The following is a 57671-nucleotide window of genomic DNA, read 5'->3' as shown; positions in this document are numbered from 1 at the left end:
TGCAGGTGCCTTTGTCCAGATCGGCGCAGTAGTATTGATGATGTTATCTACCTCAACAGATACCGTTTTTGGTTTTCCTTCTTCATCCTCACCATCCGGCTCCTGTGTAGTTTTGGTACCGAACTTAATTGGCACAGGCAGGAATTTACCATATTTATCAAGTATCTCTTCAATTTTATGTTTACTCAGGAACTCTTCTGATTCTGCATTGATATGAAGGATGATGTCTGTACCACGTGTCGTACGTGATCCTTCAGTAATTTCATATGAAGTACTTCCGTCACATACCCAGCGGGCAGGCTCTGCACCATCCTGGTAAGATAGGGTTTGTATTTCAACCAGGTCGGCCACCATAAACGCCGAATAAAAACCCAGACCAAACTTACCGATGATCTCATTGGCATCTTTAGCGTCCTTGAACTTCTCTACAAATTCACTGGCACCAGAGAAAGCTACCTGATTGATATATTTTTTGATCTCTTCAGCTGTCATTCCCAGTCCGCTGTCGCTGATCGTGATGGTCTTTTTCTCTTCATCAAGCGCAACCTCAACCAAAGTATCGCCCAACTCCCCGTTAAACTGTCCTAAAGCAGCTAAACGTTTGATTTTTTGTACCGCATCAACCGCATTTGAAACCAATTCTCGCAGAAAAATCTCATTATCTGAATAAAGGAATTTCTTAATAATAGGAAAGATGTTTTCGGTATGTATGGAAATACTCCCTTTTTCTTCTATGCTCATATGTTAACTCATTTTTAAGTACATCAGACCCTTATCAAGGGATGTTCCAAAGTGTTTTTAGTTGTCAAATTGACAGTAAACCTATCAGAAACGTTATCAAATAATATTACAATTGGGTAGCACAGTTCTTCTGTATCTTTGTTACCCAATGGAATATAATGTACATACCCTGCCAAATGGCATCCGCCTGCTTCATGTGCCCTCTGCATCAGCAATCTCTCATGCCTGTATCATTATTAACAGTGGTTCCAGGGACGAAACCGAAACACAATCGGGGCTCGCACATTTTATAGAACACCTGATCTTCAAGCGTACAGAAAAAAGAAATACCAATCAGATCCTGAACCGCCTGGAGAGCGTTGGCGCAGATCTCAATGCCTATACCACCAAAGAATATACCTGTATACACGCATCTTTCCTCCGTCCTTATCTGGACAGAACCCTGGAGTTATTCAATGATATCGTCTTTCACTCTACCTTTCCGGAAGATGAAATGGAAAAAGAAAAAGGGGTAATCCTGGATGAGATTGCTTCCTACCTGGATCAGCCTGAAGAAGCGATTTATGATGATTTCGAGGATCTTGTCTTTGCCGGTCACTCCCTGGGGAGAAACATATTAGGCACCACAGAGAGCGTAAATGCACTTGGTCAGCAGGATATCAAAGACTTTATCGCTGCCAATTACCATACAGACAAAATCGTAATCGCTGTTTTAGGCGACTATACACTGTCCAAAGCAGTGAAGATCTTCTCAAAATATTATGAGGAGATTCCTCAAAACCTGAAGGAGCCAAAAAGAATAGCGCCTGATAAAGCGCCGCTGGTTGTTCGTGCAGATGATAAACCTATCATGCAGGCGCATACCATGATCGGCTCACAGGCATATTCCCTGCATCATCCTTTTAAAACAGGATTGCTACTGCTCAATAACCTGCTATGCGGTACCGGTATGAGTTCTATCCTCAACCTGCAGATCAGGGAAAAATATGGTATTGCCTATAGCATAGAATCCGGGTACAGCCCTCTGAGTGACACCGGTATTTTTACCGTTTACTTTGGCACCGATAAAGAAAAGACAGACAGGGCACAGGCACTTATCTACAAAGAGTTTAAAAAGATCAGGGAAAAGCCATTAACCGAACTGCAGCTGCAGAAGGCCAAAAATAAATTTATCGGGCAGATTGCCCTCGGCGAAGAAAATAGGATCGGACTGATCATCTCTATGGCAAAAAGCCTGATCGACTACAACAGGATAGACAGCCTGGAAACGGTATTCAGAAAAATTGAAGACGTGAGTACCAGCGAGATGGCAGAAATTGCTGATGAAATACTGGATGAAAATAAATTGAGTGTGCTGACGTTTTCCCCTTTAGGCTAATAATAGTACTTTTGTAATCTAAAAATATAAGTAGATGAAATTATCGATTGTAGCATATGGGGATCCTGTTCTCAGGAAAGTCTGTGTAGACATTGACAAAGATTACCCGGAATTACAAAAACTGATTGCAGACATGTTTGATACCATGTACGCAGCAAGTGGCGTTGGATTGGCGGCACCTCAGATTGGATTGCCTATCAGATTGTTCATCGTTGACTGCGGTGAGAATGAAGACGGTACTCCGGGCTATAAGCAGGTATTCATCAATGCAACCATCCTGGAAGAAACAGGCGAGCCCTGGGCATTTACAGAAGGCTGTTTAAGTATTCCTGAAATCAGGGAAGACGTAATGCGTAAACCTAATGTTCGTGTACAGTACTATGATGAAAACTGGGAACTGAAGGAAGAAGAGTTGACAGGAATGCCTGCACGTGTTGTACAGCATGAATATGATCATATACAAGGTAAACTGTTTACAGATACGCTGAGCCTGCTTCGCAAAAGGATGCTGAAGGGTAAACTGGATTCAATTTCAAGAGGCGAAGTTCGTGCAGATTACAAAATGAAATTCCCGCAGCAGCGCAGAAAACGCTAGTTGCTGCTCTGCCTGCTTTTATCACCGTTAAAGATCTGCTGCATCAGTTTACCCCATCCAAATGGGTTTAGCAGCGGATTTCCCTGTACCAGGTTCCGGTTGAGTTCTCTTTCCTGATCCATGCGGAAGTTCATTCCCGAGATCTCCCCGGCATCCCTTGGGAGATTTTGGATCATGCCATTGATAGAACGTCCTGACAGGTTTTTCCTGGCGATCTCCATATCATCATCGGCAATCTTCAATGCCAGAAAATCTTTGGTAAATTCTTCTACCGTAGCCCATGGATAGATCCTTACGGCGGGCAGATAGACAATCTCCGATTTCATCTTTACCATCTTGGTGTATTTCACATCCCTGATGTCTGCAGGGATAGTAATGACTTTATCGGTATACCCAATAGCATTGTACAAGAGGGTATCACCAGGATGCGCCACAAAGGAGAAAAATCCTTTGTAGTTTGCCCCATAGCGTTGGTCTTTATTGGATTTGTTGGTTATGGTTACGTAAGGCACCACAAAACTACTATCCATGTCTGTAATAATCCCTGAAAACTGAATCACAGCTTTCCCGGCAGGCGATTGCTGAGCAAACAGTCCTGTGGCAAAGAGAATGAAAATCAGGGTGAAAGTGTATTTCATCAGGTAAAAATAGCTGTAATTCTTACAGTGGCTAGTTAAATAGTGTTAAATGGATTTAAACCGGCTCCGATAAGTTAACAGCTTCAACAGCAGTAATTTCTGGTACAGCTTTCATAATAGCTTGTTCAATTCCTGCTTTCATCGTCATAAAGCTCATTTTGCAGGTTCCGCAGTTCCCCAATAATCTCAATTTTACAACCAGTTCAGGTGTAATCTCTTCTATAGCTACATCTCCCCCGTCTGCAATCAGATAAGGGCGGATGGTTTCTAGTGCTTGTTCAACTTGTTGTGTAATATCCATGATATATTTTAAAATATAAATTTAGTAATTTTTTAGCAATTCGCTGGAAGTGCGTTATTTATTGAGACCTGCTGCGCAATTTTTCCGGCAATCTCAGCAAAGGCCGCTGCAGTCTTACTCTCTTTATTCAGCGCAATAGGCGTACCACTATCTCCACCCTCTGTAATGCCCTGAACAATAGGTATTTCACCCAGGAATGGTACATCAAAAGTGCTGGCAAGGTTTTTTCCTCCATCTTTGCCAAAGATATAATACTTATTGTCAGGCAATTCTTCCGGGGTAAAATAAGCCATATTCTCTATTACCCCCAGCACGGGAATATTTATACTCGGCATTTTAAACATGGCCAGACCTTTTCTTGTGTCAGCAAGGGCAACCTGTTGCGGTGTGGTTACAATAACCGCTCCGGCAATAGGGAAACTCTGTGTGATGGTGATATGGATATCACCTGTTCCCGGTGGAAGATCCACAATCAGGTAATCCAGCTCACCCCAGTCGGCATCATTAAACAATTGCTTGATGGCATTGGAAGCCATTGGTCCACGCCATGGCACAGGCTGGTCAGGATCTGCAAAGAATCCCAGCGACAATAACTTAATGCCATATTTTTCTATGGGCAGGATGAGTGTTTTTCCCTCTGCAGTTTCCCTGGCACTGGGCTTGGCACCCACCAGGCCAAACATCGTTGGTACCGAAGGACCATAAATATCGGCATCAATCAAACCAACCTTTGCACCATCTGCAGCCAGAGTAACGGCCAGATTACTGGCAACGGTAGATTTACCTACGCCTCCCTTGCCAGAAGAAACAAGGATGATATTTTTGATGGCGGCCAGCTGTGTGGTATCCACAGGCTTGGTCACTCTTGAAGTAATATTGATGTGTACATCTGCATCCTGGGCCACAAAATATTTAATGGCATTCAAACATGCATTTTTTAGCATGTCTTTCATCGGACATGCAGGGGTAGTCAGTTCAAGGGTAAAACTAATTTTTTTATCTTCAATCGTCAGGTCCTTGATCATATTCAATGTAACCAGATCCTTTTTAAAATCAGGGTCTTCTACATTTCTCAGGGCGGCCAAAACTTGTTCGCTACTAATTTCCATTGCTCAAAATTAACAAAAGGACCGTACAATTAATTGATTTTAGGCTTTTTAAGTGTAATTTTAACACGAAATAAACATTTGCATTTGACGTTAAGCAACTAAACATCTATTTTACAGCATGCATCTTCCAAAAATAAACATTCCTAAAAAGTACATCAAAGTTGGTGCATGGGTTATAGGGATACTGCTCGTCGCTTTTATCATCCTGGGTTCTGTTGCCTACAGTAAACGCGAAGCGCTGCTTCAGAAAATGGTGGCAAAGGCGATAAAAAAAGCAAATGACGACTATGGCCTTGACGTAAAAATCGGGAAGGCAGGCTTTAGCGGGCTTTCTACCGTGTCCATGCAAAACATCTCCGTAGTACCGAAAGACCGCGATACACTCACTACCATTGCAGACCTCGCTATTGGGGTAAAACTCTTCCCCCTGCTTGTAGGAAATGTAAATATCGCTGAGCTGAAGCTCAACACCGGAAAGCTCAGCATCGTCCTTAAAGACAGTCTGACCAACCTGGATTTTATCCTGAAGCGCAAAAAAAAGGATAGCCCCGAGAAAACTACCAAAACTGACCTGAGTGAGCTAGCCCACGACCTGCTGAACCAGGTACTGGACAAAATTCCTGAAGATATGGAGATGAAAAACCTCCTGTTTACACTCAATGATAATGATACGGCAAAACTGAGCCTGCTCACCACCTCAGCCATCATAGATGACGGTGACCTGAAATCGACTATCCTGGTAAATAACGATGAATCTACCTGGCATGTCAATGGAAAGATCAAACCTTCACGCCAGCAGATGGACGTGATATTTTTTGCTGATAAGAAAAAAGTTGAACTTCCCTACCTGAATAACAAGCTGCATGCAAAGCTCAGCTTTGACACCATAAGAACAGAATTGAAGAATGCCGCCTACAGTGGTGATAATTATAAGATCACGGGCTCCTGGTCGATCAAAAATCTACTGATCAACCACCCTAAGATCGCTGCTAATGATATTATTGTAAAAGATGCCAAAATAGATGCCGACATGTTGGTGGGGCCAAACTTTGTGGCTCTGGACAGTAGTTCAACTGTATTTTTAAAAGATGCAACCTTTCATCCCTATCTGAAATATACCTTATCCCCAAATAAGATCTATGAGCTTAAGATGCATGCCGACGAGCAGGATGCCCAGGCGATGATCAATGCCTTCCCTGTCGGCCTCTTTGAGTCTCTGGAAGGGTTACAGGTTAAGGGCAAGGTGAAGTACGACCTGAACTTTTATCTGGATAGCAGCATTCCGGACAGTCTTAAATTTAGTTCTGCCCTTACCCCATACGATTTTAAGATCGTTAAGCTGGGCAAAACGGACCTTCAGAAGATCAATAGTGTGTTCGTTTACACGCCTTACGAACGCGGAAAACCGATGCGCGATATCACCATCGGGCCGTCCAACCCAAATTTCACTCCTCTTTCCGAGATTTCCAGCAATTTCAAAAATGCGCTGCTCACCTCTGAAGATCCTTCGTTTTTTACACATCACGGCTTTGTGGAGGAATCCATCCGCAAGTCGTTCGTCATCAATTTCCAAAAGAAAAAGTTTGTCAGGGGTGGTAGTACCATCTCGATGCAGCTGGTGAAAAATGTCTTTCTGAGCAGGAATAAAACGCTGGCCCGTAAGGCCGAAGAGATCCTGATTGTTTGGCTGATTGAAAACAACCGCCTGGTCAGCAAGCAGCGGATGCTGGAAGTATATTTCAATATCATCGAAATGGGAAGAAACATTTATGGTATTGGTGAGGCATCACGTCAGTATTTTGGAAAAAGCCCCTCAGAACTCAATATCGGCGAAGGGATATTCCTGGCCAACATTGTTCCCAACCCTAAAATTGCGATGTTTAAATTCCAGGGGGATGGCAGTCTCAAAGAGTACATGCTGCCTTACTTCAGGTATATGGGCAGGATCATGGCCCGTCGTGGTCTTACGCCTGCAGACACCAGCGGATATGGCTTTTACAACGTGAGGTTACGCGAAGGCTTGCGCCAGTATCTTCTTCCTGATTCTGCAAAAGTGGATACTACGGGTTTCGACGATGGTGACGCCTCAACTGAGCCTGTAAAAATGCAGGATGAATCGAAAAACCTGTTCGACAGGCTGTTTGGCAGATCTAAAAAGGATACCGTCAGCAGAAACCTGGGCCTGGAGGATACGGTCAAGAAATCAAAAAAGGACTTGCGCCGGGAGCGCCGTGAACAGCGCCGCCTGGAAAAAGAAAAGGAAAAACTGTTAAATTAAGTTCGCTAAAGAAAGATGAAGAATCATATAGAGGTTGGAGATAAGCGATTTGAGCTGTTCATTGAAAACGATAGTATTGCCAAAAGAACCCGTTTGATCGGTACAGAGCTCAACGTGGATTACGAAGCCCTCTGCCCCGTATTCATTGGGGTATTAAATGGAAGTTTCCTATTCATGGCAGACCTGCTCAAAGAAATGGAGATCCCATGTGAAGTAGGTTTCATCAGGGTAGCCTCTTATGCAGGAACTGCCAGCACAGGAGCCGTTAAGGAAGTATTTGGCATCTCCAACGACCTGAAAGGGCGCCATATCATCCTCGTAGAGGATATTGTAGATACCGGCTTTACGCTGAAGTTCATCCTGGAGAAAGTTTATGCCCAGGAGCCGGCGTCAGTACGCGTATGCTCCCTGTTATACAAGCCTGAGGCGATCCGGCATCCGATTGAAGAGCTGGAATACATAGGTTTTGAAATCCCCAATGAATTCGTCGTGGGTTATGGCCTTGACTACGATGGCCTGGGACGAAATCTCACAGACATCTACCGTGTTATCCCCGATAACATTTCCTTAACCTGATTCCCGTAAATTTTTCACAAATTTGCAGAAACATATTTCATACCTGATGACAATACATAAAGAAGGTTATACCACTATAGCCGTTTCATTACTTTTCATTTTTATTCTGAACGCTATTATCGATTACAGATTTGCTGACGTTACCTGGTTAAGGTGGGCAGGCTATCTGGTTTCATTTGCACTCTTTATCACCGTACTTCAGTTTTTCAGGAATCCATCCCGTTCATTTGTCAACGGAAACAATCTCGTGATCTGCCCTGCTGACGGCAAGGTTGTAGTAATAGAAGAAACTACAGAAGGTGAATATTTCAAAGATAAAAGACTCCAGGTATCCATTTTCATGTCGCCTGTGAACGTACATATCAACAGAAATCCAATCTCAGGAGTAGTAAAGTTTTTCAAATATCATCCCGGAAAATATCTTGCTGCATGGAATCCTAAATCATCTACCGAAAACGAGCGCACTACAGTCGTTGTAGAGCACGAAAACGGAACGCCGGTACTCTTCAGACAAATCGCCGGAGCCTTAGCCAGAAGGATTGTATGGTACGTTAAAGAAGGTGATGTCGTGGAGCAGAGCAAAGAATTTGGATTTATCAAATTTGGCTCCAGAGTGGATATATTCCTGCCTGTGGGTACAAAGGTTAACCTGGAACTTAATCAGGTCGTAAAAGGCGGGATTACGGTCCTTGCTGAACTCGCATAGTTTTTATTAAAGCAGCCGGAGATCTCCTGGCTGCGCTGAAAAAAAGAACCCCCTTTTTCAATGCTGCATTAATTTGCTACGCAAAAGAACGCCAGGCATCGAAAAAGGGGTTTCTTTTTTTCCGGAATATTCTGTAGCATGATGGCCTTTCATATTGTATATGAAAACATGCCAAATTTCAGCACAGAACGCTCATATTGTATATGCATCATGCTTATCCAAATGGCTTATCCATCATGCTATATGCACCCTGCCCCGGACAAACCCCAGGAGAAACTGGAAAAAATTGGTTGTGCTTTGGTGATGCCTAGCGTTCTTTTGCGCAGCAAATTAATGCAGCATCACCAAAGCACAACCAATTTTTCCAAATTTTGACCAACAAAAAAACCTCCCCAACACTGTCGGGAAGGCCTATATATTTTTCGTAAAGAATTAAACTCTCTTAGACTTAATACGAGCTGCTTTACCTGTTAACTCACGAAGATAGAACAATTTAGCTCTACGTACTTTACCGTGGCTGTTAACTTCAATTTTAGCAATGTTAGGCGAATTGATTGGGAAGATACGCTCTACTCCAACACCATTGGACATTTTACGAACTGTAAACGTCTCATTAGCACCTACGCTGTTACGTTGTAATACTACGCCCTGGTAAATTTGAACACGTTCTTTATTACCTTCGCGAATTTTATAGTGAACACTCACTGTATCTCCTGATTTGAATGCAGGAAACTCGTTCTTTGCGATTACCTGCTCTTCAACAAATTTTACTAAATCCATGATTTTAAGCTATTAAGCCGACTTTTTTCTGTTTAAAATCGGACTGCAATATTAGGAAATATATTTTAGAAAAAAAAGTGATTTTTGTTTTTTTCCACATTCTTTTAAAAATCCACATTCTTTTCAAACGGAGAACCTGCTTTAAATATAATCAGGATCTCTGTTTTTCACCCTTAAACAACTGGGTGAGGCTTTTACCTGTGATTTTTACGTTGATCAGCGTATCACTTTCTATTCCGAATAATATTTCAAGCTGTTTAACTTTTTCATAGGGAATATCCTGACGGTCTCCCATTTTTATTCTTCGGTAATTATGAAACGTGTTCATAGAAACATCAAGGACCAAGGGTATGGTTTTCATCGCAAATTTGTATTCCCTGATCGTCAGATTGTCTAAGAAAGCATTAATTTTATACTTTTCCATATTTTCATTCATCTCCATTGAAATTATTTTTAACATACATCAGTGCCCTGAAATCACACTCAGGAAACAGTTTCGTAAATATATAAATAATTACATGTAAAAATAAAATAAAGGAAAAGAAATTACTTCAGACAGAAATAAACCCAGTACGGGGTAACCAAAAAGTTGCCTGATAAAGATAATAGAAAAAGAATTATAGCGTTTAATCTTCCAGCAAATCCGGACGGAGCCTCTGAGTACGCGCCAGAGCCATTTCATGGCGCCAGTTATTGATCCTGGATTCGTGCCCGCTTAAAAGAATTTCCGGAACGAGATGCCCCTTCCAGTCGGCCGGACGTGTATAAATTGGCGCATCCAGCAAACCACCCTGAAAACTGTCAGACAGGGCCGACGTCTCGTCATTTAATACGCCCGGGATCAACCTTACAATCGCATCCACCAGTACCGCAGCAGGCAGCTCTCCCCCCGATAACACATAATCTCCGATAGATATTTCCCGCGTCACATAGATATCCCTGATCCGCTGATCTATCCCCTTATAGTGACCGCACAGGATGATCACATTTTTAAGTCCTGACAACTCATTTGCCATCGACTGGTTCAGCGTAACCCCGTCAGGACTCATAAAGATGATCTCATCATAGGTTCTCTGCTCCTGTAGCGCTTCAATACACCTCGCGAAAGGTTCTATAGACATCACCATTCCACTGCCTCCACCGTACGGATAATCATCCACGCTACGCTGTTTGTTGGTAGAATAATCCCGGAGGCTATGAACCACGATCTCCGCAATTCCTTTGGTCTGGGCCCTTTGCAGAATAGAATGCGCAAAAGGACTTTGCAGCAGGTCGGGCAGTACAGTGATGATATCGAAACGCATAAGCTTAAAATTAGTTAGACAGGTATATATCCAGCAATCCGTCAGGGAGGTCCACCAGCAGCGTCCCTTCATCCTCATCAATCTCAATAATCATATCCTCATTGAGAGGGATCATGATCTCTTTATTCTGATAATGAACCGTAGCCACAAAATGTTGCGGATACTCATTGATTTCAATGATCTCACCCAGCTCTCCAGTAGTTTCGTCAGTCACAATAAACCCTTTCAGGTCATTGTAATGAAAATCCTCATCAGAGCGGTCAGGCATCTTGGTTAATGGCAGGTAGATTTTTTTTCTGAGTAGCGGCTGGGCCTTGTCAATATGGTCAATATCATCAAAATAGATATTGCAGGTATTGTTCGGCTGCATTTTGTATACCGACACAAAGAACGGAACCATTTTACCATTGATATCAGCAAATACCACATCCAGGTCCAGCAGCCCCGGTTCATCATATTCAAAATACAGCTGTACCTCTCCTTTTAACCCTTTTGTTTTGGTAATATAACCTATATAAAATGCCTCTTCGTGCGTCATCCCGGTGAATAATTATTCTTTAAAATAAAAATAGCGAAGAAACCATTCTGATGAAGGTTACTTCGCTATGATTAAGAATTACAAAATACTATGCTTGTTCTTCTGTGTTTTCTTCTGTTGCAGGAGCCTCAGTTTCAGCTTCAGCTACAGGAGCTTCTTCTTCAACTGCTACTTCTTCTTCAACAGGTGCATTTTTGATGGCAAGAGCAGCAGCACGATCAGCGTTTTTCTTCGCTTCAGCAGCAAGTGCAGCTTTTTTAACTTCATCTTTAGATTTAGTCAGGCCGTCTTTTTTACCTTCGATTTTACTGTCTTTTGCGCTTAACCATTCTGCAAATTTAGCATCAGCCTGTTCAGCAGTTAAAGCACCTTTTTTCACACCACCTTCTAAGTGTTTTTTGTAAAGAACACCTTTGTAAGAAAGAATTGCGCGACATGTGTCAGTAGGCTCAGCACCTTTGTTAACCCAGTCTAATGTTTTTTCGAAATTGATTTCGATAGTAGCAGGATTGGTGTTTGGGTTGTATGAACCTAAACGCTCAATGAATTTACCATCTCTTGGTGAGCGGGAATCCGCTACCACTACGTGGAAAAAAGGTTTTCCTTTTTTACCGAATCTTTGCAATCTGATTTTAGTTGCCATTCTTTTATAAGTTTATGTATTCAACATAGTTCCCGGAGCTACATGCTTGCGGGGACGCAAAAGTAAGTAAAATACTAATGATTAGCAAGATGCCGAGATTTTAAATTCAACAATCCTGTAAATAAGTACTTACGGTGCTGTTACAGTGAAAGTATCTCTACCAATTTCAGCCATACAGGGCTCACCTCTTCTGCATCAATATGTTTAATAGCATGGTCAAAAGGCGTATACACAATCTCCTTGTTGATCTGCCCCACCATTTTGCCTGATTCACCATTCAGCAGTCCTTCAACTGCAGAAACACCAAACCTGCTGGCCAGTACCCTGTCCATGCAGCTTGGCTTACCACCGCGCTGGATATGCCCCAGTACAGAAACCCTGATATCGTAATTAGGGAACTTATCCTTCAATACTTCACCCACATTGAATGCTCCGCCGGCATCGTCACCTTCGGCAACAATGATAATCTTCGAAGCTTTATCCTTACGTCCGTATTCCAGCCTGTTGATCAGCCCCTGTACGCCCATATTGGCTTCAGGAATCATGATCGCTTCAGCACCCACGCCAATACCACTTCTCAAAGCAATCAGTCCTGAATCACGTCCCATTACCTCTACAATGAAAAGCCTGTCGTGCGACTCAGCAGTGTCCCTGATTTTATCAATCGCATTAACTACAGTATTAATTGCCGTATCATATCCGATTGTGAAATCCGTTCCTGCAAGGTCGTTGTCAATCGTTCCCGGCAGACCGATCACAGGAATATCAAACTCTGATGAAAACAGGTTTGCTCCTGTAAAAGTACCATCACCACCAATCACAACCAATGCATCAATGTGGTGCGTCTTCAGCTGCTCATAGGCCTTCCTGCGTCCTTCCGGAGTACGAAACTCATCACTCCTTGCAGTTTTCAGAATTGTTCCCCCGCGCTGGATGATGTTTGCCACAGATTTCCGCTCCATCGGAAGAAAATCACCATTGATTAATCCTTCATAACCTCTGTATACCCCAAAAACGTTCAAATCGTAAAAAATTCCGGCCCTTACTACCGCCCTGATGGCAGCGTTCATTCCCGGAGCGTCTCCTCCTGATGTTAATACAGCAATGTTTTTAATCTTGTTCATTCTTTGTTATTTCTTGGATGCTTTAAATTTATCGAGTCCGCTTTGTAAGTAAGCAGCGTATAGTTTTGCGTCAAAGATCGCACCTTGTGGTGAAACCAGTGGAACCAGATCCTGTCCTGCCATTACATAAAATGGCTGGGAGTTGGAATTGTATTTTGTGGCCTGGAAATCTCCGTTCCACCTTCCAAGATCATCAGTAGTACTCCGTAAAATCTTTGAGTAATGCACTTTGTCGGCCGGCATCTTCACAGAACGCTCATCCACATATAATTGTACCAGCACAAACTCATCTTTAATCAGATGCCCAACTTCAGGGTCAATCCAAACTTTATCTTCCATCTTCCGGCAGTTTACACAGGCATGGCCGGTAAAATCTATCAGCACAGGCTTGTTTACCTTTTTCGCATAGGCCATCCCCTCATCAAGGTCAAAAAAGGCATTGAAGCCATGCGGCGGATGCAGCACATCATTATACTTTACCGTTGCCGGGAAAGAAGACGAGCTCTCAGTGCTGCCAGCCGCTGAACCCCCAAGAATAAAATCCTGCGTATTCAGGGGTGGTGCAATCCCGCTCAGGATATTTACCGGTGCTCCCCAAAGGCCCGGTACGAGGTACATTGCAAATGAAAACGAGAATATCGCAAAGAACAACCTCGGAACGGTAACGTAAGGCAGATCACTGTCGTGAGAGAACTTAAGCTTGCCGATGATATACATTCCCATCAGTGCAAAGATCACAATCCACAGTACCAGGAAGATCTCGCGGTCAAACCAGTCCCAGTGCCATACCAGGTCTGCAGCAGAAAGAAACTTCAGCGCCAGGGCAAGCTCCAGGAAACCCAGGCATACCTTCAGGCTGTTTAACCAACCGCCCGACTTAGGCATGCTGTTTAAAAATCCCGGGAATATTGCCGAAAGCGTAAAAGGTAGCGCCAGCGCCAGGGCAAAGCCAAGCATACCGATCGCCGGTGCAAGAATCTCCCCTTTAGAGCTCGCCTGCACAAGCAGTGTACCTATAATCGGTCCTGTACAAGAGAATGAAACCAGCGCCAGTGATGCCGCCATGAAAAATATTCCACCCAGGCCCTTGCTGTTATCTGCTTTCTGATCAATTTTATTGACAATAGAGCTCGGAAGGTTAATTTCAAAAGCCCCAAAAAAGGAAACCGCGAAAACTACCAGCAGAATAAAAAAGGCAAAGTTAAACGTTCCGCTACTGCTCAGCTCATTGAGTTTGGCAGAGCCAAAAACCAGTGTAATGAACAATCCGAAGGCAACGTATATAATAATGATAGAAGCTCCATAGATCAGGGCCTGACCGATTCCTTTGGCCTTGCTGCCCGCTCTTTTTGTAAAATAACTTACTGTAAGCGGCACCATAGGAAAGATACAAGGCATCAGAAAGGCAATAAAACCTCCTACCAATCCCTGTATAAATGTTTGCCATAATGTTTTCTCCTGATCGGACGAGGACAAATCCTGCGTAGCGGCTACGGTTGTTGCCGACTTAACCGTGTCTTTCTTCAGCGTATCTTCCTTCACAACCGCGTTTGCCGCACTGTCTGCCGGTGATCCGATCTCTGTAAATTGAAGATCGTCGGCCACAGCAGTGGTATCCTGCTGCTGACTGTAAGCAAAACTTTGTCCGGATTGCAGAAGGAAAGCTCCAAAAACCAGGATAAACATTAATATTAACTTCTTCATTTTTAGTGTTATTTATTATTTCAGCAGGTCCGCAGTGGTATTCTGACGGCCCCTTGCTTTGAGGCCGTGAAATTACTTATAATTTCTTGTTTAAAAAGTTTTGGGGCGGGCCGTATTGTTTATTTTACTGTATATCCATATTCATCCGCCTCCCAACAAAAAAAGCCCCGTAGTTTTACAGGGCTCTTTCTGAGTGATATACTGATCCGATCGCTTATTTTACAACCACAGCAAATTTGATCTCATCCGGCGGAAGACATCTTGATTCATCACATACCATGAACTCTATCGTTCCGGAAACAGATGCCGTTGGCTTTGTCAGCTTGATTTTTTGCTGAAATACAACCGACTTCTCAAAGTAGCCTACATTCATATCAAAAACCTTTTCAAATTTTGAGATCGGTTTTGGTTCTGTTGTTCCGCCAACTTTGGTAAACTCCTTTGAAGGATTAAATTTAATCGTAGTTTTTACCGGTCCTCCGGGCTTCACATTCTGCGAATAGATATGCCATCCATCCTGAATGGTCGCTTTTATATATACTACAGCTTCAGTATTACTGATTTTTTTTTGCGCATAAGACCATGTTACTGGTGTTTCGATCTGGGCTGAGGCTCCCAGAGCGGCAAACAATAACATTGCAAATACTAAGGTTATTCTTTTCATGGTCATCATTTTTGTTGTTTTCTTATTTATTTCGGTTGGTTAATAAATTCTATTTCTTTAAAATTATACGTCTTTATACCCGCTTCGGTTTCCAAACTCAGAAATCCGGTATCGCTAACATCTACGATCCTGCCTTCAAACAGCTCGCCATTTTGTCTGTACAGCGCATTTGTATGAAACAGGTACAGACACTCCAGGTATTCTTCTCGCAGTGTCAGATACCTTCCCTCCCGTAATTTTAAATACGCTGCTTCTATATGACTGCAAATTTGAGTCAAAAGCCATATTAAATTAACATGTTCATGTAAAATTTGGTAGACAGAGCCCGCGCGGCTTCCCAGGTCGCCCTCAAAAACCTCCTGATTCACATTGAGGCCTATACCTATAATACAGGCTTTAATCCTGCCTCCAGACACCATATTCTCGATCAGGATCCCGCCGAGCTTTTGATCTCCGTAATAAATATCATTCGGCCATTTGATTGTTAAACCTTCGCCGACTAAAGCTTTCAGCGCCCGTTGAATGGCTACGCTAACTGCCATGTTTAACCTGAATTGCGAGCCCAGAGGTAAAAAGCCCGGTTGCAGAAGGAGACTAAACGTGAGATTTTTGCCTGGTTCGGCAAGCCAGCTGCTTTCTGCCTGCCCTCTCCCCGCATATTGATTCTCTGCCATAATAACAGTTCCCTCGGGTAATGGCTCGGAATTTGACACCATCCTTTTCAAAAAGTTATTGGTAGAATCAACCGCTGATAATTTGATAAGATTTTGACCAACAAATAATGTTGAAAAAGTGTTATTTTGCAATAGTTGATTTTATAGTGGTTATTTATCAAAAATAAAACATTTTAATGGTAAAAAAGAAAATAGGAAACCTTTCTACATACCTTTCAGAAATAGCCGTCCATGGCATGCAGGAAAAAAAAGGACATGATATTGTCCGTCTCGATTTAAGAGACCTCAACAGTTCCGTATCAGATTATTTTATAGTTTGCAACGCTGACTCTTCAACACAGGTAAAGGCTATTGCTGATAGCGTTGAGGACGAAATTTACAAAAGCACTCAGGCCACTCCCTGGAGAAAAGAAGGGCTCGAAAACGCCGAGTGGATAATATTAGATTATTTTGACGTGGTTATTCATATCTTCAGAACCGAAAAGAGAGATTTTTATGGTATTGAAGACCTTTGGGGAGATGCTCAGACAACGACATACCAAAGCGCATAACCCTATACAAACCTTATACATTTTTTGAATAAACGATGAAAGAGAAAGAAAATAATAAGCCCAAGTTGATTAAGCGGATACCAAATATTCCTAAGAAACCTCAAAAGGGCTCTAACTTTAACATATTCTGGGTATATGCTGCTATCATTTTAGGGCTTGTACTGGTTTCTGTGCTATTTACAAATGACACCAATAAAACCATTGACTACCGGGAATTTGAAACCACCATGTTGCAACCGGGTGATGTAGAGAAAATTGTTGCCTACAAATATGAAGACCTGGTAAGGGCTGATGTATTTATTAAAAAGGACAGACTCAACCAGGAGAAATATAAAAAGTATGAAACCAAAAGCAATTTCGGATCTGCTGGCGGACCTACAGTATCATTTACTGCCGGTTCAATGGACGCTCTCGATAATCAGCTGAAAGAATCTCAGAAAACAATTCCTGCAGAAAGCCAGATCCTCGCTGTCAAAGAAACCAGACAGAGCACATTCAATTCATGGTTCTTTACGGTGATCATTCCTGTGTTGTTGTTTATCGGTTTCTGGATATTCATCATGCGCAAAATGGGCGGTGGTGCCGGCGGCGGCGGCGGTCAGATTTTCAATATCGGAAAATCTAAAGCTACGTTGTTCGACAAAGAGAGCCAGGTTAACGTAACATTTAATGATGTTGCAGGCCTCGAAGAAGCAAAACAGGAAGTAATGGAGATCGTGGATTTCCTTAAAAACCCGAAAAAATATACCAACCTAGGTGGTAAGATCCCCAAAGGCGCCCTGCTGGTAGGCTCTCCGGGTACAGGTAAAACCTTACTGGCAAAAGCTGTAGCTGGTGAAGCTCAGGTACCATTCTTCTCGCTGTCGGGTTCCGACTTCGTAGAGATGTTTGTAGGTGTGGGTGCTTCACGTGTCCGCGACTTATTTAAACAGGCTAAAGATAAAGCTCCTTGTATCATCTTTATTGATGAGGTGGATGCCATTGGTCGTGCACGCGGAAAAAACAGCATGATGGGCGGTAACGATGAGCGTGAAAACACACTCAACCAGCTACTGGTAGAAATGGATGGTTTCGGAACAGATTCAGGGATTATTATCCTTGCTGCAACCAACCGTCCGGATGTACTGGACAGTGCATTATTGCGTCCGGGAAGGTTCGACAGACAGATCTCTATCGATAAACCAGACCTGGTAGGCAGGGAGCAGATCTTTAAAGTGCACTTAAAACCAATCAAAACTGATGAGGTGGTAGATGCCAAAAAACTTTCTGCACAAACTCCGGGTTTTGCAGGTGCTGAAATCGCAAACGTTTGTAACGAAGCCGCTTTAATTGCCGCCAGAAGAAATAAAGACTCTGTAGACATGCAGGACTTCCAGGATGCGATCGACCGTGTAATTGGTGGTTTAGAAAAGAAAAATAAAATCATCTCTCCTGAAGAAAAACGTATCGTTGCTTATCACGAAGCAGGACACGCTATTGCAGGCTGGTTCCTGGAACATGCAGATCCGCTCGTAAAAGTATCTATCGTTCCACGTGGTGTTGCAGCCCTTGGATATGCACAATATTTGCCTAAAGAACAGTTCCTGTACACTACAGAGCAGCTTACTGACGGTATGTGTATGACAATGGGGGGCCGTGTGGCAGAAGACCTTGTATTTGGCAAGATCTCTACAGGTGCACAGAATGACCTGGAAAGAATTACTAAACTATCTTACGCCATGGTTACCATTTATGGTATGAATACGGCAGTAGGTAATGTATCTTTCCATGATCCTCAAAATGAGTATAACTTCAACAAACCATATTCAGAAAAAACTTCTGAGTTAATCGATGTCGAAGTTCGCAAACTGATTGGCGATGTATACGAAAGAACAATGCAGTTGCTGGTAGATAAGAGAGAAGGATTAGAGAAACTTGCAGCTAAATTACTCGAAAAAGAAATCCTGTTCCAGGCAGATCTCGAAGAGATACTGGGTAAACGCCCATTTGATAACCGTACCACTTATGACGAGTTTGTAAATGGTACCGGCGACCAGGGGCCTGCAGCCGAAGGGCTTGTTCATGAAGGTGTTGGTGAAACCACAGACCCTTCTGCACCTATCAATCCTGCTCAGGCAGAATCTTAATCAATTATTTTATGGAGCTGTCACCTTAGGGTGGCAGCAAATCCATTTTGTATGCAAGAGAATATTTCTTCAAAGGAGTTGATGTTAAAAAAGATAAGGAAAGCTCTGCTGGAAAAAAGAGATAATCCCTATCCGAATTTAGAGGAAACCCCCATCTATAAAGAAAACAACGAGATTCCGGAAATCTTATTTGCCGAACAGCTCACTGCTGTGTCTGGCAATTTTATTTTTTGCGAAAATGGCGTAGATTTCATCGAAAATATCCTCGAACTTGCAGATAAGTTCAAATGGAGAAAAATCTATTGCTGGGAGCCTGACCTGCAGAATCTCCTTTCCACCTACGAATTTCCTTTTTACAAGACCGACAAAGACTTTGAAATGGCCGAGGTCGGTATTACCATGTGCGAAGCTTTGATTGCCCGCAATGGCTCTATAATGGTCTCTAATTACAATGAGGCCGGCAGAAGACTCAGCATATTCCCTCATCACCATATTGTAATTGCAAGAACAGGTCAGTTAGTGATGGACCTGAAGGATGCATTTAAGCTGATAAAAAATAAATACGGCACTCAAATTCCCTCGATGATCAGTACCATAACCGGCCCCAGCAGGACCGCAGACATCGAAAAGACCCTTGTTCTAGGCGCTCATGGCCCGAAAGAACTGTTTGTATTCCTGATTGACGATTTTTCTTAAAATTTTTATATTCAAGAAATTAATCATAGGTTTATACCAAATACCAAAACAGTCTACGGTACAGTATAATGAATAATAAACAGCTTTTTTCAGTAATCACAGGAACAGGATCTTACATCCCCGAGAACATTATTTCAGGCGAATCATTCCTAAGTTCTATCTTTTACGAGAACGGAGCTATCATTGAAAAGAACATTACGGAAATCATCAGTAAGTTTTCTGAGATCACTGAGATCATGGAACGCCGATACATTGACGACCATATGTTAAACAGCAATATCGCTGCTATTGCCGCTCAGCGTGCTATTGATGATGCCGGTATTGATAAAGAAACTATCGACCACATCATTTTCTGCCATAACTTCGGGGATATCGAAAAAGGGAGCAACCGTATGGATATGCTTCCCGCACTTGCCGCCAAGGTTAAACAACAGCTGGAGATCAATAATCCGGAATGTGTGGCCTATGACCTTATATTCGGCTGTCCGGGTTGGGTACAGGGCTCTATTCAGGCAAATTACCTGATCCAGAGCGGAGATGCGAAAACCGTTCTTGTAATCGGTGCAGAAACGCTTTCCAGGATTATCGATCCACACGACCGCGACAGTATGATCTTCTCTGACGGTGCCGGAGCAGTGATCTTCCGCGCACAGGAATCTGCAGAACCTACAGGCGTCATTGCGCATAAAACCAATACTTATGCCGGTAATTATTCCAACCTGCTCGTGATGGGACCGAGTGGAAATCCTACAGTAACTGACGATAATTTATACCTCAAAATGAATGGCCGTAAACTGTATGAATTTGCAGTGGTAAACGTTCCCCAGGTTGTTAAAAGCGCAATCGACAAAGCTGGTATCAGCATAAATGACATCAAAACCGTATTTATTCATCAGGCAAATGGAAAGATGGATAATGCGATCATGAAAAGGTTGTTTAAGCTATATGATATGGATACCGTACCGGAAAACCTGGTTCCTATGACCATCTCATGGCTGGGAAACAGCTCGGTGGCTACCATTCCAACCTTGCTCGACTTAGTTCGCAGGGGACAGGTAGAAGGTTACAAAATCAAAAAAGGAGAATACGCCATTTTTACATCAGTAGGAGCAGGCATGCATATCAATGCATTTGTGTATAAATTTTGATAGATTATAGATAATCAGCTTTCGATTTTGTATTTTAGGTTTACCAAATGAATACCTATGAAAAAGCTGTTATTGATTGTGGCAATCGCCATCACATTTTCTGCATGCAGTTCTTATCAGATGAGCACTCTTTCCAGCTCAGCGGCCAAAAGGAATGAATCCACAGGAATTTTTACTGTCGAGAACGACTCTGTAATTGTCAACTATAGTTTTTCCGGAGAAAACACCCCCGTTAATGTTGAAGTATTCAACAAGCTGAATGAGCCCGTTTATATCAACTGGGCCAAATCTGCTGTAATTACAGATAACAGGGCGTACAGCTATGTAGATGATGAAATACAGATCAATGGTACTAGTTCAGCTATCAGCACGCAATGGTCAAGGAGAGGAGATACTTTTACTGACGGTGTTATGAATGCTACTGCAAAGGTATCGCGCGAGGAGAGTTTTATCCCACCACATTCCAAAGTAACCAGAACGACCAATATTCTGAATAAAGTGGGGATGAATGATATTGATAAGGCAGAATTTAAAAAGGTTTTCTTAACCTATCTGGATGGTTCGGGACAATTCAATGCAAAAACTGCAAGCTTCTCAGAAGAAAACTCTCCGCTGAAATTCAAAAGCTACCTCACCTTATACACCCTTAAAGATAACCAGCCGCGTCCATTTACCTCTGAGCTGGACTTTTTTGTATCCAGCGTAACCAAATCTCATACAGGTCCAAACCAACTGTATGAGTACAGCAATAACCCGGGTGATGTTTTCACCATTGGTAAATCCACCGGGTTTGGAAAAACAATTGCCATTGTAGGACTCGTTGGAGCAGTAGGGGCACTTACTACCGCAGAAGCTGCATTGGATGATACCAATAAACAAAAGAAATAGTTAGTTTTTAATCCTTTTCAAGGCCTCCTTTGCCTGGGTTTCAATGCTATTCTCATATTCATGATCCTTCATGCCAATGGCCTGATTTAAGCAGGCCTTTGCTCTTGCGGGATTATTCTTTCTGATATAGATTTTGCCCATATTTAAGGCTGAATTGGCTGCATAATAATATTTCAAGCCTTTGCCATAGTTGATTGCATTCTGATAGCTGAGCAAAGCAAGGTCATCCTTATCCATGGCATCGTATATCCTTGCTGCGCGATAGGAGAATTCAGCCTTATCCTTGGCAGTCCTGAAATCAGCAGCATCTTTTCCGGACAAGCTCTCCAGGGCTTTGCTGTAATACCCCCCGTCAAACAATAACCGCGCTTTCAGAAGCGCGGCATTTGGCGCAGGAGCTGCGGCTTCATTCATGGCCTGCTTATCTTTTTCACCGTAAGTATAACCCATGCCTTTAACTTTAGCAATATATGCATTGTAAGTGCCTGTGTCGCCATTTAACAAAGCCACCCATGACAAGTGAAGGTTAGCATCTTTAATGTAATTCACGCCTTTATTTAAAGCCAGAAACTTTTTGAAACTGGCAGAAGCTGAATAATCCAGTTTATTGAGTTTTGCCGTTCCCAGCAACAACTCCAGATAGGGGAATGCTGCATACGCATCTCCGGAAGGGCGGGATGCCAGGATAGCAATCGCTTCATCCGTATGCGCATTTCTGGCACATACATAACCCTGCATATAAACCTTCAATAAACTGCTGTCCGGTATTCTCGCAGTATATTTCATGGTCTTAGCGTAGGCATCAGGAGCGTGTACGATGTCTGACAGCACATAGGAATAATAGAAAATAACCTCTTCGTAGAAAGGCTCATAGGTAGACCGGGGAAGGTTTTGCGCCAGGTTATCCAGCATCGTCAGTCCCTTCTGGACATCCCCTTTAATACCAAATGTAGAAAGAGCGCTTTTTAAAATACCGTCAGGCAGGTTGCCAAGAAAAACATTGATCAGGCCTATGCCTTTACTATTCAAATGGAACCCCGGGTATTTTTTACTGTTCTCCTGCAACTGCGAATTGGCCTTCCTGATTTCCCTTGCCGCAGCAAAAAACTCACCGTAGCGGCTCCTGAGGAGAGCCCACTGGAGATTGATCTCTGCCTGGGCATACAGGTAATAGGGAGAATTGCTTTCCTGGTCCTCAATGATATCCAGACGCCGCGATTTTTCTTCTTTAAGCCGGTCAAAATCAAGTTTATTCTCCGAAGTAATCAGGTGAAAATAATCTGCATAATTTTCCAGCAGCGGTACAATTGCATTTTTTGGATGTGTTCGTTTTTCCGCCGCGATCAGCTGACGGGCAGCATTCAGTTTCAACTCAAAAATCAGCTGGTAGGCCTTGAGGCAGTTGGCATTGAAATCAAAATTGGCAAAGACAGTATTTGGAAGAGCAAGGAAGAGGCAAAAAATGGCAGATTTAATCAGTAATATAAAGTGGCTTTTAGTAGGCATAGTTGTAAAAAAATCTATTCATAACAAAAAAACGGCCAGATTTACACCTGACCGTTTCTCCTATATTTTTTCAGCTGATTAAGCCGGAACTGATTCCTGTGTTAATGCCTCATCAACTAAAATTCTACCGCAGTGTTCACATACGATGATTTTTTTACGCTGACGGATATCAAGCTGACGCTGAGGTGGGATCTGGTTGAAACATCCTGAACATGAATCACGGTCGATAGTAACAACCGCAAGTCCGTTTACAGCATTTCCTCTCAATCTTCTGTAAGCTACCAGCAATCTGTCTTCGATGCCAGCTTCTGCTTTTTCTGATTTTTTGGTTAAAGCAAGTTCATCTTTCTCTGTTTCAGCAGTGATCGTTTGCAATTCCCCCTTTTTAATGTCAAGATCACCTTTTCTTGCTTCAAGATCAGCTAATGCTTTTTCATAGATCTCAGTTTTTGAAGCAATTTCAAAACCATGCTCTCTGATTTTCTTTTCACAAACCTGAATTTCCAGCGACTGGATTTCCACTTCTTTTGTTAAAGCATCGTATTCACGATTATTTTTTACCTCTTTTAATTGCGTATCATACTTTTTGATCAGGTTCTGAGCTTCCTTGATCATGTTTTTACGCGTTACAATGGCATCCTCAGTTTCATCCAATTCAGCCTTGAATTTTTGTATACGCGTTTCCAATCCTGCAACTTCATCCTCTAAATCAGCCACTTCCATAGGCAATTCACCGCGGATCTGACGTATTTTATCAATTTTTGTATGAAGGGTTTGTAATTCGTACAAAGCTTTTAGCTTTTGCTCTACAGTTTGTTCCATTAAATGAAATAATTTATGGGGTTTGTATTATGCTCCGTTAAACGGATCGCAAAGTTAGGAAATTTTTCCCGAATAATATCTATCAACAAATCGGATGTAAATTGTTCACTTTCAAAGTGTCCGATATCGGCAATGATCAGTTTTCCATCAGCATCAAAAAACTCATGGTACTTAAAATCTGCAGTGACAAAAGCGTCAGCTCCTGCAGCAATTGCCTGACTGAGCAGAAAACTACCAGAACCACCACAAACAGCCACTTTTTTGATCTTCCTGCCGGTTTGTCGGGTATGTCTGATCACGCTTACGTTCATCCTGGATTTTACCAGCGACAAAAATTCTGAGGCCTCCATTTCTTCTTCCAGCCAGCCCACCATACCTGAACCAACATTGGCTGATGTATTTTCAAGTGCATAAATATCATATGCAACTTCCTCATAAGGGTGGTTTTGAAGCAGCGCCAGCAGCACCTGACGTTCCTGGTGTTTATAAAATATGGTCTCAATCCTCGTTTCCGGCTCCTCATGCTGTATGCCCTGTGCACCCACAAAAGGTTGTGTGCCATCTCCAGCTTTAAAAGTTCCTGTACCTTCAGTATTAAAACTGCAGTCGCTATAAGCCGAGATATTTCCCGCACCTGCAGCAAAAAGAGCTGCTCTCAGCTGCGGAGCCTGTGCAGTAGGGCAGAAGGTCACCAGTTTTTTCAGCAATCCGCCACGCGCCTGCAGTATTTTCGGTTGCTGCAGGCCAAGCCGTTTGCAGATCACCCCGTTTACGCCATTATGAACGCTGTCAAGGTTCGTATGAATCGCATATAATGCGATGTTATTTTTAATGGCCTTCAGCACTACACGCTCTACGTAAGTTCTGCCTGTCAGCTTCTTTAATCCCTTAAATACGATGGGATGGTGGGTAATGATGAGGTTACAGCCTTTCGCAATAGCCTCATCAACAATCTCCTCTATACAGTCCAGCGCCACTAAAGCACCGGTGATTTCCTGGTTTACATCACCTGTAAGCAATCCGGAATTGTCATAATCCTCCTGGTAACTCAGGGGCGCATATTCTTCCAGATGTTTGATCAGTGTGGCTAGTCTCATCCCGTAAATATACAAATTATTGGATGGTGGTACCGATTTTTACCATCTGCAGACTCTCAAATACCATCTTCTGGTTGTATTCAAACGCCAGGCTTTTATAATTGACCAGGTCGATGATCGTACCAATTGCACACAGTCCGTAGGTGAAAAAGTACAGGATACCCATACCGATCTGATTCACCAGAAAACGGGACAGACCAGGTACAAAAAATCCAAGAACACAATAAAGGATCATATCATCAGGACTCCTTCTTTTACTGCTGTATACCAAAAGAAACCCGTTTAACTGCTGTTCACTAAAGCCCGTTGTTGCAGTTTGTAAATAAGAAAACTCCTGGGGCGAGATGCCCGGAAGCATCATAAATGGTGAATTGTACATAATTATTTCTCCTTTCTATTATTCAAAATCTTAATCCTTTCGTACCGCAAAAGCGTGACCATTCTCAAACTGATGATCAGTACGGCGGGGATGCCCAGCCAGTGAAAGTGAAAACTCTCCCTGATGCTGCCATGGAAAATCAGCGTGATCGCCCTTCCAAGTCCGCATCCGGGGCACCAGCCCAGGCCCAGGTTTGCCAGCGGACAAAATGTGAAATGTATCTCCTCAGGATGTGCTGCCGGTTTTGCCATGGCCAGAAATACAAAGGCCGCAATCCAGAAAATCAGCTCCAGAGGAATTCGCATCAACCAATTTGGCTTCCCTGTTTTGAATTTTAGAGTCATTAATAGCTGCATTGTTACAGATTAGCAATTCATAAGTCTTACATTTGCAGAGTGAACATTCGCGACCTGATCAACAGATATAAAACTGATGAGCGCATCGAAGCGCTGGCAAAGACCCTCAACACGGGTAAAGGTACTAAACTTCAGCTAAAGGGATTAGTAGGTTCTTCCGATGCTGTGATTGCTGTAGCAACATATTTTCTGCTGCATAAACCTCAGCTCTTTATTTTGCCCGACAGGGAAGAGGCGGCTTACTTTATGGCCGACCTGGAAAGTATCCTCGAAAAAGAGGTGCTGCTATTCCCTTCATCCTTTCGTAAATCATTTGATTTTACACAGGTAGACACCGGAAATGTCCTCGCCAGGGCCGAAGTGCTCAATGAGCTCAACCATCAGTCGTCCTACGGCAAAATTGTGGTTACCTATCCTGAAGCACTTGCCGAAAAGGTGATCGACAGAAATGTTCTCGAAAAAAACACCCTTGAAATTAGCATTGGCATCAAACTGGGAATTGATTTTATCAATGAATTTTTGATTGATTACGATTTTGAACGCAGCGATTTTGTTTATGAACCCGGGCAGTTCTCTATCAGGGGTGGTATCGTGGATATCTTCTCTTTTTCGCACGACCTGCCGTACCGGATTGAATTTTTTGGGGATGAAGTGGAGAGTATCAGAACCTTTGAAATTGATACACAGCTGTCTGTCGAAGATGTGAAAACGCTGACGATTATTCCAAATGTTCAATCCAAATACCTTACAGAAAGCAATATCAACCTGCTCGATTATATTGACAAAGATACCCAGCTATGGATCAAAGACGTAGAATTTACCCTGGATATCATCAAAGGTGGATATAAAAAAGCTGTTGAGCTCTGGAAAGCACTGCCGGCGAATGATAAACAGGAAAACCTGGACTGGATAGATCCCAAATTTGCTTTCTCGGATGAAAAAATGATCGGAGATATCGTTCATGATTTTGCACTGGTAGAATTTGGAAAACAGTTTTTCTACCGCACAGAGAACGTGGTACTTTTTGACACCAAACCGCAGCCATCCTTCAACAAGGATTTCCATCTGCTGATCAATAACATCAGGGAAAACGAAACAAACGGGATCTTTAATTTTATCTCCAGTTCTTCCCCAAAACAGACAGAACGCCTGTATGCCATCCTCGATGATATTGATAAATCGGTGAAGTTTGTGCCCGTAAATATCCAGCTGCGCGAAGGGTTTATCGATCCGCAGCAACACATTGCCTTGTATACGGACCACCAGATATTCGACAGGTTTTACAAGTACAAGTTAAAAAGAGGGTACCAGCGCAGTCAGGCCATCACCATGAAAGACCTCAGGGACCTTAAACCCGGAGATTTCGTGACACATATCGACCATGGTATCGGTAAATATGCCGGACTGGAGAAGGTGGAAGTAAATGGTAAAACCCAGGAAATGATCAGGCTCATCTATGCCGATAATGACCTGCTCTATGTGAATATCAACTCCCTTAACCGCATCGCAAAATACAGCGGCAAAGACGGAACGGCCCCTAAAATGAATAAACTGGGCACCGAGGCCTGGGACAAACTCAAAAAAACCACAAAAAAAAAAGTTAAAGACATTGCCCGGGACCTGATCAAACTGTATGCACTGAGAAAATCTCAGGTAGGTACTGCATTTGATCCCGATGGCTACCTGGAAACTGAGCTGGAGGCTTCATTTATCTATGAAGATACCCCTGATCAGGTAAAAGCTACCAGTGATGTCAAAAAAGATATGGAAGCCCCTCATCCGATGGACCGGCTGGTTTGTGGGGATGTGGGCTTCGGAAAAACAGAAATTGCAATACGGGCAGCTTTTAAAGCTGTGGCCAATGGAAAACAGGCAGCAGTGCTGGTGCCAACAACCATCCTGGCCTTACAGCATTTTAAGACCTTTTCAGGCCGCCTGAAGGACTTTCCTTGCCGTGTAGACTATATCAACCGTTTCAAGACCAGTAAACAGATCAAGGAGACCCTGGCGCTTGTAGCCGAAGGTAAGATTGATATTATCATTGGTACCCACAGATTGCTCAGCAAAGACGTTAAGTTTAAGTCGCTCGGCATCATGATCATTGATGAAGAACAGAAATTTGGGGTATCTGCCAAGGAGAAACTGCGTGCTCTACGTGTAAACGTAGATACACTGACGCTCACGGCTACACCTATCCCAAGAACACTGCACTTTTCACTGATGGGTGCCAGGGACCTTTCCATCATGAGTACCCCACCGCCAAACAGGCAGGCGGTAAACACAGAACTTCATGTTTTCAATGATAAACTCATCCAGGAATCCGTTCAGTTTGAGCTGGACAGGGGTGGACAGGTATTCTTTATCCATAACCGGGTAAACGACCTTCCACAGCTGGGTGGACTGATACAGACGCTGGTACCTAAGGCCAGAATCGGTATTGCCCACGGTCAGCTTGACGGGGATGCTCTGGAAGATGTTATGCTCGACTTTATCAATGGAGAGAAAGATGTGCTGGTGGCTACAACCATCATTGAGGCAGGTCTGGATATTCCAAATGCCAATACGATCATCATCAACCATGCCCATATGTTCGGACTGAGCGATCTTCACCAGATGCGCGGACGTGTAGGACGATCCAATAAAAAGGCTTTCTGTTATCTGCTGAGCCCGCCATTGTCCACGCTGACTTCAGAAGCCAGAAAACGCCTCAGTGCGATCGAAGAGTTTTCAGATCTGGGCAGTGGCTTCAATATCGCTATGCGCGATCTGGATATCCGTGGCAGTGGAAACCTGCTGGGTGCAGAACAAAGCGGATTTATTGCAGAAATTGGTTTCGAAATGTACCATAAGATCCTGGATGAGGCGATACAGGAACTGAAATCGGATGAGTTCAAAGATCTCTTTAAAGAGGACAAGGAACGCCCTTTCGTGACCTTTACGCAGATTGATACCGATCTGGAGCTGTACATTCCTGATGACTATGTTACCAATATTACGGAACGTTATAATCTCTATACTGAACTGTCCAAACTGGATACTGAAGAGCAGCTAAAGGCCTTTGAAACATCACTGAAAGATCGTTTCGGAAATGTCCCACGACCTGTTAAAACCATGCTGAGCGTACTGCGTCTGCAGTGGTCTGCAAAAAAACTGGGTTTTGAAAAACTTAGCTTCAAAAAAGGCGTGCTCAGAGGTTATTTCATTGCGAACAAACAATCCAATTTCTTCGATTCACCGATGTTCCATAAAATCCTGAACTTTGCGCAGCAGCATCCAAGGATGTGTAACCTTAAAGAGGTGAAAGATACGCTGAGAATTGCTTTTGAAGACCTCAGAACGGTTGAAGATGCGATAGAAATGCTGGAAATGGTGGCTCAATAAACATATAGAATGAACCCAAACCTCTTGACCGACCTGGTTACCATGAGAATGCCTTTTGGCAAATACAAGGACAAACTGTTGTGCGACCTGCCAGAGTCTTATCTGGTATGGTTTCACAGCAAGGGATTTCCACCTGGTAAATTAGGAGAGCTGCTGGGCACGATGTATGAGATCAGGCTCAATGGTCTGGAATACCTGCTAAAACCGATCAGAAACAGCCGCTAATTTAATACCAGATACAGATAAGCAAATACGATAGGGGCAGCAATCAACAAGCCGTCAAACCTGTCCAGCAAGCCGCCATGTCCTGGTAAAAGATTGCCGGAATCCTTGGCGTTTAAGCTCCTTTTCAGCATAGACTCTACCAGATCTCCCAAGGTTCCAAAACTCACGATCAGCACCGCCATTCCGGCCCAGATCAGGAAACTGATTTCTGTAAAAAAGAAAGATACGATAAAGGAAACGAGTACACTGGTAAACATGCCCCCAAAAAATCCCTCCCAGGTTTTCTTTGGTGAGTGACGTTCAAATAGTTTATGTGCCCCCAGTTTTCTGCCAAAGAGATAAGCTCCTGTATCACTTGCCCATAACATCAGTAAAAATGCCAGTGGCAGGTGAAAGTTATAGAGGTTCCAATCACTCAGAAAGCCCAGGGAATAGTAGAAACAAAAGGGAATAGTGACAAAAAACAAACCCGTAAACGTAAATGCAATATTGGTAAAGGGTGTTTTATCCTTTCTGTACAACTCAAAAAGAAATACAGAGAATACCAGTGGAATCAGCAGCAGCAGGTATTTGGTATCTACTGCAAAGAAATGATAACTTGCCGTCAGCAAAAATATCACCGCACTGGCGGTTAATCCGACAGCAGCATGAGGTTTAACCTCCGCTGTACCGATCAGCTTATAAAATTCCGCCAGCGCAAATACGCTCAGCAGTAAATAAAATCCGGTAAAGGTATATGCTCCCAGGAAAATAGAGCCCAGCATCACAATAGTGAAGAAAAACGCCGTTATTGCCCTTGTTTTCATTCGCTTTCAGTAGATTTAATATAGGCTTCGGCAGCTTCCTGATCAGCTGCATTCACCATCACATCTACCAGTCCGAAATTCTGGTATGAAGAATCTTTTTTATTCATGATTACCGCAGCGATATCATTCTCTACCAATCCCTGTTTGATGATTTCTGCCGAAATTGCATCCTGTGTTGTATAAACCTTAACCCAATTGTTTTCCATCGCTCTGTGTGGTTTTATCTTTTAGATATTTAAATAAAAATATGCTCAAAATTAAGCTAATAACATATGCATACCATGGAAAATATGCAGAATTATCTACCTGGTCAAGCGGAATACCATGCGTCTGCATATACCAGGCCTGGCAAACTGCATAAGCATTGTTCAGGAAATGGGCCAGCATGGCATACCATAAGCTGCCTGTCCACAGATAGATATATCCGAATGCAGCTCCCAAAATCAGCCTCGGAAAAAATCCGAAAAACTGCATGTGAATGGCACTGAAAATAAACGCAGATACCCAGATTGCGATATGCGGATTACGAAACATCCTGCTGAAAGATCGTTGTACTCCACCCCTGAAAAGTAGTTCTTCAGCAACTGCCGGTAACAAGGCAATGATCAGAATATTCACCAAAAACTCCCCAAAACCCCTGATCCTTAGTAATAAGATCGTCATATTCATCGCCGCAGCCTCTTTCTCACGCATCCAGTTTTCCACTGATTTTAAATACTCAGGTAAAACCATTTTCTGATTACTCAGCGTAAGCCACTCCATGAGCGGCAGCGATGACAACATGATCAGCAGTACGATCAGCAGGAGTACAGGCTTCGGTCTTTTAAATCCGTAAAATGTGGTGATACGTGTCTTTTCGGTAATTGCAAGCAGCACAGGTGGTATTAAGAACAAACAAAGGGAGGTGAGCGACTGGGCGATCCGCAGCCCGGCCAGATACGCAGGGTCTCCTGTTGACAATGCCATCGTGTTTTGCATGATCTCCATCCCGTATAAGGCAACCAGTGCAACGACACTTAATAATGATCCTACTACTGCTCCTGCCAGTGCATAACAGGCAAGGATAAGCAATTGGGTATAAGCAGATTTTTCTTCTCTTGGTGCCAGACTGAAATTCATTATTAGGGATTTTTGTACCTTTGTATCTTAAATTTTGGACTGAAGATAGAAAAATGTCTGTAAAGATAGGAAATATTGACCTGGGAGAGTTCCCTTTATTGCTTGCACCCATGGAAGATGTGAGCGATCCCCCTTTCCGTTTTGTATGTAAACAAAGCGGAGTGGACATGATGTACACAGAATTTATTTCTTCTGAGGGACTGATACGGGATGCCGCTAAAAGTCGCCAGAAACTTGACATATTTGAATACGAAAGACCCATCGGTATCCAGATTTTTGGCAGCGAGATATCTACCATGCACGAAGCTACGGAGATCGCTACCCTCGCAAAACCAGATCTGATCGATATCAATTATGGCTGTCCGGTAAAACAGGTGGCCTGTAAGGGCGCTGGTTCTGCCTTGCTGCAGGATATTGACAAGATGGTAAAGATGACTGATGCCGTAGTGAGGGCTACCCATCTACCAGTGACCGTGAAAACAAGGCTGGGCTGGGATGACAATACCAAAAACGTAGATGAGGTTGCCGAAAGGCTTCAGGATATCGGGATACAGGCCCTGACTATTCATGGAAGGACCAGATCACAGATGTATAAGGGTGAAGCAGACTGGCGCATGATCCGTGATATCAAGAGAAACCCGCGGATTAAAATTCCTGTTTTTGGAAATGGAGATGTGGACAGTCCGGAAAAAGCTTTCGCCTGGCGACGTGAGTTTGAAGTAGATGGTATCATGATAGGGAGGGCAGCAATAGGCTATCCATGGATTTTCAGGGAGATTGCACATTACTTCAAAACCGGAGAAAAGCTGGCGGGCCCAACTGTAGAAGAAAGGGTAGCAGTTTGCCGCACCCATCTTGATAAATCAATTGCCTGGAAAGGTCAAAAAGTGGGTATTTTTGAAATGAGACGCCATTATGCCAATTATTTCAAAGGTTTGCCCGACTTCAAAAATTACCGCATGTTATTGGTTAAAGAAGACAATATCGAAACCATTCATGCTATCTTAGACGAAGTGTCAGATAAATATCAATACATCTTACCTGATGGTGAAATGGCTTGATTTTTGAAAAACACTGCTTATAAATATCTTTAAAATGGTTACAGCAATTACACAGGGCGTAAAAATTTCAGTTGATACTGTTTATCAGGAAGAATATTCCAATCCCGAAAAAGAACATTTCATGTTTGCTTACCAGATCACTGTAGAAAATCTGTCAGACTATGCCGTGCAGTTAATGCGCCGTCAATGGTTTATTTTTGACTCTAATGGTACCCAGCGTGAAGTTGAAGGTGAGGGTGTAGTGGGTATACAGCCTGTGATCGAACCCGGAGATAGTTATTCTTATGTTTCAGGTTGTAATCTGACCACCGATATCGGATCAATGTCCGGCACTTACCTGATGCACCGTATGGCTGATGATACAGATTTGACTGTAGACATCCCTGAATTTCAATTGATAGTACCTTACCGCTTAAATTAAGCGGCACAGGTACCTTTAAACTTAATTTCTGTTTCTTCCGAATAACATTGAAGCGTAGTACAGCAGATTTGCCAGTGCACCCAGTGCAGCTACTACGTAGGTCATTGCTGCCCACCATAATGCATCTTTAGCCTGTGAATTTTCTTCCGCAGTATACATCACTGCACGATTGTTTTTCAGCCAGATCAAAGCCCTTCTGCTGGCATCAAACTCTACGGGAAGTGTGATAAAACTAAAGATAGTGATCAGCGCAAGCCCCGCAACACCGATACCCAGTACCAAAGGATTGCCGGTAAAACCAATCAGCAATATACCGATGATCAGTACCCATTGTAATAAATTTGAGGAAATACTGACTACAGGAACCATCATGGAGCGCAATTCCAGCCAGCTGTATGCTTTTGCATGCTGTACGGCATGTCCACATTCATGGGCAGCTACAGCTGCAGCAGCTACACTACGTCCATAATAGACATCAGTACTCAGGTTTACAGTTTTATCAGCAGGATTATAATGATCTGTCAGTTGTCCCTCAGCACTAATCACCCTTACATCGTATATGCCATTGTCATGCAGCATTTTTTCCGCTACCTCATGCCCGGAAAGTCCGGAATTTAATTGCATTTCGGCATATTTGGAAAATTTGCTCCTGAATCTCCATTGTACGAACATACTTGCAATCAGTACCGGAATAATTAAAATCAAATAGGCTCCCATTTTCTTATTGTGTATTTTCTTCCTTTTATTAAATCAAAAATTGTTCCTAACCATATTATCCTGTCTAATTAATCATAAAATCAATGTTACCAGGCTATTTAAGGGCCAAAAGTCCGCATGGACAGATCTCCCCAGCAAAAAAATTCCACAATTTTGTCCAAAAAAATCTGCATCAAATAAACGAACACCTCATAGTCATTACTAATAAGCTTGTTAAAATGATTAATAATATAGATTTTTGATAAAAATATTAGCAAATGGATAGTATCATCATTGTATTACTGGTTATCGTCATGGCCGCTTTAATTTTTCTTCTTTTTAAGAAGCCTGTAAATGAGCAGTCAGGACATCTGGAAATGCTCAGTGTAAAGGAAGCAGAACATCAGCGCAGTCTCAGCTACTACAGAGAGGAGAAACAACGACTGGAAGATGAACTGGCAGACCTGAGGACAGGTTTCATGAACGAAAGGAGCAGGGCAGTCAAAGCTGAAGAAATACTCAATGCGCAGCTGGAAAAACAAGTTCAGCAGGAAAAATATATCGCAGAACTACAGCAGCAGTTTAAACTGCAGTTTGAACAGATCGCCAGTCAGATCCTTGAAGAAAAGACCTCCAGGTTTACCTTACAGAACAAGGCGAGCATGGAACTCATTTTAAGCCCGCTAAAGGATAATATCAAGGCATTTGAGGAAAAGGTCGACCGTGTGTATAAAGCGGAGTCAGACGAGCGGAATATACTCAAGGGCGTGATCTCACAGCTGATGGATCAAAGCAGACAGATCCAGGAAGATGCCAATAATCTGACCAGAGCACTTAAAGGCGACAATAAAAAACAGGGAAACTGGGGAGAGATCATTCTGGAACGCGTTTTAGAACGATCAGGACTGGTTAAAGACCAGGAATACCGTATACAATCGAGTTTCAATACATCGACGGGAAACAGGGTACAACCTGATGTAATCATTGACCTGCCTGATGATAAACACATTGTTGTAGATGCCAAGGTTTCGCTGATTGCCTATGAAAAATATGTTTCTGCTGAAACGGAGGAAGAGCGGGAAATATATGTCAGGCAGCATCTGCTCTCTCTCAAAAACCACATTCAGGACCTTTCCGGTAAAAATTATCATGCCCTGTACCAGATTAATTCTCCTGATTTTGTTTTGCTTTTTATCCCCATTGAATCTTCATTTGGGATTGCGGTGCAAAAAGATGCAGAACTTTTTAATTATGCCTGGGACAAGAAAGTGGTCATCGTAAGTCCGTCTACCCTGCTGGCAACCCTGCGTACCATATCCAGTATATGGAAGCAGGAAAGACAAAACAGAAATGTACTGGAAATTGCGCGTCTCAGCGGTACGATGTATGATAAATTTGTAGGTTTCCTCACTGATATGGAGAGTATTGGCAGAAACATCCGCCAAAGTCATGATGCGTACGACAAAGCGCTGAACAAGCTGTCTTCCGGAGCCGGAAACCTGGCCAACACAGCGGATAAAATAAAAAAGCTGGGTGCAAAAACTACGAAACAGATTGATCATAAATTTCTGGACCCAGCCTTAACTGAAGACGATATTCTATAACTTAAAAGCGTTCCATCCCTGAGCTTTAAGCTCATGGACAACGTTGGATTTGGAAATCATTTTACTGCCGGAAGCCTTATCGGTCATATGACCGATTACACTGATATCCACATCGTGTTTGAGTTTGGTATAGTCATCCTGTTTGATTGTGAATAGCAATTCATAATCCTCACCGCCATTTAAAGCACAAACGGTAGGATCTATTCCAAGTTCCCTGGCCGTTTCATAGGTCATCGGATCAATAGGCAGTTTATCTTCATAAATCGTACAACCCTTGTCAGATTCCTTGCAGATATGCATGATCTCCGAAGCCAGTCCGTCAGAAACATCAATCATTGAAGTAGGTACAATTTTCATCTGGGCCAGCAGGTCTACAATATCCCTTCTGCCTTCAGGCTTCAGCTGTCTCTCAATGATATAATCTTTACCTTCCAGATCTGGCTGAATATTTGGGTTTTCCAGGAAAATCTGTTTTTCACGTTCCAGAATCTGAAGCCCCACATAAGCGCCCCCAAGATCCCCGGAAACACATAATAAATCGCCTTCCTGAGCTCCATTGCGGTAAACAATATCAGCTTTGTCAGCAAATCCTATACTGGTTACACTGATCACCAGGCCTTGTTTGCTGGATGAAGTATCTCCTCCGATCAGGTCGATGTTAAATTTATTGCAGGCCAGCTCTATACCCTTGTAAATTTCTTCTACAGCCTCCAGCGGAAATTTGCTCGATAAGCCCAGCGAAACGGTGATCTGGGTAGCAACCCCATTCATGGCGTAAATATCGCTCAGATTGACCTGAACAGCCTTATATCCCAAATGCATGAGGGGCACGTATGCCAGGTCAAAATGAATACCTTCCAGCAGCAAATCCGTTGAGATCAGCATTTCTTTATCTCCTGCGTGCAATACAGCGGCATCGTCTCCGATTCCTTTGATACTGCTTTCATGCCTGATCTTAAAATTATCAGTCAAATGCCTGATCAGGCCAAATTCACCCAGTTCTGACAGATCTGTACGCTCTTTATTTTCAAACATAATTTTTCTTTATAATCCCAGACTTGCTGATATTTCCAGCATTCTTTCAATTGGTTTTCTTGCTGCTGCAATAATATCTGAAGGCACTGTCACTTCAGGGCTTCCATTTTTTAAACATAAATACAGTTTTTCCAGCGTATTTCTCTTCATGTAAGGACAATCATTACATGCACAATTGTTATTCGGTGGTGCAGGAATAAACGTTTTTCCAGGATTAGCTTTCTCCATCTGGTGAATGATCCCGCTCTCTGTGGCCACGATAAATTCCGTTGCCTCATTGTTGATAGAGTAATTCAGCAGTCCTGTCGTAGATCCGATGTAATCTGCCATCTGCAATACGGCTTCCTCACATTCAGGATGCGCAATAAATTTAGCATTTGGGTGGCGCTCTTTCAGTTTGGTAATCTTCTCTCTTGAAAAGATTTCATGTACCATACAGGCCCCATTCCATAAAACCAGATCTCTGCCTGTTTTTTTTGCTACCCATGCCCCAAGATTTTTATCAGGCCCAAATATAATCTTCTGCTCTTTTGGCAGACTTTGCACAATTTGTACTGCATTCGTAGAGGTACAAACGATATCACTCATCGCTTTTAACTCAGCTGTGCAGTTCACATAGGTAATCACCAGGTGATCCGGATATTTCTCTTTAAACTTTTTAAACAAATGTGGAGGACAACTATCTGCTAATGAACAGCCTGCTTTTACGTCAGGCAATAGAACAGTTTTCTCCGGAGAAAGTATTTTAGCTGTTTCAGCCATAAAATGTACTCCTGCGAATACAATCACGTCTGCCTCTGTTTTTGCAGCTTCCTGAGAAAGACCTAAACTGTCTCCCAAATAGTCAGCAACGTCCTGTATATCAGGTTCTTGATAGTAGTGCGCCAGCACTATTGCATTTTTCTCTTTTTTTAGCTTTTCAATTTCATCAAAAAGATCAAGTGTTGGGTCGATACTTTCTTCTACAAATCCTCTTCTGTTTAATTCTTCTAAGGTATCCATTTTCAACGTTTCAATAATTAATAATTATTTAATATAAATAGACTTCTATTGTTTATTAGTGTGTTAGTAATGTTTGTAACTCCGGGCTTTTTATTCTTTAAAATGATTTGTTCTATAGTTACTAACAAGTAAATGAGATTTTTCTGACAAATAGCTGCTGATTTACAATCAGATATTTTTCGAACTTAAAACTTATCAATATGAATATGTTAATTGTTAGTAGTGGAGTAAATCGTTAATAACTGATGCAAAGTTGCTTAAAAATAACTTAAAATATTGTGTGTAATTCTCATTTTCCCTTAGCTTTAAACATTCTTAAATAGTTACTCTATTTATTTAGACATGTAATTAACACTTTTCCAACGTTGTTAACAAGACGGTGGAGTTAGCAGAAATCAATGAAAAACGCGGATTTTTTAGTAATAGGGTCGGGTATTGCAGGTTTAAGCTTTGCTTTAAAGGCTGCCAGGCACGGAAAGGTAATTATCATTACCAAATCAAATGAAGACGAATCAAATACCAAATATGCCCAGGGAGGTGTAGCTGTAGTAGTTAATAAGGATGATTCTTTCGAAAAACATATTCATGATACTTTAATTGCGGGCGATGGTTTATGTGATCCGGAGATTGTGGAAATCGTTGTAAAAGAGGGGCCTCAGCGCATTCAGGAGATCATTGATTACGGAATTAACTTCGATAAGACCATCGCGGGGGCTTACGATCTGGCAAAAGAGGGTGGCCATTCCGATCATCGTATTTTACATTATAAAGACGTTACCGGATACGAGATTGAGAGTGCTTTACTGAGGCAAATTCATGAAAATGACAATATAGAGATATTAACACATTACTTCTGTTTGGAGTTGATAACCCAGCATCACCTGGGTGAGTTTGTTGACAAGACGACAAAAGATATTAACTGTTTTGGTGTATATGCCTTTAATACAGAACTTAACGATGTTGAAAAGATCTTAGCTAAGGTGACTATCCTTGCTTCCGGTGGTGCCGGTCATGTCTATTCCAGCACCACTAATCCGGTGATTGCTACCGGAGATGGAATGGCTATGGTATACCGGGCGAAAGGGAAATTGCGGAATATGGAGTTCATACAGTTTCATCCTACAGCATTATATAACCCCGGAGAGTATCCTTCGTTCCTGATCTCGGAGGCTGTAAGAGGCTTTGGTGGGATGTTGAAAAGAAAGAACGGGGAAGAATTTATGTACGAATATGATGAGCGTGGATCTCTTGCACCACGCGATATTGTTGCCCGTGCCATTGATTCTGAGATGAAAAAATCTGGTGAAGATTTCGTTTACCTGGATATTCGTCACCGTAAAAAAGCTGACATATTGGCGCATTTTCCAAATATATATGCAAAGTGTTTATCTATAGGAATTGACATGACGAATGATCTGATCCCGGTTACTCCTGCAGCACATTATATGTGTGGTGGCATTCTCGTGGATGATTATGGCAGATCTACGATCAACCACCTTTATGCATGTGGTGAGTGTTCTTCGACAGGATTGCATGGTGCAAACAGACTTGCTTCCAATTCATTGCTGGAGGCTCCTGTTTTTGCTCACAGAATCTATCTGGATGCTATAGAAAAGTTCAAAGATATTGTGATTCCTGATAATATTCCGGACTGGAACGATCATGGTGTAGTACAGTCTGACGAGGATATCCTGGTAACGCATAACCTGCGCGAAACGCAAAAACTGATGAGTGACTATGTCGGAATTGTACGGTCTGATTTCCGTCTGGATCGTGCGATGCGCCGTTTGTTTTTACTGCATGAAGAAACTGAAGCATTTTATAAAACAAACCAGGTTTCGGTGAAACTTTGTGAATTGCGTAATGTAATTCAGGTTGCGTTTGTGATCATTAAATCTGCAATGTCACGCAAAGAGAGCAGGGGCCTCCATTATACAACTGATTATCCTGGTCATGCTGCGGAGCTGACTGACACAACTTTTTAATAGATATGGCTGTAATTCTTCCGGTTTTAGATAAAAACCCTGTTTGGGGCGATCATTGTTTTATTGCTCCCAATGCAACGATTGTAGGGGATGTAAGCATGGGTACAAATTGTTCAGTATGGTTTAATGCAGTCATCAGGGGCGATGTAAACAGCATTACCATTGGTAACGACTCCAATATCCAGGATGGTGCAGTAATTCATGCTACCTACCAGAAAGCTGCCACCACGATTGGAAACAGGGTATCTGTAGGGCACAATGCAATTGTCCATGGCTGTACGTTAAAAGATCATGTTCTGGTCGGTATGGGAGCTATTGTGATGGATGATGCAATCGTAGAAGAGTATTGCATCATTGCTGCGGGTTCTGTGATACTTGAACGCACAATTTGTGAAAGTGGTTACTTATATGCGGGAGTTCCTGCAAAAAAAATAAAGCCCATTACTGAAGAGCAACGGGCTTTATTGAATAAGCTGCCTGATAACTATATCATGTACGCTGACTGGTTCAGATAATTACTGTTCTTTTGGTAATTCGATGGTTTCATTTCTGTCCCAGTTTGCACGGATAGAAAGCTCTTTTGATTCGGCCCAGATTTTTTCGGGCTGAATCCCCGCCTTCACATCACCAGTATCCCAGATACCATTTTTATTGTTGTCATAAATGATCCGGATAAAATATCTTCCTGCCCGGTAATTTGCGAAGGTTACAGTAGTATCTCTCGCCACAATGAGGGTATTCACCACTGCTTTTGCTTCATTTGTAATCTCCAGCAGGTATTGTTTATTGGGTTCAGGCACTACAAGTTTAACTACCAATGTTCCGTAATCATCCCTTTTAGCCAGCTGGAACTTCTTGGTAAAGTCTTTATTTTTGGCATCAAAGATCGCTGTAAAGGCTCCTGCACCAAATTTAATGTCATAGCTGCTGTTTGCCCTCCATGGGTATATAAAGTTGTAGGAGAGGATATCTGAGCTGTCTTTACGAAGGGTAAAATCCGTCTTTACCACGGAATCTTCCATCAGTGTAATTTTCGAGGGATCTACCGCTTCTACAGGAATGCCGAAGGTCAGCTGCAGTGGTTTGTTGGGATTGAGCAGGTTGCCTTCCAGGTTATCTGTTGCCTGAACATTACGGGTGTAGGAGTCTTTTTTACCCCTGTTCAGTTTGATCGTCTGCAGTACCTTTCCGCTATCCGTGATATCTACTTTTGTAGAGTCGAAGTTCAGTTCTTTCAGCCATACTTTTACAGAATCATTGGTTTTATTGAACTTTACCAATTTTGCGGCATCAATACTTTTGGGATCGGAGATGGTGATCCCTGGTTTTTTAAGTTTCTGGTTAAAGGAAATGGAGATACTTCCGTCAGCATTAAGCCTTCTGTCATTTACCCTGAAAACTTTAGCGTCTTCTTTAAAGATCACCATATTCACATTTGAAGTATCTTTTGTCAGCTTGAGAGGCTCTTTGATAAAACCAATCTCATCAGAACTTTGCTGATAAATTTTATCACTGCCCTGCTCTTTTAAGGCGTAAACTTTATAGGTTTCAGATCTCAGGTTGCTGATCCTGTAGTTTCCACTACTGTCGGTAAGTGTGTAGATGGAAGCTTTCTTTTTTCCAAAGAGGGTATCCCTGGCAATAGGGAATACAAAAGCCACTCCTTCAATTACAGGTTTACCTGTTTGTGAATCTTTGATATTTCCTGAAATGCTCAGGGAATCAAGAGAAGGACCCGTAGCAAAAACGTAACTGAAATTTTTGAGCACGTTGCCTTCATTAACGTCAACGATTCCTTTGCCAAAATTCAGCGTGTAAGTTGTATTTTTTTCCAGTGAATCAGGAAGTGTAATTTCCAGGGATTTTCCCTTTACCTTCAATTGTGGTAAAACCTCAACATCCGGTGATATCGAAAATTGTTTCTGCTGATCTGCCAGTTTGAAGTATTCGTCAAATTGTATGACTATTTTTTTTGCTGAAAAATTCCTGGTCAGATTTTTTGGCGTGATGGAAAGTACTTTTGGTGGTTTTGTATCTTTTGGGCCTCCCTGCGGACCGGCTCCGACGCTCGCACAGCCCCAAATTCCGAACAGGATCAGAAAAGCAAGTAATAAATTCGGAGAATGCTGTAGTAACTTGTTTTTAGCCATTTATATGCGATATAATAAACTTATCTATATTTTGGATCCGGAATATTCAAAAACTTTAAAAGTGGCTGATATCGCTTTAAATCAAGTCACTTTTAAGGTTGTTGTTTTATTGTTTAAATTACTGATTATCAGGTTTGTAGATTTTAACGGTTAATATGCACCATCAAAACTGAGATATCTGAGGGTGAAACTCCCGAAATTCTGGAAGCCTGGCCCAAAGTTCTTGGTTTGATCTTCAATAATTTTTCCCGTGCCTCTTTTGACAATGATCCGAGTTGTGAATAATCAAAATCCGGATTGATATCTTTATCTTCCATCTTCTGCATCTTGTTCACAATTTCCTGCTCCTTCATGAAGTAGCTCTCATACTTTATTTTGATCTCTGCCTGTTCTACGGTCTCCTGATTGAAAGCGCTCAAATGCTCGTCAAAACTTTTACTAACTTTTCTGAGGTCTTCAATGCCAACCTGGGGTCTGCTGAGTACACTGAACAATTTTACGTTTTGTGTCAGTGCGCTGGAGTTTAAGCTTTCCAGCATTTCATTTGCCTCTGCCATTTCAATTCCCTGTTTACGGGTGAAGGCAACGATCTCATCTGAATTCGCAACTTTTTGATTTACCTTTTCCAGACGCTCGTCATTAATCAAACCTAGAGCGTGTCCAATAGGGGAGAGCCTGATGTCCGCATTGTCCTGACGCAGTAGCAGTCTGTGTTCTGCTCTCGACGTAAACATACGGTATGGTTCTTCGGTACCTTTCGTTACCAGATCGTCAATCAATACACCTATATATGACTCAGAACGCTTCATAATCAGCTCATGCTGGTCTGTCACCTTCTGATGCGCATTTATTCCTGCTATAAAACCCTGACTAGCAGCTTCTTCATATCCAGTAGTACCATTGATCTGGCCTGCAAAGAACAGGTTTTGTACCAATTTGGTTTCCAGCGTCAGCGATAGCTGTGTAGGTGGAAAATAATCGTACTCGATCGCATATCCTGGTCTGAACATTTTTGCATTTTCAAATCCCGGGATCTGGATCAGTGCCCTGTACTGAACATCCTCCGGCAAAGATGTAGAGAAACCGTTGACGTAAATTTCTACCGTGTTTAACCCCTCCGGTTCTACAAAAATCTGATGCCTGTCGCGCTCTGCAAATCGGTTGATCTTATCTTCAATCGAAGGACAGTATCTCGGACCCAGTCCTTTGATTCTGCCAGTGAACATTGGTGATTTCTCAAAGCCTTCCTTTAAAGTTTCGTGTACTTCGCTATTGGTATAAGTGATCCAGCAGCATCTTTTATCAGTCGGTCTTTCTACATCTGTATAGGAGAATCTGCCAGGGTTTTCATCTCCCCATTGTTCCTCCATCAGAGAATAATTCAGTGATCTTCCATCAACGCGTGGGGGAGTACCGGTCTTCATTCTGCCAGCTTCGAAACCTATTGATGTCAATTGTTCTGTAATTCCGGTAGCGGCTTTTTCTCCGGTTCTGCCTCCACCGAATTTTTTTTCGCCTATATGGATCAAACCATTTAGGAAAGTACCGTTTGTGAGGACCACACTTTTTGCTCTAATTTCTGCGCCCATCGAAGTTTTTACACCAACAACTTTATTGTCTTTGATGATTAATCCACTCACCATATCCTGCCAGAAATCTACATTTGGTGTTCGCTCCAATGCCAGTCGCCATTCCTCCGCAAATCGTTTCCTGTCAATCTGGGCACGGGGGCTCCACATTGCAGGACCTTTGGATAAGTTAAGCATTCTAAACTGCAAAGTAGTCTTGTCACTGACGATACCTGAGTAGCCACCCATGGCATCAATCTCCCGTACAATCTGTCCTTTTGCTACTCCGCCCATTGCCGGATTGCAACTCATTTGTGCAATGGTTTCCATATTCATGGTCACCAATAATACCGAAGATCCTAAGTTTGCTGCTGCTGCTGCTGCCTCGCATCCTGCATGTCCGGCACCTACAACAATTACATCATATTCTTTAAACATCTCATTTTTCTTTTATGTTTCACGTGAAACAAGCGCTGTATTTCTCTCTCAGAAGCTTGTGTGTTCCACGTGGAACGTTAACTTTTATTCTTGCTGAACGGACTTGTTCAACTCATTCAAGCGCTTAAAACAGCTTATATTAGTTCGATTTACTCTTCTTTTCTGATAGCTCTAACCAGCGTTCCATCGTCTGTTCCAATGTAGCATTGATGCTTTCAATAGATTTGGTTACAGCTTGAATTTCCTGATAATCGGCACTGTCTATCGTTAGGAGGGAAGCGGTTAGTTTTTCAATTTCCGCTTCTGACTGGGCGATCAGGGCTTCTGAATCATCCAGCTCCTTTTGTTCTTTATAGCTTAATTTAGCAGATACTGCAGATGGTTCCTTTGTTTTAGCAGCGGCAGCCGGGGCTTTTTCTTTAGGGACATCCAGGCTTAATCTGTATTCAGAATAGTTTCCATTGTAAATATTGACAACACCATCACCTTCCATGATGAACAACTGTTCACTCATCTTATCCAGCAAATACCTGTCGTGGGATACCAGGATCAATACACCCGGGAAGTTCTCCAGGAACTCCTCCAATACATTCAGGGTGTCAATATCCAAATCATTTGTAGGCTCATCGAGAATTAAGAAGTTCGGATTTTGCATCAGAACTTTCATCAAATGCAGGCGTTTCTTTTCGCCTCCACTCAACTTCTCTACCATACCGTGCTGCTTTTTAATAGGGAACAAAAACAAAGTCAGCAACTGCGAAGCAGAGATCGTTTGTCCATCAGCCATTTTGATATATTCTGCATCTTCAGTGACAATATCAATGACCCTTTGTTTATCATTAAATGCCAAACCTCCCTGTTTGTAATAACCATATACCGTAGTTTCTCCGACGCTAACCTGTCCTTTTTCTGGCTGCTGGAATCCCGTAAGAATATTCAGTAGGGTAGATTTACCTGTACCGTTTTTTCCGGCAAGGCCTATACGGTCTGAGCGTTTGAAAACATAGGAAAAATCATTGATGATTTTCTTTTCTCCAAAAGACTGGCCAATATGATCCAGTTCCAGGATTTTATTTCCCTGGCGAGACATCTTTACATTCAGCGTGACACTTTTGTTATCTGTCCGCTGTTTGGTTTTACTATCAAGATCGTAGAATGCATCAATTCTGGCCTGAGATTTTGTACCCCTTGCCTGTGGCATTCTGCGCATCCATTCCAATTCTTTTTTTAAGAGGTTCTTATTTTTCTGAAATGTACTTTCATCTGAAGCCTCACGCTCAGATTTTTTTTCCAGGAAGTAGGCGTAGTTTCCAGTGTAATTATAGATCTTACCTCGGTCAAGCTCTACAATTGTATTACATACATTATCCAGGAAATACCTGTCGTGCGTTACCAGCAAAATAGTTTTATTTCCTGAAGTGAGCAGTTTTTCCAGCCACTCAATCGTATCGATATCCAAATGGTTGGTAGGCTCGTCAAGCACATAAATCTCCGGATCTTCGATCAGCAGTTTCGCGAGAGCAAGACGTTTTTTCTGGCCACCAGACAATGTAGAAATCTGTTGCTGCAGGTGGTTAATACCCATACGGCTTAAAATCGTTTTGATTTCATGTTCGTATTCCCAGGCATTGTGCTCGCTTAATTCTTCGTATAAACGGTTGAGCTTTTTCTCATCAGGATTCGGATCTTCAATTAATTCCTCATATTCCCTGATCAGTTGCTGCTGTTTGTTTTCCTGTGAAAAAATAAAATCACTGATCGAGTATCCATCCGGGAAGGAGGGCTCCTGATCAAGAAATCCAATCTTAACAAATTTATTCTTTACAATCTTTCCTTCCAGCGGACTGAAGCGCTCGGCCAATAATTTTAATAAAGTACTTTTACCGGCGCCATTAATACCGACAAGCGCAACACGCTGTCCGGTTTGGATGCCCAGGGTTAAATTTTTGAATAACCATTCATCATGGTAGGCATGGCCTAAGTTTTCTGCTGCAATTAATGTGCTCAAAGTATTTTTTTAACGAATTATAGGATAAGAAATTACCTGCAAAAGTAAACATAATTTGCGGGTATCGTAGTCATGTGCCGGGGGTATCGGCGTATTGATTTTAAATTACGTTTTACTGACCTTTTTTAATCAATAAAATGTATGTAAATATTTGATAATCAGGTGGTTCTTATTGTTTCGGTTTTAATAAGGCCAGGTATTGATCCTCTTTTTGTGTCATCAGCGTCTTTGCAGCTTTTCCTTTATCAGGATATCCCAGTAAATGGAGCGTGCCATGAATCATTACGCGGCATAGTTCCTGTTGCGTAGTTGTTTTAAATTGTCTGGCATTTTCCTGTATCCGCTCAATACTGATAAATATATCACCAAGAATCGTTTTAAGGCCCTCTGAGTTATCAAAAGTGATTACATCGGTATAAGTGTCATGTTTCAGGTATTGTTGGTTCATAGCCAGTAAATATTCGTCAGAACAGAGAATGAAATTTAATTCTTCCAGTTCATATCCTTCTGCGATGATTGTTTCTTTGATCCAGTTCCTGATGAGGATCTTATTTTTTACGGTGTAGTTTACTTCTTCTGAGAAAAAATAGATGGGGGCCTTACGCATATAATGAATTTACTTCAGCAAATTTAGTGATTTAAAATATGCTGATATTTTATTTTTGTAATAGTAGTTCAATGTAGGAGGTAGTTTCTGCAAAAACTCTTTTTCACTGAGATTGCTCTTTTTAAATTCTTCGAGCATTTTTGGGTAGGATGGAGGGAAATCCTTTCCGGCCTGACTTTCTCTTTTCCCTTCTTCATCCTGATCGCGGCTTGCCTTTTCCGCATCCAGCAATTTGGTCGTAATCCCCTGCTGGCGTCTGATCGTTTCTTCTTCCAGCCGCTTATTGATGAGGTCTGATTCTGTCATTTTCATTTCCTTCACCAGTTGGTTGAGGTTGCCAAGTGATCCCTTACCATCTTTATTTTCTTCAGCATTGATCTTTTGAAGCGCCTCCCTGATCATCTGTTGCTGCTGGGCCATTTTTGCAAAACCCTCCGTCATTTTCCCTTTAGGCACAGTGCCTTTGTTACCTTCTTTCTCCAGCTGCTGCTTTGCCTGCTGCATATTTTTATTGAGCTGCTCCTGCATTTTTTGCAATTGCTGCATGGATTGTTTTCCTTTTCCCTTGCCACCGGATTTAGCATTTTTCTTTGCTTTTTCCAGTTGATCCAGCGCTTCGTTGAGCATCAGCGAGAGGTTATTGACCGAGGTCATGGTGTACTGCTGGTTTCTGGCAGCCTCAGTGGTGCGGCGCTCTGCCAGGCTCTCCAGGCTTTTATCCACGTTAAAATTAATTTTCTGCATCTCTTCGCTGACCGTGCTTTCGATCTGCGGAATGCGCCTGCTCAGCGAGGACAAGCTGTCAGCAATAGTTTTCATGTTGTCTTTGATATCGCGTTGCTGCTGTACATTTTTTGTATAGGCAGGGTCTGAGGGAGATATTTTCTTCAGGCTGAGCATCACCTTTTCCTGATCAAATGATGTCTGCAGCAGGTTTTGAAGAAGCCGGCGCAATTCTTCGGTATTCAGGTTGTTTTCCATCTCGGCCGATGCCTGATTGGAGTCTTCCATTTCTTTCGCCATTTTCTGCATCTCTTCGCCCGCTTTTTTCTGGTTTTCAGCGGCTTTCTGCTGCTGTTTTTTCTCCAGATTTTCCATGCTCTGCTGCTGTTGCTGCGTTACCGTCACGCTTTCTTTGTCCATTGGGTTAAAGCTGTTGGGACGTTCCAGGGCCTGATTTTTCTGGTCGAGTTGCTTCAGCTCCTGCTGTAGTTCCTTAAATTCCTGTGTCGCTTTTTCCTGTTGTTTTTTTAGTGCTCCCGCATCAGCATTTTTTTCCTGCGATCTTCTGCTCAGCTCTTTCTGGGCATCTGAAAGCTTTTTCAGGCGCTCCACCTTATTGGCCAGGTTCTGTTCAAATTCCAGCTGTTTGTAGAGTTCCAGGACTCTGTCCAGCTCGTTTTTGAGCGATTTATTGTCCATATTCATTTTGGACAGTTCATTCTGAACCTGGTCTTTATTATTCTGATCCATGAGGCTCTGTAATTTTTCAAGCAATGCTTTGGTTTTAGGGTCCAGAACATTCTTAAAAAGCTCATCAATCTGTTTTTGCTTATCAGCGATGGCGGCTCTGTCAGACTTTTCTTCCAGTTGATCGTTGCTGTTTTTTGCCTTTGCCTGCTGGATTTCTTTTACAGTTTCTTCCAGTTTTTTCTGTTTATCCAGCAATTGGCTAATCTCCTTTTTATTTTCAAAAGAAAGGTCTTTTTTATCCAGCAGGTTTTCACCCAATCTTTTGCTGTCCCTTTCCACTTCGGCCGCAAGTTTGATGGCAGTGTTCATTTTTTGTTTCAGGCTGCCGCTCTCTGTATTTTGTTGTTTCGACAGTGCCTGATCAGATAAGGGCGTATATGTTTTGATTGCAGAGCGGGTTTTTTTAGCGCCATTTACGGCATCGTTATCTGCTACTTCAAGATAGTAATCTACAGTCTGCCCTGGTTTAAGGCTCAGGTTTTTGAGGTTCCAGTAGTAGAGGAAAACATTTTCCTGCTGTGCCGGCTGAATGGGAATGGAAGCTGAAACTTTATTTTTCTCTGCACCATTTTCTCTGATGATATAAATAAACTTCAGGGAACTGAAGCCATGGTCATCGCTGATGTTTCCCCTAAAATAATGCGCCTTACTGCTCAGAGAATCCACTTTTTCCTCCACATTGATGGAGGGCGCCAGGTCCGGTATTACCTCGATCTGATGATTCACTGAATCCGGGTGTGCCGAGAAATTGTTTTTTGGTACAATCTGGTAGTGCTGACTTTTTCTGAGCCTGGCCAGAAAGCGTGCCTCATTATTGGTCATGGGCAGTTCTTTAGTATGGCCATCTATGCTGAAGAGGATCGTACCTGCATTTTCAGTAAATATCTTCCAGGTGACGGTGGTCCCTTCGGGGAGGATAAGGTCGCCCGCATTTGCAATGACCTCATTTTTCTTCCCCAGGTATGCCGGATAATCGAGGCTGGCCTCAATACTGAGGACGGAGGGACGCGGCTTAACTGTCAGCTGGTAGGCTCTGGAATCAAAGCCACCGGCACTGAAGCGGAAATTCTGACTTCGCTGCAGATTTTTGAAAGTATAGCTGAACCCGGTATGGTCCTTTTTTTCCAGTTTAAATAAATTTACACCGTCGTTCAGATAAACTTCCTGTGGAATCTGATCTCCTTTAAGCTCCAGTTCGATCAGCAGGTCGTCACCTTGTGTAACCGTCATCACGGCATTCCTGAGCACAAAATTAAAGGGAGCAGCAGGTAAAATTTCTTTATTGTATTGGATGAAACTACGCGTCCCTTCCCGCCAGACTACGGGTGCAAGTACGGCTACCAGCAGGATGAGTGCCAGTGGCGCCAGGAAGTATTTGACGTATTTTTTATTGTCGTTAAGACTTATGGCATTGCTGAAAGGAATAGGTTTCAGATCATTGATTTTCTGGTCGATGCCGGCAAGGATCAGTTGATTTTGTGAGGGAGAGAGCTCAGCAAGGGCTTTCAGCTGTAGCGTATTCAGTAATTTATCACGTATAGGCTCAAAGTGATTTCCAATCAGCGTAGCGGATTCTTCAAGACTGAGCACTTTGCTGAGGCTAAAGTACGCCAATGCTGGTTTAACTATTCCCAGGGCTGCCGATACGAAAAGCAGGACGAGATAAGCGAAGAATAAGATGGTTTTAATGTAAGGTACTGGGCGGATAAAATAGATCAGCAGAAACAGCACCAGATACAGACTCAGCAGGAGGGTTAACGTATAGATGGTACCACGCAGCAGTTTATTCAGATAAAATTTTCTTCTGAATTCGTTAATCTTGGAAATTAAGATTTCGTAATTGCCGCCCATTTAAAAGAGAATAAATTTAAAGATAAAAAAGATGGGTGGAGAGAGCGAAGGAAACAGCAATTTTTTTATGCTTCAGCACAGAAGAAGACATAAAAAAAGCTTCCTGATCTCAGATCAGGAAGCTTGTACGAATTATGGTTATAATAATCTAGATTACTTTAACATTGATCGCATTCAAACCTTTTTTACCGCTTTCAACTTCGTATTCTACTTTGTCGTTTTCACGGATTTCATCGATAAGGCCTGTTGAATGTACAAAAATTTCGCTATCGCCATTAGCTGGTACGATAAATCCGAAACCTTTAGTTACATTAAAAAATTTTACTGTTCCTTCTTGCATTGTATTAAGTATTAAATATTAAGTTGGCAAGGTAGTGATTATTTTTTTATAATCTGCAATTGCTTCATTTTTTGATGAATATAATTTTAATTGGTCTATTTAGTGCTTTTTCTGCCCGACACGGAGACCGTTACTTCGCTGGTATGAGGCATACCCAGAGTTGTTCCCGGTTTAATTTTTAATAAATTTTGTAAATAGACGCTTGTGATGCCGGCTAAAACTTTTTTGCGCACTTCCCGGTATTCGGGCAGGTTAGTGAAAAACTTTCCGAGCCGTAGTTTGCCATCCGGAGCCACGAGAATATTAAATTCATAGCCAAAATCTTTATAGGCATCAGGGATGACTACGTGGTATCTCGGGTAGAGGTAATCATAAGCTTCAGTTTTGCCATTCAGCACATCTACACTGCTCAGACGCTCTACAGAGATCCTGTTATCACGCGGAATCAGTTCGGCAACCTGTCTTGCAGCAAAGACACTGTCGGTCTGATCGGGGTAACGGTTGGCACGTTCTACTAATCCGGCGATAAACAATGTATCCTTGCGGGTCGGCCGCTGCAGCTTTTCTGCAGACGTATGTAAAACGTTTTTAATATAGCTGTCAGCATAAAAGGTCATGTTTACATCAGACCTGATATCATCAGCAATTTCTTTTTTTGACACTTGCAACCGCTGGAAAACTAAGCTATCTTTACTGATGAGTTTAAACCTGAAATATTCTTTGGCAAAATTGTAGACATCACCATGATCATAGGTCAGATGAAAGCCCTGCATGATTTTTTTTGCCGGGTCATAGGCAGACATGGTGTCCTGATTTTTAAGCTGAATGATCCAGCTGGGTTCCTGTGCAAAGCCCATACTGTCATAGGACAGGCCATTGCTGAAGCGTCTTTTTACTTCAGTATATCTGATCCCTGTGATCGGGCTCAGGTCTAATCTTGTTTTTGGCTCTGGTTTTTCTTTGCCTGGTTTTCCGTTACAGGCCAGCAAAAACAGAACAGGACTTATCATCATCAACAGGGATCGGAGTACTTTCATATCAACAAAACGCATTTACAGCAAATATAGGATAATGTACAATACATATTCTTGCTCGTAGCATACCCATATCTTCCTCATACCTTGCTCGTATCTTACTCGGTATATGCTGGAGATTATAGGGTTATTACAAAGGATCAAAAATAGGTCTGAAAGGTACTTAAAACGGCTTTTCGATGGGTTTGGTACGGGTTTGGTACGGGTTTGGTATGGATGTTGGCCATTGCAAACCCGTATCAAACCCGGTTTGAACACGTTACAAGTATCTTTTTGACCTATTCCTGGTACCAGATAAAGACCCTGTAGATTCGGGCATAGTATGAGTAATGACCGGGCCAGGTATAGGCAATAGTAAAAGAAAAGCCCTTACAGATCACTCTGCAAGGGCTCTAATAGGGAAGATAGCAATTATTTTTTTGGATTCAAAATATCATTGATCCTGATGGCGAGGTCGTCATAATGTGCTTTTGTAATCGCATCACCAGCAACAGCCCTTGCTTTAGCGGTCGTCAGTAATGTTTTCAATTCTGCTCTCACCAAAGGTCTGATATCAGAAAGAGATACATTCACCGGGGTCATACCAAAATCAGCAAGACGGGCAGGGGCAATTCCCGGAGGTGCTTGCATTTCCTGTGTCATCAGCGTACCTAAACGGTCTACAAATGCACGCTGCAGGTTGCGTTTAAAGGCGTCTGGTCTGCTGGCCGGGATAATACTGGTGTGAAGGTCTTTGAAGAGCTCAGGAAGCGTATATGCAACTGTAGAGCCATTCTTTGTTTCATTATCTAATAACCTTGCAATACGTGAAGGAGAGAGGATACTCGCCAGGGTATTCGCCTGTACTGCTTTGATATTGTTCAGCAATACGCCGTTGTCAAATTTATTCAGCTCAGCATTATTGATCAGCCATAAAGGCGTATTAAATAACTGCGTATTCAGGAAAGAAACGGCTTCTTTTTGTTTGCTCTTTGGCAAATACGTGTAAACAGCACCTTTCTGATCATAGGTCTTGAAGTTTTCGCTCATACCGCCGATGTTAGTCGTAACGTGGCCCATGTAACGATTAAACTGAGTGATCACCTCGGAATAAATCTCCTTCAGGTCGCTATAATCTTTACCTTTCTCAAACGTCCATTTTTCTACGTTTGGAAGAATACGTTTCAGGTTGGCGATACCGTAACCACTGGCTTTCATTGCATTGTCTCCAAGGTCTTCATTCTGAAGGCGCGGATCAAGTGAAGTTCCCTGTCTGCCATAATAAAACAATGGGTTTCCTGCTTTGGCAACGGTCCATACATCAAGCTTTTCACGCTCTTTGGCTGGCGTTAAATTACCAGGAAACCAGGTGTAACCCCATTTGATTGCCCATTTATCATATTCACCAATGGTAGGGTGCAGTTGTGTTACCCCATCACCCGGCTGAGCGATATAGTTGAAACGTGCATAGTCCATGATTGATGGCGCTGTTCCGTGCGTATTTGTAAAAGTTTTTGAACGCAGGGAATCTACAGGATAAGCATAGCTCGACCCAAAGTTGTGTGGCAGGCCTAAAGTATGTCCGATTTCATGGGAAGAAACAAAACGGATCAGGTTACCCATTTGCTCATCGCTGAATTTTGCTTTTCTAACTGCAGGATCTACCGCAGCGGTCTGCACAAAAACCCAGTTTCTAAGCAGGTTCATCACATTGTGGTACCAGCCGATATGTGTTTCCAGGATTTGTCCTGATCGTGGATCAGAAACATGCGGTCCATAAGCATTGGGAATATTGGATGCAAAATAACGAACTACAGAATAACGTGAGTCATCTACACTAAATTCAGGATCTTCAGCTGGCGTAGGCGCAGCCTTACCAACGATTGCATTTTTAAATCCTGCTTCCTGGAACGCTACCTGCCAGTCGTTGATACCGGCGATCAGGTAAGGCACCCATTTTTTTGGAGTTGCCGGATCAATGTAAATGACGATAGGTTTCACAGGATCTACCAGTTCACCACGCAGGTAGGCTGCAGTGTCTTTAGGAACTAATCCCCAGCGATGGATGTAAGCCGTTTTTTCAGCTTTCTGTGCATCTGTACCATAATCAATTTGGGTCTGTCCGAAATAACCGATCCTGGCGTCATTTAAACGTGGTTTAGCAGCTTTTTTTGGCAGCAATAACATGGATGTATTAAACTCATACGTCACTGCTCCGATACTGTTGTCAATTGGCGATTCCTGTGCTTTATACGTTTTGCTTGTCACGACTTCGATATTCATCGGGAAGGTTTTCACCGTATCAATGTAAGAACGGGCAGGATCAAGGGTTGTTGTTTTATAGGCTTTTCTCAGTTCATCAGTTGCACCGATAGCCATCACGTCACCATTGTAGAAGTCGGTCACGTCAATTACTACACCACTGGTATCTTTGTTATAGGCTTTGATATCAAAGCTCGCGATGATCGTAGAGAGGTTAGAGTTTTTTACAGACTGGTACATATCAGAAGTGCTGTCAGCTCTCACCGAATAGCTGGGTACACGTACGAAAACCTGTTTCCCACGGCGTTCCCATTGCCACACCTGTTCATTTAAGGCTTCACCACCATATTGCTGATTGCCTACTGATACACCCGTAGGCACTTTATTGAGGCGTGACACAACCAGCATCTCGCGGTTTAACAGTGAATCGGGGATATCGAAGAACCATTTGTCATCAACTTTATAAGTCTTAAACAGGCCGTCCTTTTTTCTGGCCTTGGCGGTGATTATTTCGCTGAAGGGTTTGATTCCTTCTTTTTTTGCTGCTGGAGGAGGCGTCGCAGAAGCGCCCGTTGGGGCATTCTTTTTAGATTTCTTTTGTGCATATAAGGCATCAGTGCTGAATGCGCATACTAGACACATGCCGGCAATTGCCAGCAGGTTTGACCTTTTGTTCATTGGCTGTAACAGTTTTTTAGGTTTATTGCTTGAAGTTCAAAGATATTCATTGCCGAAAACAACAAAGATGTGTAATTATAAAGTTACAACAAGCTTTCTGACAGCCTTTTTTGATAGATTAAGGGAATATTAATTAAAAAAACAATACTTTAGAGTGGATCAAAGACAATAAAGCTGTTCATGAAAATAAATAAACTATTTAAGCTCACAGGTCTGAATGGAATCGTCTTGCTATGCGTCCTGTTTACTGCAGGTTGTGCAAGTAACCGCAGAATAGAGAGAAAAGTAGGGCAGTTATTTAAAAATTCAGCTTTACTAAGCAATCATCCGGTAGGTTTCGCCCTGTCTGACCTCGACAAAGGAGAAATGATCTACCAAAAAGATGCAGATAAGTACTTTATTCCCGCGTCAAACACCAAGTTATTTACTTTTTACGGCGGATTAAAGCTGCTGTCTGATTCTGTTCCTTCATTGAGGTATATTGAAAAAGGAGATTCACTGATCTTCTGGGGAACCGGCGACCCTTCATTGCTGCAGAGCAGGATAAAAGCTGACCATGCCCTGAAGGTTCTTTCTGCCAGCAAAAAGCAGTTGTTTTTCTCGCCCGGCAGATACACTGGAAGTTTTTACGGTCTGGGCTGGTCATGGGATGATTATAACGATTATTACCAGGCAGAAATCACGGAACTGCCCCTGATGGATAACTTGCTTACCGTTAAAAGCGGACCGGGAAAGTTGTCCATAAGCCCTGCGCTTTTCAATGAATGTTTGTCTGAAGATTCTGCCGGCGCTGCCAGCACATTTAATGTAGTCAGGAATTTTAATGAGAACATCTGGCATTTTCCGGCCAGAACCAGCATTCCGGCAAATTATGAACAGCAGATTCCCTATAAAACCAGCACAGCGCTTACATTGAGCCTGCTTGCTGATACCCTGCACCGTAAGGTAGGGTTGATACATATGGAAATGCCTGCCATGGCAAAAACAATCTATAACGCCCCATCAGAACAGGTTTTAAGGGAGATGATGCTGCCCAGTGACAACTTTATTGCAGAGCAGCTGCTGCTGGTGTATGCCAACCAGTTCCAATCGCGCCTCAATGGAACTGACGCGATCAGGTACATCGAAGAAAAATATCTTGCAGGCCTGCCGGATAAACCCCGGTGGGTGGATGGCTCCGGGCTTTCCAGAATGGACTTGTTTACACCGAGAGATATAGTGACGTTGCTAAAAATGATTGATCAGCACATCAATAACAGGGAAAAGCTGTTTAGCCTGCTGCCGGCAGGAGGAAAAACCGGGACGCTGAAAAATGCCTATCCGGCAACAGATCACCCATTTGTATATGGCAAAACAGGCTCGCTGTCCAATATCTATAACCAAAGCGGATACCTGATCAGCAAAAAAGGGAGGACATTCAGTTTCTCCTTCATGAACAATAATTTTGTAACACCCGTAGCAGAGCTAAAGAAAGAAATGGCAAAAGTGATTACGTATATTCACGATACGTTCTGATCATTTTATTTTTTACTTTTGCCCGGATATGAAAAACGATGCTCAATCGATTTACACTTTACAATTTGGTCTGGTCTGTTTAAGTTCCTTTTTGTTTTCCTGCAGCTTTAACATGCTGATCCCTGAACTGCCGGCCTATCTGAGTGCAATGGGAGGGGCTTCGTACAAAGGACTGATTATCGCTTTATTTACACTCACTGCGGGCTTTTCCAGGCCTTTCAGTGGTAAACTGACTGATACCATTGGCCGTGTGCCTGTAATGGCTGTAGGCTCTGTAGTATGTTTTATATGCGGACTTCTCTATCCGGTGCTGACCACCGTAGCGGGATTTCTGTTCCTTAGGTTGATTCATGGCTTCTCAACCGGTTTTAAACCTACGGCTACTGCCGCTTATGTGGCCGACCTGGTTCCGGAAAGTAAATGGGGCGAAGCGATGGGGGTGCATGGCATTTGTTTCAGCACAGGTCTGGCGATAGGTCCTGCGATCGGGAGTATGGTTACCGATCATTTTTCTATTAACGTGCTTTTTTACAGCTCATCTATATTTGCGTTGCTGTCGATACTGATTCTGGCGAATATGAAAGAATCATTAAAAAATAAACAACGGTTTAAAGCCGCCTTACTAAAAATCAATAAAACGGAGATCATAGATCGCAGGGCTATCCCGGCGGCAGTGATCACCTTGCTGAGTTATGTAAGCTATGGCGCGATTTTAACGGTTATTGGCGACTGGAGTAAATATCTCGGAACGAACAACAAAGGCTTATTTTTTGTAGTGTTCACGCTAACCTCCCTGCTCATCCGTTTTGTAGCGGGTAAGGCCTCAGATCAATATGGAAGGGTACTTATCCTCAAAGTATCCCTGGGGATGCTGGCAGTATCACTTGTATGGATAGGAATATCAACATCGTCTTTCTCACTGATGTGCGCTTCAGCCCTGTATGGCGTAGCCACGGGAATGCTGTCTCCTGCGGTAAGCGCATGGACCATTGACCTCAGTGATCCGGCACACCGTGGAAAAGCTGTAGCCACCATGTATATTGCTCTTGAAGCAGGGATTGGAATGGGCGCATTGCTGGCCGGCTGGCTGTTTATCGATGATATTTCCACTATCCCAACCACATTCTACCTTTGTACGGGTATTACCCTCATGGCATTGGTTTACCTGCAGTTTGTCTGGAAACCGAAGGTTGTTGTTCCTGAAGTATAGTTTCTATTGATTGGCTACAACCAGCAGTTCAATATCCTTGAAAGGCAGGTTAAACATATTTGCAAGCGTTTTGCTGGTGAGGTGCCCCTGGTAAATGTAGAGCGCTTCCCTGATTCCGGGTCTGTTCCAGACCACATTCATCAGTCCCCCCATATCACCTATATCCACCAGGATTGGGGTGAAGATGTTGGTCAGTGCATAAGAAGCTGTCCGGGGTACCCTGGAGGCAATATTAGGAACACAATAGTGGATCACATCATGTTTCCTGAAAACAGGATCCTTGTGATTGGTGACTTCAGAGGTTTCAAAACAGCCACCCTGATCGATGCTGACATCAATCACCACAGAATCCGGTTTCATACGGGCTACGGTTTCTTCCATGATGATACAGGGGCTGCGGCCATGCGTTGCCCTGATGGCACCAATGACCACATCACAGGTAGTAACAGCCTTACCAAGCACTATAGGCTGCATCACAGAGGTGAAAACACGGCTTCCAAGGTTATTCTGTAAGCGGCGTAAACGGTATATCGAACTGTCAAAGACTTTTACTTCTGCACCGAGCGACAAGGCTGTTCTGGCAGCATATTCGCCCACAGTGCCTGCGCCAAGGATCACAATTTCAGTAGGCGGAACACCGGTGAAACCACCCAGCATAAGACCCTTGCCACCGGTCACGCTGCTGAGATATTCTGCAGCAATAAAGATGGAAGTAGCGCCTACAATCTCGCTCATCGCACGTACCACACTCAGGATATTTCCTTCATCACGTAAATGTTCAAAGCACAGGGCGTTAATCTTTTTATCCATCAGCGCTTTCAGGTAGCTTTCTTTGAGGGCACCCATCTGAAGGGCTGAGATCAGCGTCTGACCTTTGTGCATCAACTCGATCTCCTCAACGGTTGGAGGGGCTATTTTTACAATGATATCGGCATCAAAAACATCCTTTTTATTGAAAGTGATAATGGCGCCCTGCTCACTGTAATCATTGTCAGAGAAATTGGCACCTGTACCAGCACCGCTCTCCAGCAATACCTTATGGCCATTGTTAACCAGCAATGCAACTGACAAAGGGGTAAGGGCAATCCTGTTCTCCTGGAATGAAATCTCTTTGGGAATACCAATATAAAGACTGTTGCTTTTCTGTTTGAGTTCTGACAGTGTTTCTTTTGGCTGTAGTAAACCTTTCTGAGCAATTGAGGCCATTTCTTCCCGTAATCCTGTAGCCATTATATAGCGTTTATTTGAATGAAATTAAGAAAAATAAGATGAAAATCAAGCATCTAACGGTAATTTTTACTAAACGTAAATGCTCTTTTATCGGGAGATAAAACCTGGATTCCTACTTTGATGTAGTGGTCCGGCAGGATCTCTTCTACACGTTCGGGCCATTCTATCAGGCAGATATGCCCGGAATAAAAATATTCTTCATAACCGATATCGTATGCTTCGCGGATATCACGGATTCTGTAAAAATCAAAATGGTAAATGGTAGAACTGCCTGCGGCATATTCGTTGACCAGAGAAAAGGTTGGACTGCTCACTACATCTTCTACACCCAAATGTTTACAGAGGGCTTTGATAAATGTGGTTTTTCCAGCGCCCATTTCTCCTTCAAAAATAAACACCTTTTCCTCTTCAGCGAAATTAAACAGCGCTTCGGCTACGCTGTTTAATTCGGTAAGACTATTAACTTCAAGATTCATTTATGCCTTTACTAACGTGAACTATAGGTAGCTACAGGAATGATCATCTCCTCCAGAGAGATACCGCCATGCTGGAAGGTTTCGTTATAATAGTTTACAAACTGGTTGTAGTTGTTCTGGTAAACAAAATAACGGTCTTCCTTGGCAAAGATATAATTTGAACTGATATTGATCTTCGGCAATTGCGCTTCATGA

Annotated in this window: 54 protein-coding genes (2 of these 54 only partly in view); 19 read left to right on the top strand and 35 right to left on the bottom strand. The window is 42.6% G+C overall.

Annotated elements, in window-relative coordinates; translation table 11 throughout:
- On the bottom strand, positions 1 to 741 hold the start of the coding sequence (htpG, locus tag OQY15_RS05505) for a molecular chaperone HtpG (RefSeq protein WP_265788733.1). It extends 1149 nt beyond the left edge of the window; the window shows 741 of its 1890 coding nt (coding positions 1-741); it begins with the start codon at positions 739 to 741; its stop codon lies off the left edge, out of view.
- A gap of 148 nt (positions 742 to 889) precedes the next feature.
- Between htpG and OQY15_RS05500 the strand changes: the two genes are divergently transcribed.
- Both OQY15_RS05500 and def read left to right on the top strand, forming a co-directional pair.
- Entirely contained in the window at positions 890 to 2119 is a 1230-nt protein-coding gene (locus OQY15_RS05500; protein WP_265788731.1) for a pitrilysin family protein, read from the top strand.
- Positions 2120 to 2153: 34 nt separating this feature from the next.
- Positions 2154 to 2714, top strand: coding sequence for a peptide deformylase (gene def, locus OQY15_RS05495; protein WP_265788729.1), 561 nt, complete (start codon positions 2154 to 2156; stop codon positions 2712 to 2714).
- On the opposite strand, the gene OQY15_RS05490 is transcribed toward def, so the two are convergent.
- From OQY15_RS05490 to OQY15_RS05480, 3 genes are read right to left on the bottom strand one after another with little or no spacing between them, the layout of a single operon-like run.
- Positions 2711 to 3352 (bottom strand): hypothetical protein, encoded by a 642-nt coding sequence (locus OQY15_RS05490; protein WP_265788727.1) that lies wholly within the window; start codon positions 3350 to 3352, stop codon positions 2711 to 2713. The two genes, def and OQY15_RS05490, sit on opposite strands and share 4 nt — an antisense overlap.
- 55 nt (positions 3353 to 3407) lie before the next feature.
- On the bottom strand, positions 3408 to 3653 hold the full coding sequence (locus OQY15_RS05485) for a NifU family protein (RefSeq protein WP_265788725.1): 246 nt from the start codon (positions 3651 to 3653) through the stop codon (positions 3408 to 3410).
- Between the two features lie 32 nt (positions 3654 to 3685).
- Positions 3686 to 4762, bottom strand: a complete 1077-nt coding sequence (locus OQY15_RS05480) for an Mrp/NBP35 family ATP-binding protein (RefSeq protein ID WP_265788723.1) — start codon at positions 4760 to 4762, stop codon at positions 3686 to 3688.
- Between the two features lie 118 nt (positions 4763 to 4880).
- On the opposite strand from OQY15_RS05480, the gene OQY15_RS05475 reads away from it, so the two are divergent.
- From OQY15_RS05475 to OQY15_RS05465, 3 genes are read left to right on the top strand one after another with little or no spacing between them, the layout of a single operon-like run.
- A complete protein-coding gene (locus tag OQY15_RS05475) occupies positions 4881 to 7040 on the top strand; it encodes a biosynthetic peptidoglycan transglycosylase (RefSeq protein WP_265788721.1) in 2160 nt (719 codons plus the stop codon).
- Positions 7041 to 7055: 15 nt separating this feature from the next.
- A complete protein-coding gene (gene hpt / locus OQY15_RS05470; RefSeq protein ID WP_265788719.1) occupies positions 7056 to 7616 on the top strand; it encodes a hypoxanthine phosphoribosyltransferase in 561 nt (186 codons plus the stop codon).
- 46 nt (positions 7617 to 7662) lie between these two features.
- Positions 7663 to 8322: a phosphatidylserine decarboxylase family protein gene (locus OQY15_RS05465; protein WP_265788713.1), complete on the top strand. Its 660-nt coding sequence runs from the start codon at positions 7663 to 7665 to the stop codon at positions 8320 to 8322.
- A 432-nt stretch (positions 8323 to 8754) separates the two neighbouring features.
- Here OQY15_RS05465 and rplS read toward each other — a convergent pair whose 3' ends face one another.
- The 9 genes from rplS to OQY15_RS05420 all read right to left on the bottom strand — a co-directional run bounded on the left by rplS (position 8755) and on the right by OQY15_RS05420 (position 15885).
- Positions 8755 to 9102, bottom strand: a complete 348-nt coding sequence (rplS, locus tag OQY15_RS05460) for a 50S ribosomal protein L19 (RefSeq protein ID WP_041883657.1) — start codon at positions 9100 to 9102, stop codon at positions 8755 to 8757.
- A gap of 151 nt (positions 9103 to 9253) precedes the next feature.
- Positions 9254 to 9544 (bottom strand): hypothetical protein, encoded by a 291-nt coding sequence (locus OQY15_RS05455; protein WP_265788699.1) that lies wholly within the window; start codon positions 9542 to 9544, stop codon positions 9254 to 9256.
- Positions 9545 to 9728: 184 nt separating this feature from the next.
- Positions 9729 to 10406, bottom strand: coding sequence for a tRNA (guanosine(37)-N1)-methyltransferase TrmD (trmD, locus tag OQY15_RS05450; protein ID WP_265788697.1), 678 nt, complete (start codon positions 10404 to 10406; stop codon positions 9729 to 9731).
- Positions 10407 to 10416: 10 nt separating this feature from the next.
- Entirely contained in the window at positions 10417 to 10944 is a 528-nt protein-coding gene (gene rimM / locus OQY15_RS05445; RefSeq protein ID WP_265788695.1) for a ribosome maturation factor RimM, read from the bottom strand.
- An 88-nt stretch (positions 10945 to 11032) separates the two neighbouring features.
- Complete coding sequence (locus tag OQY15_RS05440) at positions 11033 to 11587, bottom strand: 30S ribosomal protein S16 (RefSeq protein WP_265788693.1); 555 nt, start codon at positions 11585 to 11587, stop codon at positions 11033 to 11035.
- A 140-nt stretch (positions 11588 to 11727) separates the two neighbouring features.
- Positions 11728 to 12711, bottom strand: a complete 984-nt coding sequence (gene pfkA / locus OQY15_RS05435) for a 6-phosphofructokinase (RefSeq protein WP_265788691.1) — start codon at positions 12709 to 12711, stop codon at positions 11728 to 11730.
- A 6-nt stretch (positions 12712 to 12717) separates the two neighbouring features.
- Positions 12718 to 14415, bottom strand: a complete 1698-nt coding sequence (locus tag OQY15_RS05430; protein ID WP_265788689.1) for a cytochrome c biogenesis protein CcdA — start codon at positions 14413 to 14415, stop codon at positions 12718 to 12720.
- Positions 14416 to 14629: 214 nt separating this feature from the next.
- Positions 14630 to 15079, bottom strand: a complete 450-nt coding sequence (locus OQY15_RS05425; RefSeq protein WP_265788686.1) for a protein-disulfide reductase DsbD domain-containing protein — start codon at positions 15077 to 15079, stop codon at positions 14630 to 14632.
- Positions 15080 to 15105: 26 nt separating this feature from the next.
- The gene (locus tag OQY15_RS05420) at positions 15106 to 15885 is read right to left on the bottom strand and encodes a biotin--[acetyl-CoA-carboxylase] ligase (protein WP_265788684.1); all 780 of its coding nucleotides are present in this window, start codon (positions 15883 to 15885) and stop codon (positions 15106 to 15108) included.
- A 44-nt stretch (positions 15886 to 15929) separates the two neighbouring features.
- Between OQY15_RS05420 and rsfS the strand changes: the two genes are divergently transcribed.
- From rsfS to OQY15_RS05395, 5 genes are all read left to right on the top strand, one after another.
- On the top strand, positions 15930 to 16304 hold the full coding sequence (gene rsfS / locus OQY15_RS05415) for a ribosome silencing factor (RefSeq protein ID WP_265788682.1): 375 nt from the start codon (positions 15930 to 15932) through the stop codon (positions 16302 to 16304).
- 35 nt (positions 16305 to 16339) lie between these two features.
- The gene (ftsH, locus tag OQY15_RS05410; protein WP_265788680.1) at positions 16340 to 18430 is read left to right on the top strand and encodes an ATP-dependent zinc metalloprotease FtsH; all 2091 of its coding nucleotides are present in this window, start codon (positions 16340 to 16342) and stop codon (positions 18428 to 18430) included.
- A gap of 51 nt (positions 18431 to 18481) precedes the next feature.
- A complete protein-coding gene (locus tag OQY15_RS05405) occupies positions 18482 to 19126 on the top strand; it encodes a lactate utilization protein (protein WP_265788678.1) in 645 nt (214 codons plus the stop codon).
- Between the two features lie 68 nt (positions 19127 to 19194).
- Complete coding sequence (locus OQY15_RS05400; RefSeq protein ID WP_265788675.1) at positions 19195 to 20274, top strand: ketoacyl-ACP synthase III; 1080 nt, start codon at positions 19195 to 19197, stop codon at positions 20272 to 20274.
- Between the two features lie 57 nt (positions 20275 to 20331).
- Positions 20332 to 21162, top strand: a complete 831-nt coding sequence (locus OQY15_RS05395) for a hypothetical protein (RefSeq protein ID WP_265788673.1) — start codon at positions 20332 to 20334, stop codon at positions 21160 to 21162.
- Here OQY15_RS05395 and OQY15_RS05390 read toward each other — a convergent pair whose 3' ends face one another.
- The 5 genes from OQY15_RS05390 to OQY15_RS05370 form a co-directional block, all read right to left on the bottom strand.
- Entirely contained in the window at positions 21163 to 22668 is a 1506-nt protein-coding gene (locus OQY15_RS05390) for a tetratricopeptide repeat protein (RefSeq protein ID WP_265788671.1), read from the bottom strand.
- Between the two features lie 78 nt (positions 22669 to 22746).
- Positions 22747 to 23490 carry a C4-type zinc ribbon domain-containing protein gene (locus OQY15_RS05385; protein WP_265788664.1) on the bottom strand — a complete coding sequence of 248 codons (744 nt, stop codon included), beginning with the start codon at positions 23488 to 23490 and terminating at the stop codon, positions 22747 to 22749.
- Positions 23490 to 24587, bottom strand: a complete 1098-nt coding sequence (locus OQY15_RS05380) for a Nif3-like dinuclear metal center hexameric protein (RefSeq protein ID WP_265788662.1) — start codon at positions 24585 to 24587, stop codon at positions 23490 to 23492. The genes OQY15_RS05385 and OQY15_RS05380 overlap by 1 nt, the downstream gene beginning before the upstream one ends.
- A 16-nt stretch (positions 24588 to 24603) precedes the next feature.
- Complete coding sequence (locus OQY15_RS05375) at positions 24604 to 24966, bottom strand: TM2 domain-containing protein (protein ID WP_265788660.1); 363 nt, start codon at positions 24964 to 24966, stop codon at positions 24604 to 24606.
- 2 nt (positions 24967 to 24968) lie between these two features.
- Positions 24969 to 25310: a DUF2752 domain-containing protein gene (locus tag OQY15_RS05370; RefSeq protein ID WP_265788658.1), complete on the bottom strand. Its 342-nt coding sequence runs from the start codon at positions 25308 to 25310 to the stop codon at positions 24969 to 24971.
- Positions 25311 to 25361: 51 nt separating this feature from the next.
- On the opposite strand from OQY15_RS05370, the gene mfd reads away from it, so the two are divergent.
- The gene (mfd, locus tag OQY15_RS05365; protein WP_265788655.1) at positions 25362 to 28703 is read left to right on the top strand and encodes a transcription-repair coupling factor; all 3342 of its coding nucleotides are present in this window, start codon (positions 25362 to 25364) and stop codon (positions 28701 to 28703) included.
- Positions 28704 to 28712: 9 nt separating this feature from the next.
- On the top strand, positions 28713 to 28928 hold the full coding sequence (locus OQY15_RS05360) for a DUF3820 family protein (RefSeq protein WP_265788653.1): 216 nt from the start codon (positions 28713 to 28715) through the stop codon (positions 28926 to 28928).
- On the opposite strand, the gene OQY15_RS05355 is transcribed toward OQY15_RS05360, so the two are convergent.
- The 3 genes from OQY15_RS05355 to OQY15_RS05345 are packed head-to-tail and all read right to left on the bottom strand — an operon-like array spanning position 28925 to position 30853.
- A complete protein-coding gene (locus OQY15_RS05355) occupies positions 28925 to 29734 on the bottom strand; it encodes a phosphatidate cytidylyltransferase (RefSeq protein WP_265788651.1) in 810 nt (269 codons plus the stop codon). The two genes, OQY15_RS05360 and OQY15_RS05355, sit on opposite strands and share 4 nt — an antisense overlap.
- Positions 29731 to 29940 carry a DUF2007 domain-containing protein gene (locus tag OQY15_RS05350; RefSeq protein WP_265788649.1) on the bottom strand — a complete coding sequence of 70 codons (210 nt, stop codon included), beginning with the start codon at positions 29938 to 29940 and terminating at the stop codon, positions 29731 to 29733. The genes OQY15_RS05355 and OQY15_RS05350 overlap by 4 nt, the downstream gene beginning before the upstream one ends.
- Positions 29921 to 30853, bottom strand: coding sequence for a CPBP family intramembrane glutamic endopeptidase (locus OQY15_RS05345; protein WP_265788646.1), 933 nt, complete (start codon positions 30851 to 30853; stop codon positions 29921 to 29923). Before OQY15_RS05345 ends, OQY15_RS05350 begins: the two co-directional genes overlap by 20 nt.
- Positions 30854 to 30906: 53 nt before the next feature.
- On the opposite strand from OQY15_RS05345, the gene dusB reads away from it, so the two are divergent.
- Together dusB and apaG are read left to right on the top strand one after the other, a co-directional pair.
- Complete coding sequence (gene dusB, locus OQY15_RS05340) at positions 30907 to 31914, top strand: tRNA dihydrouridine synthase DusB (RefSeq protein ID WP_265788644.1); 1008 nt, start codon at positions 30907 to 30909, stop codon at positions 31912 to 31914.
- A gap of 34 nt (positions 31915 to 31948) precedes the next feature.
- Positions 31949 to 32335: a Co2+/Mg2+ efflux protein ApaG gene (apaG, locus tag OQY15_RS05335; protein ID WP_265788641.1), complete on the top strand. Its 387-nt coding sequence runs from the start codon at positions 31949 to 31951 to the stop codon at positions 32333 to 32335.
- 21 nt (positions 32336 to 32356) lie between these two features.
- On the opposite strand, the gene OQY15_RS05330 is transcribed toward apaG, so the two are convergent.
- Positions 32357 to 33052 (bottom strand): zinc metallopeptidase, encoded by a 696-nt coding sequence (locus OQY15_RS05330; protein ID WP_265788639.1) that lies wholly within the window; start codon positions 33050 to 33052, stop codon positions 32357 to 32359.
- A gap of 257 nt (positions 33053 to 33309) precedes the next feature.
- Here OQY15_RS05330 and rmuC point away from each other — a divergent pair, with 257 nt between their 5' ends.
- Positions 33310 to 34635, top strand: a complete 1326-nt coding sequence (gene rmuC / locus OQY15_RS05325; protein ID WP_265788637.1) for a DNA recombination protein RmuC — start codon at positions 33310 to 33312, stop codon at positions 34633 to 34635.
- Here the strand turns inward: rmuC and thiL are convergent.
- Both thiL and nadA read right to left on the bottom strand, forming a co-directional pair.
- Positions 34630 to 35670: a thiamine-phosphate kinase gene (thiL, locus tag OQY15_RS05320; RefSeq protein ID WP_265788635.1), complete on the bottom strand. Its 1041-nt coding sequence runs from the start codon at positions 35668 to 35670 to the stop codon at positions 34630 to 34632. The two genes, rmuC and thiL, sit on opposite strands and share 6 nt — an antisense overlap.
- Positions 35671 to 35679: 9 nt before the next feature.
- Positions 35680 to 36672, bottom strand: a complete 993-nt coding sequence (gene nadA, locus OQY15_RS05315) for a quinolinate synthase NadA (RefSeq protein WP_265788633.1) — start codon at positions 36670 to 36672, stop codon at positions 35680 to 35682.
- 398 nt (positions 36673 to 37070) lie between these two features.
- Between nadA and nadB the strand changes: the two genes are divergently transcribed.
- The gene (gene nadB, locus OQY15_RS05310) at positions 37071 to 38657 is read left to right on the top strand and encodes an L-aspartate oxidase (RefSeq protein ID WP_265788631.1); all 1587 of its coding nucleotides are present in this window, start codon (positions 37071 to 37073) and stop codon (positions 38655 to 38657) included.
- A gap of 5 nt (positions 38658 to 38662) precedes the next feature.
- Positions 38663 to 39172, top strand: a complete 510-nt coding sequence (locus OQY15_RS05305; protein WP_265788629.1) for a gamma carbonic anhydrase family protein — start codon at positions 38663 to 38665, stop codon at positions 39170 to 39172.
- Here the strand turns inward: OQY15_RS05305 and OQY15_RS05300 are convergent, their stop codons facing one another.
- The 8 genes from OQY15_RS05300 to OQY15_RS05265 form a co-directional block, all read right to left on the bottom strand.
- On the bottom strand, positions 39173 to 40807 hold the full coding sequence (locus tag OQY15_RS05300) for an Ig-like domain-containing protein (protein ID WP_265788627.1): 1635 nt from the start codon (positions 40805 to 40807) through the stop codon (positions 39173 to 39175).
- Positions 40808 to 40950: 143 nt separating this feature from the next.
- The gene (mnmG, locus tag OQY15_RS05295; RefSeq protein ID WP_265788625.1) at positions 40951 to 42813 is read right to left on the bottom strand and encodes a tRNA uridine-5-carboxymethylaminomethyl(34) synthesis enzyme MnmG; all 1863 of its coding nucleotides are present in this window, start codon (positions 42811 to 42813) and stop codon (positions 40951 to 40953) included.
- 139 nt (positions 42814 to 42952) lie between these two features.
- Complete coding sequence (locus tag OQY15_RS05290) at positions 42953 to 44821, bottom strand: ABC-F family ATP-binding cassette domain-containing protein (protein WP_265788623.1); 1869 nt, start codon at positions 44819 to 44821, stop codon at positions 42953 to 42955.
- 169 nt (positions 44822 to 44990) lie between these two features.
- Positions 44991 to 45428, bottom strand: a complete 438-nt coding sequence (gene ybeY, locus OQY15_RS05285) for an rRNA maturation RNase YbeY (protein ID WP_265788620.1) — start codon at positions 45426 to 45428, stop codon at positions 44991 to 44993.
- Between the two features lie 9 nt (positions 45429 to 45437).
- Complete coding sequence (locus OQY15_RS05280) at positions 45438 to 48752, bottom strand: DUF4175 family protein (protein WP_265788617.1); 3315 nt, start codon at positions 48750 to 48752, stop codon at positions 45438 to 45440.
- Between the two features lie 148 nt (positions 48753 to 48900).
- The gene (locus OQY15_RS05275) at positions 48901 to 49092 is read right to left on the bottom strand and encodes a cold shock domain-containing protein (protein WP_265788615.1); all 192 of its coding nucleotides are present in this window, start codon (positions 49090 to 49092) and stop codon (positions 48901 to 48903) included.
- 95 nt (positions 49093 to 49187) lie between these two features.
- Complete coding sequence (locus OQY15_RS05270) at positions 49188 to 50129, bottom strand: hypothetical protein (protein ID WP_265788613.1); 942 nt, start codon at positions 50127 to 50129, stop codon at positions 49188 to 49190.
- 408 nt (positions 50130 to 50537) lie between these two features.
- Positions 50538 to 53045, bottom strand: a complete 2508-nt coding sequence (locus tag OQY15_RS05265; protein ID WP_265788610.1) for a zinc-dependent metalloprotease — start codon at positions 53043 to 53045, stop codon at positions 50538 to 50540.
- A gap of 180 nt (positions 53046 to 53225) precedes the next feature.
- Here OQY15_RS05265 and OQY15_RS05260 point away from each other — a divergent pair, with 180 nt between their 5' ends.
- Together OQY15_RS05260 and OQY15_RS05255 are read left to right on the top strand one after the other, a co-directional pair.
- On the top strand, positions 53226 to 54560 hold the full coding sequence (locus OQY15_RS05260) for a D-alanyl-D-alanine carboxypeptidase (RefSeq protein ID WP_265788609.1): 1335 nt from the start codon (positions 53226 to 53228) through the stop codon (positions 54558 to 54560).
- Positions 54561 to 54588: 28 nt separating this feature from the next.
- Positions 54589 to 55770, top strand: a complete 1182-nt coding sequence (locus OQY15_RS05255) for an MFS transporter (protein WP_265788607.1) — start codon at positions 54589 to 54591, stop codon at positions 55768 to 55770.
- Positions 55771 to 55773: 3 nt separating this feature from the next.
- Here OQY15_RS05255 and OQY15_RS05250 read toward each other — a convergent pair whose 3' ends face one another.
- The 3 genes in view from OQY15_RS05250 to OQY15_RS05240 are tightly spaced (at most 53 nt apart) and all read right to left on the bottom strand, a layout consistent with a single transcriptional unit that may run on beyond the window.
- On the bottom strand, positions 55774 to 57000 hold the full coding sequence (locus tag OQY15_RS05250) for an alanine dehydrogenase (protein WP_265788604.1): 1227 nt from the start codon (positions 56998 to 57000) through the stop codon (positions 55774 to 55776).
- 53 nt (positions 57001 to 57053) lie between these two features.
- Complete coding sequence (gene tsaE, locus OQY15_RS05245) at positions 57054 to 57476, bottom strand: tRNA (adenosine(37)-N6)-threonylcarbamoyltransferase complex ATPase subunit type 1 TsaE (protein WP_265788602.1); 423 nt, start codon at positions 57474 to 57476, stop codon at positions 57054 to 57056.
- Between the two features lie 11 nt (positions 57477 to 57487).
- Positions 57488 to 57671, bottom strand: partial view of a bifunctional response regulator/alkaline phosphatase family protein gene (locus tag OQY15_RS05240; RefSeq protein WP_265788600.1) — the 3' end only. Its footprint extends 1370 nt past the window's final position; only the last 184 of its 1554 coding nucleotides appear in the window; the start codon falls outside the window, past its right edge; its stop codon occupies positions 57488 to 57490.

The sequence above is a fragment of the Pedobacter sp. MC2016-15 genome (assembly GCF_026239695.1).
Classification (GTDB): Bacteria; Bacteroidota; Bacteroidia; order Sphingobacteriales; family Sphingobacteriaceae; genus Pedobacter.
The sequence above is the reverse complement of the archived record's forward strand: the minus strand, read 5'-3'. Positions and strand labels throughout refer to the sequence as shown.

Excerpts from the sequence above, each read along its gene's own strand:
- OQY15_RS05260 (WP_265788609.1), top strand. The coding sequence starts at position 53,226 with ATGAAAATAAATAAACTATTTAAGCTCACAGGTCTGAATGGAATCGTC.
- OQY15_RS05465 (WP_265788713.1), top strand. The coding sequence starts at position 7,663 with ATGACAATACATAAAGAAGGTTATACCACTATAGCCGTTTCATTACTT.
- ftsH (WP_265788680.1), top strand. The coding sequence starts at position 16,340 with ATGAAAGAGAAAGAAAATAATAAGCCCAAGTTGATTAAGCGGATACCA.
- OQY15_RS05440 (WP_265788693.1), bottom strand. The coding sequence starts at position 11,587 with ATGGCAACTAAAATCAGATTGCAAAGATTCGGTAAAAAAGGAAAACCT.
- OQY15_RS05405 (WP_265788678.1), top strand. The coding sequence starts at position 18,482 with ATGCAAGAGAATATTTCTTCAAAGGAGTTGATGTTAAAAAAGATAAGG.
- OQY15_RS05430 (WP_265788689.1), bottom strand. The coding sequence starts at position 14,415 with ATGAAGAAGTTAATATTAATGTTTATCCTGGTTTTTGGAGCTTTCCTT.
- apaG (WP_265788641.1), top strand. The coding sequence starts at position 31,949 with ATGGTTACAGCAATTACACAGGGCGTAAAAATTTCAGTTGATACTGTT.
- OQY15_RS05270 (WP_265788613.1), bottom strand. The coding sequence starts at position 50,129 with ATGAAAGTACTCCGATCCCTGTTGATGATGATAAGTCCTGTTCTGTTT.
- OQY15_RS05385 (WP_265788664.1), bottom strand. The coding sequence starts at position 23,490 with ATGGAACAAACTGTAGAGCAAAAGCTAAAAGCTTTGTACGAATTACAA.
- nadB (WP_265788631.1), top strand. The coding sequence starts at position 37,071 with ATGAAAAACGCGGATTTTTTAGTAATAGGGTCGGGTATTGCAGGTTTA.
- OQY15_RS05500 (WP_265788731.1), top strand. The coding sequence starts at position 890 with ATGGAATATAATGTACATACCCTGCCAAATGGCATCCGCCTGCTTCAT.
- OQY15_RS05390 (WP_265788671.1), bottom strand. The coding sequence starts at position 22,668 with ATGCCTACTAAAAGCCACTTTATATTACTGATTAAATCTGCCATTTTT.
- OQY15_RS05350 (WP_265788649.1), bottom strand. The coding sequence starts at position 29,940 with ATGGAAAACAATTGGGTTAAGGTTTATACAACACAGGATGCAATTTCG.
- dusB (WP_265788644.1), top strand. The coding sequence starts at position 30,907 with ATGTCTGTAAAGATAGGAAATATTGACCTGGGAGAGTTCCCTTTATTG.
- OQY15_RS05480 (WP_265788723.1), bottom strand. The coding sequence starts at position 4,762 with ATGGAAATTAGTAGCGAACAAGTTTTGGCCGCCCTGAGAAATGTAGAA.
- mnmG (WP_265788625.1), bottom strand. The coding sequence starts at position 42,813 with ATGTTTAAAGAATATGATGTAATTGTTGTAGGTGCCGGACATGCAGGA.
- OQY15_RS05275 (WP_265788615.1), bottom strand. The coding sequence starts at position 49,092 with ATGCAAGAAGGAACAGTAAAATTTTTTAATGTAACTAAAGGTTTCGGA.
- OQY15_RS05485 (WP_265788725.1), bottom strand. The coding sequence starts at position 3,653 with ATGGATATTACACAACAAGTTGAACAAGCACTAGAAACCATCCGCCCT.
- OQY15_RS05300 (WP_265788627.1), bottom strand. The coding sequence starts at position 40,807 with ATGGCTAAAAACAAGTTACTACAGCATTCTCCGAATTTATTACTTGCT.
- OQY15_RS05490 (WP_265788727.1), bottom strand. The coding sequence starts at position 3,352 with ATGAAATACACTTTCACCCTGATTTTCATTCTCTTTGCCACAGGACTG.
- OQY15_RS05250 (WP_265788604.1), bottom strand. The coding sequence starts at position 57,000 with ATGGCTACAGGATTACGGGAAGAAATGGCCTCAATTGCTCAGAAAGGT.
- pfkA (WP_265788691.1), bottom strand. The coding sequence starts at position 12,711 with ATGAACAAGATTAAAAACATTGCTGTATTAACATCAGGAGGAGACGCT.
- OQY15_RS05345 (WP_265788646.1), bottom strand. The coding sequence starts at position 30,853 with ATGAATTTCAGTCTGGCACCAAGAGAAGAAAAATCTGCTTATACCCAA.
- OQY15_RS05280 (WP_265788617.1), bottom strand. The coding sequence starts at position 48,752 with ATGGGCGGCAATTACGAAATCTTAATTTCCAAGATTAACGAATTCAGA.
- OQY15_RS05400 (WP_265788675.1), top strand. The coding sequence starts at position 19,195 with ATGAATAATAAACAGCTTTTTTCAGTAATCACAGGAACAGGATCTTAC.
- rmuC (WP_265788637.1), top strand. The coding sequence starts at position 33,310 with ATGGATAGTATCATCATTGTATTACTGGTTATCGTCATGGCCGCTTTA.
- OQY15_RS05425 (WP_265788686.1), bottom strand. The coding sequence starts at position 15,079 with ATGAAAAGAATAACCTTAGTATTTGCAATGTTATTGTTTGCCGCTCTG.
- OQY15_RS05455 (WP_265788699.1), bottom strand. The coding sequence starts at position 9,544 with ATGGAGATGAATGAAAATATGGAAAAGTATAAAATTAATGCTTTCTTA.
- OQY15_RS05355 (WP_265788651.1), bottom strand. The coding sequence starts at position 29,734 with ATGAAAACAAGGGCAATAACGGCGTTTTTCTTCACTATTGTGATGCTG.
- OQY15_RS05330 (WP_265788639.1), bottom strand. The coding sequence starts at position 33,052 with ATGGGAGCCTATTTGATTTTAATTATTCCGGTACTGATTGCAAGTATG.
- OQY15_RS05360 (WP_265788653.1), top strand. The coding sequence starts at position 28,713 with ATGAACCCAAACCTCTTGACCGACCTGGTTACCATGAGAATGCCTTTT.
- nadA (WP_265788633.1), bottom strand. The coding sequence starts at position 36,672 with ATGGATACCTTAGAAGAATTAAACAGAAGAGGATTTGTAGAAGAAAGT.
- rimM (WP_265788695.1), bottom strand. The coding sequence starts at position 10,944 with ATGACGCACGAAGAGGCATTTTATATAGGTTATATTACCAAAACAAAA.
- OQY15_RS05375 (WP_265788660.1), bottom strand. The coding sequence starts at position 24,966 with ATGTACAATTCACCATTTATGATGCTTCCGGGCATCTCGCCCCAGGAG.
- OQY15_RS05395 (WP_265788673.1), top strand. The coding sequence starts at position 20,332 with ATGAAAAAGCTGTTATTGATTGTGGCAATCGCCATCACATTTTCTGCA.
- def (WP_265788729.1), top strand. The coding sequence starts at position 2,154 with ATGAAATTATCGATTGTAGCATATGGGGATCCTGTTCTCAGGAAAGTC.
- OQY15_RS05380 (WP_265788662.1), bottom strand. The coding sequence starts at position 24,587 with ATGAGACTAGCCACACTGATCAAACATCTGGAAGAATATGCGCCCCTG.
- rsfS (WP_265788682.1), top strand. The coding sequence starts at position 15,930 with ATGGTAAAAAAGAAAATAGGAAACCTTTCTACATACCTTTCAGAAATA.
- ybeY (WP_265788620.1), bottom strand. The coding sequence starts at position 45,428 with ATGCGTAAGGCCCCCATCTATTTTTTCTCAGAAGAAGTAAACTACACC.
- OQY15_RS05305 (WP_265788629.1), top strand. The coding sequence starts at position 38,663 with ATGGCTGTAATTCTTCCGGTTTTAGATAAAAACCCTGTTTGGGGCGAT.
- OQY15_RS05370 (WP_265788658.1), bottom strand. The coding sequence starts at position 25,310 with ATGACTCTAAAATTCAAAACAGGGAAGCCAAATTGGTTGATGCGAATT.
- OQY15_RS05265 (WP_265788610.1), bottom strand. The coding sequence starts at position 53,045 with ATGAACAAAAGGTCAAACCTGCTGGCAATTGCCGGCATGTGTCTAGTA.
- rplS (WP_041883657.1), bottom strand. The coding sequence starts at position 9,102 with ATGGATTTAGTAAAATTTGTTGAAGAGCAGGTAATCGCAAAGAACGAG.
- thiL (WP_265788635.1), bottom strand. The coding sequence starts at position 35,670 with ATGTTTGAAAATAAAGAGCGTACAGATCTGTCAGAACTGGGTGAATTT.
- tsaE (WP_265788602.1), bottom strand. The coding sequence starts at position 57,476 with ATGAATCTTGAAGTTAATAGTCTTACCGAATTAAACAGCGTAGCCGAA.
- OQY15_RS05475 (WP_265788721.1), top strand. The coding sequence starts at position 4,881 with ATGCATCTTCCAAAAATAAACATTCCTAAAAAGTACATCAAAGTTGGT.
- OQY15_RS05255 (WP_265788607.1), top strand. The coding sequence starts at position 54,589 with ATGAAAAACGATGCTCAATCGATTTACACTTTACAATTTGGTCTGGTC.
- hpt (WP_265788719.1), top strand. The coding sequence starts at position 7,056 with ATGAAGAATCATATAGAGGTTGGAGATAAGCGATTTGAGCTGTTCATT.
- trmD (WP_265788697.1), bottom strand. The coding sequence starts at position 10,406 with ATGCGTTTCGATATCATCACTGTACTGCCCGACCTGCTGCAAAGTCCT.